We start from the raw sequence: 57,671 nt of genomic DNA, 5'->3' as shown, positions 1-57,671 counted from the left end.
TCTCATTTTTGTGTATGCGCAGGCTCCAGTGCTACTGTGCTGAGGCACTGGCAGGGATACCGTAAGATCGATCACGGCTGGAGCGTCCAGGTGTGCAAACCCGGAATAGTTGTCAATTGCTTTGAGGTGTACATTGGATAATAATGTCCTGTCCACCATGTGTTGAGTTGGTTATCATACCAATCAGAAACCGGATTTTCGCTTTGGCCGCCCGGGTAAATACCTATGCCCTGATTGCTGCCCCAGTCCATGATAAAGCGCCAGCTGGGTCCGGCTGTAGCGATTGGAGCCCCATCTGCGGCATTGACTGTACGGCTGTTGCCGCTATCAGGGCGGGGCACTGTCCCCAGGGAAAGGATGCGCGAGAGGGATGGAATGACCTGGGAATGGACCTGCCCCCACTGCCAATTGTGTATATTGTTACCAAGCGTGTCAGCCAGACCGACAACCGTTTCGCTAAAAGCCTGTCGCATCACTTCGGCTGCGACGCGCCTGGTACCATTGGGCAGGGAAAAAGCGGCATTCTGGGGATCGTGCAGCGTCCAGTTTTCCAGATCTTCTGTCAGGATCACGCTGGCAGCCGAGCCAGTAGCGGGCGTAATTGCTAACTTGTTGTCTTGCTTTTCCGGGACCTGAAAATGTTGCCACCAGGGATGAAATGTATCATAGAGATACTGTCCGCCGAAGGCTATCCAGAAGGTGGCCGCCACTGAATTCGTGCTCATATTACCGTCCCAGTCGCGCAATAGCGATATGATTTGTCGCTCTTGTAATGTGCGAGGCGGCTGGTTACTGATCGCTGTAAGCAGTTTTGGTATCATCTCCTGTGCCAGATAATCATGGGTGTCCTGCTGTAGGTGTTGCATATCGGCTATTGTCAGGTGATGGGCCTGGTTAAGCGTATGATAAATGGTGTCGGCGCGATAGCCAGGGTCGAAGAAGTCAAGTGATGTTCCAATATAGTAAGGATAATTGGGTGTCACGACCCGTTGATTGGCTGAGAAGAGCATGTGATCTGGCGGATCATAGGCCTGTGGCAGATCATCAAAAGGAATGGTTCCTATGACGTCGGCTTCACCTGTACCAGATAAAGGGAGCCAGGGTTGGCCGGATTTTACTTGAGGAAAGTATCCAGCTGAAATCATGCCAATGTTGCCGTTTTTATCGGCGTACACGAAGTTTTGTGTTGGTGCATGCCAGCTACGCAAGGCGTTTTTGAAGTCTACAAATGTGGTGGACCGGACAATGCCTAGCATGGCATCCAGGTCTGGAGATTGCAGTGCCCCGCCCACCAGACCGACATAGTCTGGCCTGCCTTCGTTATGATGGGACCATGGACCGTTGTTTCCACCGTGAAGGGGATAGGAGGGCTATTTTTTACGGGAATTGTGTAGTGGATTTGCTGCGTTGGCCTCCACATGTGGTTCCAGTAGTACTGGTGCGGATGGTCGGAGCTGGTTTTTTCCTGGTAATACAGGGTAGATTGATTCTGGGTGTTGGTAATGCTCCAACTAATGGTAGTATTGTGTCCGATCAGGATAATGGGAAGTCCCGGTACACTAACGCCAGCAAACTGATATTGAGGAGAACTGGCCTCGATCTGGTACCAGATTGAGGGTAACGTCTGGTCGAGATGGGGATCGCCAGCCATTAAGGGCTTACCGGAAGCTGTTTTTGTGCCGTCGACGACCCAGTTATTGCTATTTGACTCATGATGAATTGCCGCTGGTGGCAGTGCTTGTAGCTCCGAGAGAGCAGCAATCGTCGATTGCATGCCTGCAGAGCTAGCTGTTTGTTGCTGGATGGGTAATGGGATTGGGCTATGTTGCTGATAAGGCCCCGAATCGTAAGGATGCTGCTCATTGGCTGCTAGGATAGGAAACCATTGCATGGTGCGTTGGTAGCCCAGTGAGTGAATCAGTACATTATATTCTAACGGCCCACTGGTAAAGGTCAGGGTCTGCGTTAAGACGCGTTGAATAACCAGCGTATCCACGGGTGTCCAGGGAGCGGGTTGGTAGTTGAGCAGCTTGAATAGTAGTGGCAATGTGCCCTGCTGTTCGTTTTGTGCAATAACAGCATTTACGCCCTGGGTGTAGGCGATGATGACCTGTCTGGCCGGATCAGTGGCAGGCGTCTGTTGCCATTCTAACTGAGCCGAACGCAGCAGTCCAAGCTGCAGTTCAAATTGATCTGAAGAGAGCGCCGAGGCTCCAGTGACTTCCGATAGTAACCCTTCTCCCTGTCTACGCATAAGATCCATCTGAAAAAGACGATTCTTTGCATGTAGATAGCCAATGCTCATAAAGAGGTCATGGGTGGTTTGTGCCTGAATGTGAGCTGTTCCGTTTGACTCGTAGCGTATCTGTACCTCTTTATCCAGTCCTGCTAAAGGCAGAATTTGATTGTCTGGCAATCTGGCATCTTGTGCTGTCGTCCAAATACCAGTACCTGGATTAAATGTTGATCCTAATGGGGGGAGTGCCCCTGATCCACGAATGCTGATGAAAAGAACTCCACCCAATGCCAGAAGAGACAGGACCAGATTCAAAATTTTCTTCTGGTTATGATATATAAATTGCATGGTGAACCTCTTGCCTTCTGCTGAAGCAGAGCTGGCACATCCTAATTTTCATAATCATACCCGGGTCATATCAACGGCGACGATGCGTAACTCGCTGGTAAAGTGCTGGCCGGTTTGATCGCATAACCAGGTTTCCTCATGACGAGGTAGCATTTCACTCAAGGTGATGGTAACGTTATCCTGGCTATGTTGCTGCAAGCGGCGAATGGCTTTTGAGAAGATGTCGATAAACGTGCAGCTATCAAAATCGATATAAAAAGGCTTGGTTTCGTTGGGAAATTTGACGAAAACCCAGCGCGGTAGCTGGTGTTGTCTGGCCCAACGACGGGCAGCGAGAAAGCGTGCTTGCTCATCGTTCTCCTGTGCGAATGTCATGCCAGATAGAGGGAGACGCCATGTTTCCCGGCACACCACAATGCGATCAATTGAGACGCGTGGGGTATGCGTGGTGGGATGCAGCAGGCTAAATCCATTGATGATCAACAGGGAGAGAGCATCAGCGAAGACCTCCATAATATCGAACTGGTGTTGTCCGTCCCTGGTACGTACTACAAGCCCTTTATCAGTGTCTTCAATAACCAGCGTGCCGATCGGTAGGGTACGGCTTCCCTGGGTATCGATAGGATCATTAGAGAATACCAGGCGCCAGTCTTGTGGCGAAGAAAGGCCCGGGATGGTACGCGCGGTAAGACCTTGCCAGTGTTTGGGAATGACCGGGATGATGCGCGCGTCACGTTCGGATTCATGGCGTGCCTGTTTGAGCTCATCCAGTGCCGGGTGCTGATTGAGAAAGAGGGTACAATCAATAGTATTGCGTGCCACGTGCATCTCACCCAGGACGAATTGATAATTCCCGCGCTGAATATCCTCAACACTACGGGCAGCGATCATGATATCTGGGCTGTGGAAGCGAGCCGATTTCCAGCCAGCATGGGGAGCCTGAAATTGTTCCTGGACGGGCGCGCTTAATTCAGTACTGCTGTAGCTGACCTGGTGGACATCTGGATCGATTTTCAGGATTGATTGCCAGCGTTTGCGCAGAAGCTGCTTGAGCTCTTCCAGGGTGTTTTGTTTGCGGTCTTCAAACAAGAATTGAGAGGCACTCACCCAGAATTGATAAGCCTCCACCACTGGCGAACCTGTATTAGTGACCAGGCTGTTGTAGATCTGCTGAAAGATGAGGCGATAGCGCAAGGAGGTCTCATAGGTCAGCCAGCGGGCGCTTTTGAGCAGTAAGAGCAGACCGGGTTCCAGTTCTTTAAGAATGTCCCGACCCAGAGTTATATTGATGTCACGCTGGCAATCTTCGTAGACCAGCGTTCGTCCTGCGTATGTTTGCCCTGCCAGGCGTGTTGGCGCTTTGTCTGTCAGACGTGTAAATGTTTCATCCAGGTGAGCAAGCGCCTGATCTAATTGTGTCGCGTTGCCCGCCGCCGTAGCGATTTGCTGGCGAGCCTGTTCAAGTTCCTCTATCGCGTCCTCTAACGGTTGGCGGAGTTGTTTATCTGGGATGTGTGCGATACGCTGTTTGAGCAATTGTTCGGGATGGGTACTATTTGGAACTTCGAAGGTCCATGCTATGAAACCTTTGTTGCGCAAATACTCCAGTACGCTATATATTTCTTTTTCCGTACGAAATCGCTTGCCAGGTTGTGTAAGCAGAAATGTTGCAATCTCCTGGGCTGTGCGTACACCATCGCAGGCCAGGAGTACCAGCGCTTGAATTGGCAGGATATGGGTGGTGCGTCCATAACCCTGATAGAGCCTGGTGCCCTCTATATCCGTGGTTGCGATACGGCGTGGAATGAACCAGCGTTTCAACTCTTTATTAGATGCGAACGCTTCTGCCAGGCTATCGATACCCCAGCTTTCAAAATAGACCTGGCGCCGGGCTAACAATGCTGGACCTGCTTTGAACGCTATACTTTTGGTCGAGGGATCCATTTGCGACCATCCAACCGGGCCGAAGAAGCCGATGCTATCGTTTTTGACGCAGTATCGCTGCAGGTAGTTAGCGAGCAGCTGTTCATGTTGTCGCTGCTTGGCGTTAGGTGGACCTTTGAGCTGTTCTTTGGTGATCTGTGCAATTCCTTTTTTAACTGCATCGCGGTTTTGCCAGGTGATAGCTTCGCGCACTGCTTCTATCCCGGCTATCTCACCAATTGCCTGGTGTTCAAGGATATGGGTTGCATTGTACGTACTTTGAAATGCATCTCGCGCTTTCTTGAGTTGGTCCAGCATGGTGAGGTATTGTTCAATGATTGCTTGAGATGCGGATTGAAACCCAATGGGTCCCGGCGTCTTTCCTTTTACTAATTTCCAATACGTTCTCTGCAAGACCTGACGTTGCTCAGGTTCAACTTGAGCTTGTTCTGTATTAACGATTTCGATGGCCTGTCTGCGTAGTTGGTCGACCCGGTTTTCTACGGTTAATAATTGATCGGCACTGGCCGCGATGGCCGGTGACGTGACGCGCAGGATAAGTTCTGCGGGAAAGCCAGCGCCTCGCACGGCCGCCCATTTCCAGATCGACCATGAGGGCTGCGAAAAAGGAATCAAGAGCGGTGAGTCAGATGGAAGGCTGGCTGCTGGTGGAGTGATGGCGTCAAGACCCACCGATGTTCCCAATGTGTTACTTTGTGTGTCAAGCACAATGACCTCCTTCTTGTCTAGCGCCTGATCTGGTGTCCCACCAGCGAGTGCTTCATATCTTCTGGAGTCTCTGCGTTGTTGCTGTAATATGAGCGCCTGATTTTTCCCAAACTAGTTTTGGCGAACTCATCGACCACCTGGATATGGCTGGGCACCTTGTAGGTAGCTAATCTTTGTCTACAAAAGGCCGCAATTTCATCGGTAGTGGCGGGTTCGCGGAGCACCAGCACCGCCTGAACGTATTCGCCAGCGCTGCCCGCGTTCTGTCCAAATACAATGGCCTCGCGCACTTTAGGATGTGCTTGCAGTACACCTTCTACTTCAGTGGGATTCACCTTTTTGCCCCCGACATTGATAAAAGTGTCCTTGCGTCCCACGAGGTATAAAAAACCTTGCTCATCGACGTAGGCGATATCACCCGTGATATACCAGTTGTCCGAGAAAACATTCCAGGTTGCTTCGGGATGTTGGTAATAGCCGGAGAACATAGCTGGTGTCTGAACTAAAAGCATCCCACGGGTGTTGGCAGGTTGATCTATGCCATCTTCATCCACAATGCGAATACAATTCCCTTGCAGTGGTCGTCCCAGGGCCTGGAGTGGCCAGTTGTGCGCGCTATTCCACCTGGATGCGATAATGCCAACTTCCGTACAACCATAGACTGAGTAAATAGGTTTGCCAAAGCGAGCCTGGAACTTCTCTATCGTTTCGGTAGATAGTGCTGAGCCAGACGAAAGGCAGTAGCGCAATGTTTTCAGATCTGGCGTTTCGCGCAACGCGCAGCGTGCGACAAGGTCATAAATCATCGGGGTCGCAAACAGCAGACTGACCTGTTGTTGTGCAATCGTGTTGACGATCTGGCTGGGTACAAAGCGTTTGTTGAGGATGACGCGTGCCCCGCTCAGCAAAGCCGTGACAAATCCACCAATCATACCAAAGGAATGATAAAGCGGGATAGGTATAAATAGAGTATCCGTGGAAGTAATTTGATATGTTTGCTGATAGAGCGCTCCTCCATTTACCAGGTTGCCTTGTGAATGGAGCGCGGCCTTTGGCGCTCCAGTTGAGCCCGAGGTGAAATGATAGAGGAATGTGCTCCGGGCATCTGAAGTAGGCCCGAGTTCTTCGGTTTCAGAAAACTGTGTTTTATCATTCGCGAGTATGCTTGCGATATCAATAAACTGCCGGGATGCGGCTATCTGTTCTATGTGGTTCAAGTTATTGCGTTCTCCCATCAGAGCCACGAAGGGAATCTGTTGTTTGATGGTTTGCAACTCGCTAGGTGGAATATTCGGATCAAGTGGAATCGTGCCAATGCCTGACCAGGCCAGCGCCAGAAAGCCGATGATCGAAGCGGGCGTATTTTGGAGCAGCAAGGCCACGATGTCATGTGATGTCAGTCCGTAGCTCTGGAGGCGTTGAGCGACACGCTTCACGCGCATAGACAATTGCTCATATGTCAGGCGTTCTTCGTTTAACTCTATGGCAATGCCCTGTGGATTACGTTTCCTGGTCTGCTCCAATACTTCGCCTAGTGTTTGCATAAGGAATCTCCCTGCTTGCTATCTGCATAATGAAGGTAATTGCTCACTACTGATAGATGATGGTTTTAAGGTATAAGCACAACTTTGGTAGCTTTGCGTTGATCGAAAAGTTGATAGCCTTGAGCGGCCTCTTGTAGCGGGATGCGATGTGAGATGATGCTCACGGGATCAATCCGCCCAGTTTCTAGTAGTGGCATCAACTGGTTGCGGGTGCGAATGGGATCACCAACCACGAAGCGCAACGTGATCTCTTTCGCAAAGGCCTGGATAGAAGGAAACGGCATCGCGTGAGAGCTATGAGCTCCTACAATGGAGACTGTACCTTTTGGCCGCACTACCGCAAGCGCCGTTGTCAGGGCTTTATCGCTGCCGACGGCTTCCAATACGCTATCAGCACCACGACCCTGGGTGTATTCGCGTACTCGTTCCTCTACATGTTCATCTGGTACCACTGGTAGGGCGCCATGTTTTTCGGCCTGCGCCCGGCGTTGTGGATCAGGATCCAGCGCCAGTACGCGTCCCGCACCCATCAAATAGGCTGACATAATAGCAAAGAGTCCCACTGGACCACAGCCGATGACCGCCACTGTATCTCCGGGTGCGATATGTGCCTCCGCCGCACAGCTGAAGCCAGTTGTCAAAATATCTCCAACGAATAGAGCCTGTTCATCTTGTAATGTCGGGGGAATCGGCGAGAGCACAATATCCGCGTATGGAATGCGAACATATTCGGCTTGTCCACCGGGAACATAGGGGCCCACAACCGTCCCATAGCCAAACAGCGAGACGTTTTGACACTGGTAGTGCCAACCACGGTGACAGTACCAGCATTGGCCGCAGGCAATAACGTCAGAGGCTACAACCCGGTCACCACGCTTAAATTGGTGTACCTGGCTACCAACTTCTTCAACGATGCCGGTAAACTCATGTCCCATCACTGATTGGGGCTGGAAATTAGCAATTTCACCACGATATGGATGCAAATCAGTACCACAGATGGCGGTGCGCGTGACGCGAATAACCGCATCGGCTGGTTGGCTTCTATCTGGCAGCGGAAGATTTTCCGCTACACGGACATCATATGGTCCATGCCAAACAACTCCACGCATAGAGAACTCCTTTCTCTTGATTATTGGGATTGAACATTCCTAAAGTTGTGCTGGTAACAGACGAAGCGCTGTTTTTCCCATGATGTTGGTCCATTCTTCATCTGTTAAAGGTTGACCTTGTGGAAACAGCTCTGTGTCGTTGCGTAAACGTTCCATACGCTCTTTAAATACTCCTAACGGGCCCCATGGTTGGTCTGTGCCCCATAGAATGCGCTGTAGCACCCCGCGTTGGCGGGCTGTCTCCAGTGTTTTTGCCACCGTGTTAATTGATTGATACCAGCCAAAAATCGAAAGATCCGCATAGAGATTGGGGTGTTTGACCATTAAATCTATACATTGCGTTACCCAGGGAGTGCCCATATGGGCCATGATGAAATTGAGTCTGGGAAAGTCCTGTGCCGCTTTGGCCATGAGTGTAGGTGAAAAGTATTGTTTGGCTGCATCTTTGGCCGGTGTTGTCCCCACATGGACCAGAACGGGTATGCCAGCCTCCTGCGCGGCGCTAAATGCACCATACCAGCAAGGATCTGCCGGTGAGAGTCGCAGGTATGCCGGGGCGATTTTTAAGCCGCGCAGGTGTAATTCATGAACAAAGTAGTGAACTGTCTCAGCTGCATCGGGATGCATACCATCCACAGATCCAAAGCCGATGAAGCGGTCCGGATATCGACGACAGATCTCGGCTACGTATTCATTGGGTACTTTGGCTCCCAGTGTGCGTTGAGCATCAAAGGCGAGCAGGAAGGCTTGATCGATGTGCGCGGCATCCATTTCCGCCAACAACTGTGGAATCGAGGTCGTAATAGCCTCAGGAGGCTTGTGGATAGACGCCATCATGCCAGTGGCAAAGCTTTCAGGAAAATGTTTGAGGTATTCACCGGCATGGCAATGTGAATCAATGATCATTTCTATGTCTCCTATATAGTCATGGCTTGATGTGTAAGTGCTACATTGGTGGAAGGTGTTTGTGACCAATGGATAATGTGCACCGCCTTTGGATCAAGTGTGAACTGTGTTTGGGTTGATTTTGCTTGCGCATCAACATGGATTGTAAGTGTGACCTGGACCTGTGTAGCGGCATGATTTATGAGAAAGGCATACCGTTGTTGGTCACCTTGCAGCAGTATGAGCTCTACATCGGGATGATCAATCTGTACATCATCCCGTACACCAGCACGTTGGAGTAATTCAGCGTAAAGGGTATGCCAGGGTTGGGCTTGTAGGCGCATTGGTGTGTCCAACTGCCGTTCAAATGGGGCATTTAAATAATAGGCGCGGCCCCGGCCATAGGTCTGGCAAGTTAAGGCTGGTGTGTTATTGGGAAACGTGGCGAGGACGGTCGCGGTCGTCGCTTTAATGATTGGAATTTGCGGATAGGCTGCGTTTTTGTCTGACCAATCGAGTGTGTAGTCCTGTCCTAGCCAGTTAAAGTGAGACATATCCGACGCCTGCAGTGTAAAGTCGTGTAGCTGGATACCGAAGAGTTCTTCACCGCCAAACCCATGCAGGTAATCGCCGCACGAATAATACAATGTTCCTCCCTGTTGGACGTAAGCTGCCAGTTGCTTATGCTCTGCCAGGGTCATATGCTCGACTGATGGACAAAAAATGATGCTGTAGCGTTCAAGTGGGCCATGCACAAATTCGAATTGTGTATGTGTTCGTTTGAGCAATAAGAAACTATAAAATGCCGCACTGGCTGAGGAGGTACGTGGCTGGATATAATTGGGACCACTCTCTTCTTCTCTGTGTGGCAGATAGATGCCAACACTGGGAGCCGGGAGAGTCAGGGTTGACCACTGCGTAGTCGCCAGGCGCGCGAATTCCTCAAAAGTAGGTAACATCGGTTTGGGCGTACCATCTGTGTTAAGCAGGCCCACAAAGCGTTCATTGGGATGTTTATTAAATGGTTTATTGGTGGACAGGAAGTCCTGCCAGCACCATACAATGATCCCTCGTGCCCCATTTGCCAGGCAGCTATGGGTAGTGGCGCGCAGAAAGTGGGTGGCGACTTCGTCATCGGTCCCATAACTACCTAGTTCGTCAATCAATATTGGACCATGTTGGCGTGCCATCTGGATTAAGAAGGGGACAAATAGGGTCGCCTTGTAGCTCATTACTGATTCAATAGCAAATGGTGTCCAGAGTGGGAAACCATGGATAGCCAGCCGATCCAGGGCCTGGCTATTCTCGGGACGGAACTCATGCATGCCAAATATGCTAGATGCCTCATTTCCCTGTACGATTTGAGCGGATGGTTGGATCTGGCGAATGGCTGTGGCTAGTGTTTGCTGCCACGTTTTGACCTCATCGCGTGAGAGCTGTTGGGCGCTATGAAAGTCAACGTGAATGATTTCATCACCCAGATCGTATGCCAGAATATTGTCAGCGTCGCGTAGCGCGGACGCAATACGTTGCACGTAATCAACTTCAAATTGCACCATGGTAGGATCTGTCCAGAGGTCGCGCCCCTGCCTCCAGGGCAGATCAAAGAGCTGGCCGTTCATCCAGATGGTTAAAAGGGATGGGACGCACCATAAACCACATCTGCGTGCCATCTGCACAAATTCTTGCAGCCGCTGTATCACACGTTCATCGTAGCAACCGGCCACCGGTTCAAAATCAGCCCAGAAAAGAAAAAAGCGAACTGTATTAAAGCCTCTGCGGGCCATCTCTTGTAGATCGTGTTCAATGTCTCCGGGTATCCATTGCTGCCAGTACTGACAACCCGTTGCCGAGGGATGATAGTTGAAGCCGACACTGAAGGCTGGGGGCTGCTGGCTCCAGAAACACTCCTTTTGCATAGTGCGTCACACTTCCTGTGATTTCAAGACGCTTTACATCAAGCTGTAAAAAGCATTTGGAAACGCCGCCTGGACGCGGCTAGCTCCGCTGCCACGGGCTCAGCCATTTAACTTGAGCAGCGGCGAGCAAACGGGTGCGCCTGTCAGGCAGCTGCGCTCATACGATTGAACGGCATGCTACTCGTAGCAGCATGCTGGTCTCCCTTGTATCAGTAAAGGGTTCCGGCATGCTGCCAAAGAGATGAGTTTAGAGCTTGATACATACCGCCTTTACTTCGGTATAGGTATCAAGCGCGCTATGGGCCATCTCGCGTCCATAGCCAGACTGTTTGTATCCACCAAATGGGAGAGCCGAGTCGAAAATGGAATAGCTGTTGATCCAGACCGTACCTGCGCGGAGACGATTAGCCAGGTGATGTGCTTTGCTAATATCCTGTGTCCAGATGCCGGCGGCCAGGCCATAATGGGTATTGTTCGCGATGGGTGCGATTTCACTAGCATCCTTAAATGGTTGTGCAACTACAACCGGGCCGAATATCTCTTCTTGCACGACCTTCATATCAGCCGTCGTATCCACAAGGATTGTCGGCTCAACATAATAACCTGCACGGTTGACTCGTTGTCCGCCTGTCACAGCGCGCGCGCCCTGCTGAAAACCGGATTCGAGATAGCCGCAGACCCGGTGCAGCTGCTCATCAGAGATAAGTGGTCCCATGGTGGCTGATGGATCAATGCCAGGTCCCAGCTTGATCTCTTTAGAGATGGCGCTCACGCCTGCTATGACTTCGTCAAAGATGTCTTGTTCGATATACAGGCGTGATCCGGCGCAGCATACCTGCCCATGATTGGCGAAGATGGCATCGGCGGCTCCCCGAATCGCATCCTCAAGCCTGGCATCTTTAAAGATAATATTAGGGGATTTGCCACCCAGCTCCAGCGATATGCGTTTGATGTTGATTGCCGACGCTTTCAAAATCAGGCGACCGACTTCTGTTGAGCCGGTGAAGGATATTTTGTCGACATCCGGGTGCTCTGCGAGGGCGGCCCCTGCGGTCTCTCCATATCCAGGCACAATATTCACCACGCCAGCGGGTAATCCCGCTTCTTGCAGAATTTCACCGAAGCGCAACGCCGTCAATGGCGTCTGTTCCGCTGGCTTTAAAATAACCGTACAGCCGGCGGCCAGTGCTGGTGCGACGCGCATTGCCGCCATCATCAAGGGATAGTTCCAGGGGATAATTTGTCCTACGACTCCAACCGGTTCACGTAAGGTATAGGCGAAGTAGTGGGAGGAAGGCGCGTCCGCGGGTGAGAGTGGAATGGTTGTCCCCTCGATTTTTGTTGTCCAACCTGCCATATAGCGGAATATATCCACTGAAACGGGAATATCAATCAGGCGTACATTTGTGACCGCCTTGCCATTGTCCAGGGACTCGAGCAACGCCAGCTCTTCGGCGTGTTGCTCAATCAAGTCCGCTATTTTCCAGAGCAGGCGACCGCGTTCAGATGGTGTTAAGCGTGGCCACGCGCCATGTTCAAATGCCCGACGGGCCGCGATGGCGGCTTTCTCGATATCGGCTTTGTCTCCCTCGGAGACGGTGGTGAGGATCTGTTCGGTTGCTGGATCATAGGTTGGGAAAGTCTTTCCAGAGACGGCCTCTTCCCAGCGACCATCAATCAGTAGCTTTTTGGGGGTAGCGAGGAACGCATTCACACGTTCGGTTATTGTGATCGCTTCTGGTGTGCTGATCATATCCACTCCTTATCAGGTTATTGCATAGCACCGCGAGAATGTCTCTAATGCCGATAAACTAGCTGTGTGCATTTGCAGTGCCTGCCATACTATTGCGCAGACTTAATGGACGCATGTCAGTCCAGACTTCTTTGATGTATGCCAGGCATTCCGCCTTAGTGCCGCTTTTGCCGGCGTCTCTCCAGCCTGGTGGATTCTCTCTGGTCTCAGGCCATATAGAGAACTGCTCTTCATGATTGACTACGGCTTTATAGCGCATGGTATCTTCTGCTTCATCACTGTACATGCAATAGCTCCTTTCGATAGCTACATTTCGCTACGTACGTTTACTCGGCTCTATAGCTGCCGGCCAGAATGGTGAAATCGGTAGCGAAAGGAAATGTATCGTGAAGAGTATAAAGCGCATAGGTGGATACTGTCATCGGTAAAAGGTATAGTCGTGCATAGTAGCGTGAAACAGTGCTTAGGTAGGGATGGCCTCGAAGATCTGCTACCACCGACTGTGATTATGGTGTCGATGGTGGATAGTCAGACTGTATGCAAAGGGGGACCGGCTCATTATATTCCATTTTGATCGTACTTTCAGCCCGAAGAAGTACGTTTAGCAAAACCATACTTGTGCCCGATGACAGCTTATCGGGTCCAAACTATACTTCTTGCAGATGTGTTGTGAGCGGAACTGCGGATGTGTGCGGCAGAAATTGTTAGATGAGGTCTGGAAGAAGGAGTTATGAATAAGAGTAATTTCGTTCCACCAATCGAGCCAGCTAGCCTGGTTGAACTGTTGCGTTGGCGATCGCTCATGCACCCACAGACTGGTGGTTATACCTTTCTCACTGATGGGGGAGATGGTGAGCTTTCACTTTCCTATCGCGCGCTGGATCGGCGTGCCCGCGCCATCGCCGCGCGTTTGCAGAGCATGAACGCAGCTGGCGCACGTGTTTTGCTCCTTTTTCCTCCGGGTCTGGGTTACGTCGAAGCTTTCTTTGGTTGTCTGTATGCTGGTGCCATTGCTGTTCCAGCCTATCCACCACATCCCAGACGGCCCATGCCACGACTTCAGGCACTGGTGGCCGACTCGGAGGCGGCCTTTGTGCTGACGACTGAACAGATTTTGCAAGACATGCAGCAGCGTCTGACCCATTTACCCGATCTGGCAGCCTTGCAGTGGTTGGCAACTGATAGTATCGCGGATACGCTGGGTGGGTTCTGGCAGGATCCGCAGAGCGGCGCTGAAACACTGGCATTCCTACAATATACCTCCGGTTCGGTTGGCACCCCTAAAGGAGTGATGCTGACACACAGCAATCTGCTACATAACTGTGCCTTGATTTATCGATATTTTGAGAACTCTGCTACAAGTGTTGGTGTTTCCTGGCTCCCACCTTACCATGACATGGGCTTGATTGGAGGTATTTTGCAACCACTCTATGGTGGTTTTCCTGTTACATTAATGTCGCCAGCCTATTTTTTACAACAGCCTCTGCGCTGGTTAAAAGCCATTTCGAGCCAGCACGCTACCATCAGTGGTGGTCCTAATTTCGCCTATGACCTCTGTGCGCGCACAGTTACGGCTGAGCAAAAGGCTGAGCTGGATTTGAGTCACTGGGAAGTGGCTTTTAACGGTGCCGAACCGGTGCGTGTGGAGTCTATGGAGCGTTTTGCCGCTGCTTTTGCGGATTGTGGATTCCGCCGCGAAGCCTTTTTCCCCTGTTATGGACTGGCGGAGGCGACCCTCCTGGTCTCAGGGAGCAATAAAGACACTGTTCCCATCACCCAATCTTTTTATAGCAAGGCCCTCGAAAAGAATCAAGCGATCGCTGGTGTGGCTGGTGATGCCGAGACGCGCATCCTGGTTGGCTATCAAAAAGATTTATTTCCTCAACGTGTATTGATTGTTCATCCCCACTTAAAGAGTGCCAGCCGGGTGAAGTTGGTGAGGTGTGGGTAGCAGGACCAAGTGTCTCGCAAGGCTATTGGAATCGCCCCGCGGAAACGGCTCATACATTTCAAGCCCGACTGGCTGGTGCGATAGAAGGAGCATACTTACGCACCGGCGATTTAGGATTCGTCCATGATGGAGCTTTATTTGTAACCGGTCGCTTGAAGGATACCATTATTATTCGCGGTCATAATCATTATCCACAAGATATTGAATTGACTGCTGAACAGGCACACTTCGCCCTGCGAGCAGGTTGTGGAGCGGCCTTTTCCGTTGATGTCGATGGCAGTGAGCGCCTGGTGCTTGTATACGAGATTGAGCGCCAGCATCGTAATATCACCACTGAAGAGATCGCTACTGCGGTACGCCAGGCTGTGGCTGAACAGCATGCAATACAGGTTCACGCGATATCGTTGGTACGACCAGGCGCCATCCCCAAAACATCCAGTGGCAAGATACAGCGCCAGGCCTGCAAGGCTCAATTCTTAGTGGACTCATTGCCTTTGATGGGGAAGAGTACCTTCGGCAGCGATGAGGTCGAAACGCGGATCGCGCACATAGAGCGTGGCGAGCTTCTCTCTCTGGCTCCTGGCGATCGTCTCGTGCGCCTGCAGGCATATCTGCGCGCCCTGACTGCATCGGTACTGCAGATCAGTGAGACGCGGATTGATCTTCAGCAGCCCCTGAGCTCTTTAGGACTGGATTCATTGATGACTCTGGAATTGAAGCGTCTGCTAGAGGAGCACCTATCTCTGCAGATTCCAGTGAGCGATTTCTTTCAAAATGAGAGTATTGAGCAACTCAGTCACCAGCTTGTATTGTTGCTCGAAGCACCTGAGCCAGTGGCTCCTCTGGTAGATGACGAGCAGATAGCGGGAGATGAGACACCATTCAAACTTACTCCCGGGCAGGAGGCGCTGTGGTTTTTACATCAACTGCAGCCCGGGGGGAGTAGTTCCTATCACATTTCTCATGCAGCTACCCTGCGCGGTGCCCTGGATCTGGCGGCCCTGCGGCGTGCTTTTCAGGTTCTGGTTGAGCGTCATCCCGCCTTGCGTACCACGTTGTTCTCCCGCGATGGGGTTGGCTTCCAGATTGTGCATCAGCAAGGAGAACCAGGCTGGCAGCTTGAAGATGGATCTGGCTGGGATGTTGAGCGCTTAAATGACTGGCTGGAACATTGCGCTCAATGTCCATTTGATCTGGAGCGTGGTCCATTGTTGCGCGTTTATGTGTGCAAGCGTTCCGCGCGAGAGCATATATTGCTGCTGGTTATCCACCATATCATTGCAGATCTCTGGTCGCTAACCATCTTCATGCGCGAGCTAAGCCTGTTATATGCTCTGGCAAAGAAGGATATTTCTCTGGCACCTTCTGTATTGCCTCTGCCACGCTGGCACTATCGTGATTATGCACGTTGGCAATCTGCTATGCTAGCTAGTGAGCAAGGAGAGAGCCTGTGGCACTTTTGGCGACAAAAATTGGAGGGTGAGCTATCGGTCCTGGATCTTCCACTTGATCACGTGCGTCCCGCTGTGCAGACATATCGAGGAGCGACATACTTTTTTACCCTGGATGCACGATTAAGCTGGCGTTTGAATGCCCTGGCAAAGGCACGTGGCGTGACCATGTACACACTGTTGTTATCTGCTTTTCAGGTGCTTTTGCATCGCTATACAGGGCAACACGACATTCTGGTGGGTTCTCCTACGGCTGGCCGGGGAGGACGCGCGGAGTTGGAAGATATCATTGGCTACTTTGTGCAGCCAATCGTACAAAGAGCCCTTATTGATGGGCATGAAGCCTTTGGTTCTTTTCTGCAGCGCAATCGCCAGCAAGTTTTGGAGTCTCTGGCTCGCCAGGATTATCCTTTCCCCTGGCTGGTTGATCGGCTGGCTCCTCAGCGCGATCCCGGCCACTCACCCATCTTTCAGGCGATGTTTGCTTTTCAGCAGACACACCAATTGAAGGAGCTCTCCTCATTTGTCCTGGGTGAGTCAAGCGCCCATCTAGATCTGGACGGGGTGGATGCGAGCCCCTTGCCTCTTCGGCAGCGGCATGCAAAGTTTGATCTGACGCTTGAAATGGTTGAGAGCGAGCACACATTACCCGGGTGTTTCGAATATAACCGTGATTTGTTTGAAGAGGCTACGATTGAGCGATTAGCGCAGGGCTGGCAACGTCTATTGGCCGTTATTGCGGCTGTGCCTGATTGTGTCATCAGTGAGCTTCCCGTGATGAGTACAGCGGCAGAAGCGATGTTGAAGGAGGTACAGGCCGGCGTCATCCAGCCCATCGAGCAAGCACAGTGCTTGCATCAACTTTTTGAACAGCAGGTTGAGTATACGCCGGATGCTCCGGCCGCGTGTGATGATCATGATACATTGACCTATCGCCAACTGAACGAGCAGGCAAATGAATTGGCTGTGCGCTTGCAAAGCATGGGAGTCGGACCTGAAACGCTGGTAGGCATCTGCTTACAGCGTACTCCACGCTTACTCGTCACGCTACTGGCGGTTTTAAAGGCCGGGGGGCCTATGTTCCGCTTGATCCTACATATCCACGTGAGCGCCTGGAGCTCATTCTTGATTGTGCTCGGGTGTCAATACTATTAACGCAGCAGCAATTCCTCCCTCTGTTTTCAGCGACGACCGCTCGCTGTATAGTAATTGACGAGGAGGTAGTATCTGATTCAAAGGTGAAGCTTCCTCGCTCTAATCGCGTGCAGGCGCACAATCTCGCCTATGTTATCTATACCTCAGGCTCAACGGGGCAACCGAAAGGTGTGGCCATCACCCATCACAGCGTGGTTACCTTACTGGCCTGGGCGCGGAAAGTTTACGCACGACATGATGTGACAGCGGTACTGGCCTCTACATCCATCTGTTTTGACTTATCTGTTTACGAGCTATTTTTTCCATTGACCTGGGGTGGAAAAGTGGTGCTGGTTGAGAATGCATTGCGTTTGCTTAGCGAGCCGCAACCTGCTGGTCTTACCTTGATTAACACGGTGCCATCGGCACTGGCTGAGCTGTTGCGTCGTGACTGTATTCCCGATACAGTGCGCGTGATTAATGTGGCCGGTGAGGTTCTGCCGCGTGAGCTAGTAGAGCAAGCCTATCAACAAAGCCAGATCACACGACTTTTCAACTTGTATGGACCGTCTGAAGACACAACCTATTCGACCTATGCGCTGATTGGTGCTGCATCCGTAGAGGCTCCTTCGATTGGTCGTCCTATTGCCAATACCCAGGCCTATATTCTGGATGAGTATCTAAATCCCGCCCCTTATGGAGCACGCGGAGAGATTTATCTGGGAGGAGATGGGTTGGCCCGTGGCTATCTCCATCGAGCCGACTTAACCGCTGAGCATTTTATTCCGGATCATTTGAGTCAGCGTATGGGGGCGAGATTATATAAGACTGGCGATATCGCTCGCTACAGGGCTAATGGAGAGATCGAATTTCTTGGGCGCAGCGATAGCCAGATCAAGCTGCATGGATATCGTATTGAAACTGGTGAAATCGCTACTACCCTCACGATGCATCCGTTGGTGAGCAAAGCCGTGGTGCTGGTTAATGAAGAACGCAGCGGTGAGAAACGACTGATCGCCTATCTCGAATCTGGGAACGCTTTGACGGCTGATGAATTACGCCGCTTTGTTGGTGAGCGCCTGCCAGCTTACATGGTGCCGGCTGCATTTGTGGTTCTGCTGGCGTTTCCACTTTCTCCTAATGGCAAAATTGATCGTAGTGCTCTGCCCAGGCCAGAGTTTGGCGCTCCAGTAGCTGATGTGATCGCTCCGCGTAGCGCAACAGAAACCGCCCTGGCGCGTATCTGGTCGGAGGTACTAGGTATTGAGCAACAGCACATTGGAGTGCAGCAGGATTTCTTTACGCTGGGTGGACACTCATTGCTGGCGGTGCAGGTGCAGGCGCGCATTCAGCATGTGTTGCAGTGTACCGTTACCCTGCAGATGCTGTTCGAGCTGCCAACTATTGCCCGGCTGGCCAGTTGGATTGATCAGACCGAGCAGCCACTCATAAGCCCGTTTCCTGAGCTACGACCGAGATCTGCAACCTCCAGGCAGCCCTTGCCACTTTCCTTTTCACAGCAGCGCCTCTGGCTACTGGATCAGTTACAACCCGGAAATACGGCCTACAATATGCCAGGTATAGTGCGCCTTGCTGGTAATTTGAAACGCACCGCCCTGGAGCAGAGCATAAACGCGGTGCTTGCGCGCCATGAAAGTTTACGTACCACCTTCAAAGTGGTTGATGGGTTACCTGTGCAGGTTATTCTGTCGCAGTTGGCAATAACGATCCCTGTCAGAGATCTCCGCCAGTATTCAATGCAGCAGAGGGAAGAGCTGGTGCGGCAACATGCGTACGAAGCGGCACATTATGTTTTTGACCTGGCGCATGGTCCATTGATCTACGCTGAAATGCTCCAGCTGCAGGATGAGGAACATATTTTGCTGCTGACCATGCATCATAGTATCGCCGATGGTTGGTCGCTAAGCATTCTGGTAAAAGAGGTTTCCACCTACTATAGTGCTTACGTTGAAGGTAAATCAGCGGTCCTACCAGATCTTCGCGTGCAATATGCGGATTATGCCATCTGGCAAAGATCCTGGTTGCAAGGGGAAGCCCTGGAGCAACAGCGAACCTACTGGAAGCAGCAATTAGGCGGTCAACTGTCCCGATTAGAACTGCCCCAGGATGGGCAGCATGAAGACGCGCAGAATTTTCAAGGTGGTCTGCAGGCATTGCAGTTGACTGGCGAGCTTACGGAAGCACTCAAGCGACTGAGCCAGCATGAGGGCGCGACGTTGTATATGACTATGCTGGCAGCCTTCCAATTGCTGTTATATCGTCTCACGGATCAGACAGATATTATTGTGGGTTCTCCGGTTTCAGGAAGAAATGTTCCCGAACTTGAAGCACTGATCGGCTGCTTTGTGAACACGCTGGTATTGAGGACAGATCTATCTGGCAATCCAGATTTTTATCAACTCCTCCAACGTGTGCGCCGGATCGTCCTGGAAGCTCAGGATCACCAGGATCTTCCCTTTGAGAAAATATTGGAAGACTTGCAGCCAGGACGCTACCTGGGCCACAGTCCTTTGTTTGATGTGATGTTAAATTTCAATAACACTCCCACCGTTGCCTTGAAGCTGGCCGATCTGGATCTGCAGCTATTGAATGTGCTGGAGCCTGAATCTAAATTTGCACTCACCCTTTATGTTGAGGAAAGGGCTGCCGGGTTATACCTGCAACTTGTCTATCAGCGTAACCTGTTCTCAGATGCGCGCATCATGAGCATGCTTGATCAATTTCAGCAGATATTGTTGCAGCTTGTCAGAACTCCTGATCGCTGCATTGATGAATATTCATTGTTGACACCAGCGGCACAGAATATTCTTCCTGATCCAGCCTGTGTCCTGAATGATGAGCACTACAGATTAGTGCCGCAACTGTTCGAGCAGCAGGTTACTAATCATCCAGATCAGCCCGCCCTTAACTGGAATGGCCGGGAATGTAGCTATCGCCAATTATGGCAGAGTGCCAATAGCGTTGGGAATGCCTTATTAGGGCAGGGTCTAAAACGCGGCGAGGTCGTTGCGATCGCTGGTCACATCAGTCCGGGTGTGATCGCCAGCATATTGGGTGTCTTGCAGTGTGGTGGTGTTTTACTTTTGATTGATCCCCATGTGCCTGAACAACGGCAACATCGTCTGTATGAGGAGGCGCGCGTCAGCTATCGGATTGTCGTTGCCGAATCAGCCAAAGGCGTTTTGCCAGGAGAGTCGCTGCCGACTTTGTGCGTTGCACCTGCTGATGGGCTGCCAATGCATGTCGCGGCAATGAAGACTCCGCTCCTGGTTGATCAGCCTGCCCCTGATGAGGCTGCCTATATCTTTTTTACTTCGGGCACAACAGGTATTCCCAAGGGGATTTTAGGGACTCACAAAGGGCTGGCTCATTTCCTGACGTGGCAGCGCGAAACGTTTTCAATCGATCAAAAAGATCGCGCAGCACAACTGACCCGGCTCTCATTTGATGTGGTTTTGCGCGATATTCTGACGCCCCTGGTGAGCGGGGCTACCCTCTGTATTCCTGAAGAGAACGATATTTTGCAGCCTGAAAAGATCATATCCTGGCTCAATCGTGAGCGAATTACGCTCTTGCATACCGTTCCAACGCTGGCTCAGACCTGGTTGAACGCACTGCCGCAGGCTACTCCCCTATCCTATCTGCGCCTGGCCTTTATTGCCGGGGAGCCGTTGAAGGGAACACTGATTCGGCGCTGGCGTCAGACCTTCGGGGACGCCGGCCAACTCATCAATCTGTATGGGCCTACTGAAACCACATTGGCGAAGTGTTATTATCCTGTACCGGCGATGGTCAGACCTGGCGTGCAGCCTGTAGGTCAGGCTTTACCAGCCACGCAGGCAATTGTACTGCGTGCCCGAGATCAGCGTTGTGGTGTCGGTGAAGCGGGTGAGATTGTAATAAGAACCCCCTACCGCACGTTGGGATATATCAATGCTGCATCTGCAGGGTCCGAGCGTTTCCGCCCCAATCCGTTCCGCCAGGATGAGCAGGATCTGCTCTACTATACGGGAGATCGCGGGCGCTATCTCCCAGATGGCACGCTGGAGATTCTGGGGCGCATCGATGACCAGGTTAAGATGCGGGGTATTCGTATTGAACTATCTGAAATCGAAAGTATCCTGCTGGAGCATCCAGCGGTGCATGGGGCAGTTGTAGCGCAGGCTGAGGATGCCGAAAGCGGCGAAAAACAATTGCTGGCTTATGTGATGCTTGATGAGAAACAGGGACTTTCTATAGCTGGCTTGCGCTCCTTCGCCAGGGAACGCTTACCAGCGTATATGGTACCCGCAGCCTTTATGGTATTGCACACATTTCCCGTTACCACTAACGGCAAGATTGATCGGCGTCATTTACCTCCCTTTACAGCCTCAAACGTACAGGATGAGGTTGAAGAGATTGTTGCACCACGCACCGCGACAGAGCAGGATGTGGCATCCATCTGGTCAGAGATTTTGCGCACAGAGCAGATTGGGGTGACTCAGAACTTTTTTGACCTGGGAGGACATTCGCTACTGGCTGCTCAGGTTATCTCACGAGTTGGCACCGCCTTTGGCGTAGAGTTGCGTTTGCAGGATTTATTCTTGCAGCCAACCATCGAGGGTATGGCCAGGCACCTGGAAGAGGCGCTCGTCATGAATGCTGCGGACGAAGATCTGGACGCGCTGCTGGCTCTCTTAGAGCAGGAGGATGAACAGGTTGGCTCGCTGGTAAGTGAAAGCGCCCCTTCTGCATAAAAAGGGTTTCTATTCATAGTAAAGATCGACAGAGCTACATATGAAAGGCGTTTGGGCTCTCATCATAAAGAACGGCTGTCCGGTAGTACATATATGATGCTTGATGTGAACACAACTGGATCGAAGTTGAGGGCTGCATTTATTAAGAAAGAGTTTGAACTATGACAGTAGATAGACGCGAAAAAATCAAAAATCTTTCACCTGAAAAGCATGCACAACTGCTTGAGTTGTTGCGTGAGAAGGGGGCACATACTCGAACAGAAAGCATTCCACTGCTCTCTCGCGATGAGGTTTTGCCTCTGTCATTTGCCCAGGAGCGCATGTGGTTTTTAGATCAAATGGAACCCGGGAATGCTTTCTACAATATTTCCATCGCCATACGTTTGCGTGGTGCGCTGCAACCTGATGTATTAGAGCGTTGTTTTAATACAATCATTGAGCGGCATGAGAGTTTACGTACTACTTTTGCGCGCGAAAACGGCCAGGTCAAACAGGTCATCACCCCACAGTTGGTTGTTTCCATTCCGGTACAAGACGTAAGTGGTGAGCCTGCCGATAGGCGTGAGGACCTGGTTCAACAGCAGGCTAGGCGCCTTGCTCAGCATTCCTTCGATCTTGTCTATGGTCCGCTGGTGCAGGCGCAGTTCTTTCGTTTACAGCCGGATGAGCATGTGCTGGTGCTGATTTTACATCATAGTATCGCGGATGGTTGGTCAATGGGCGTCCTGGTCCAGGAGTTATCCGAGCTCTACGATGCGACCATACAGGGCAAGCCAGTCCACCTTCCAGCTTTGCCCCTGCAATATGCCGATTATGCCGCCTGGCAGCGTGAGCGTTTGCAAGAAAAGAAATTAGAGCGGCATCTCGCGTATTGGAAAGAGCAGTTGGAGTCAGCGCCCGCGCTGCTCGAACTCCCTACCGATCACCCGCGCCCACCCGTTCAGAGCTACCGTGGCGCTAAAGAAGCTGTAGCGTTATCGCTGGCACTCAGCCAGGCCATTAAGCGTATTGGTCAGCAAATGGGGATGACTCCCTACATGGTTTTGCTCGCAGGCTGGGCAACTTTGCTGGGACGTTTAAGCAACCAGGATGATCTGGTGATTGGTTCGCCGATCGCTGGACGCCAGCGTAAAGAACTTGAAGGATTGATCGGCTTCTTTATTAATACGCTGCCTTTGAGGATTGACCTTTCCGGATACCCGACTTTCAGACAGGTGCTGGAGCGTATACGCACCATGACACTGGCCGCTTACGAGCATCAGGAATTACCCTTTGACAAAATTGTGGAGGAACTGGCTCCCCAACGTGATCTCAGCCACCAACCACTGTTGAATATTGTCTTCATCCTGCAGAATATGCCTGTTACGATCTCAACCTCTGTCGGTTTGAGCATTGAGCCTGTTACCATTGATAACAATACGGCAAAATATGATGTATTGTTATCAATGAGCGAAACCTCCCAGGGACAATTTACCGGGTTCTTAGAATACTGTAGCGATTTATTTGAGCAGAAAACGGTGCAACGCTGGCTCCAGCAATGGCAGAATCTGTTAGCAGCACTGTTGCATGATATTGATCAGCCAATTGCTGCAGCACCACTCGTAAGTGAACAGGAACAATGGCTGTTGCAGCAGCGCAGTGTCACCCATCCAGAGGCGCTGCCAGCAGAATTGCGGTACCTGCTATCACAGCATGATCCATCCGAGCGCATAATCTACCAGGTATTAGATGATCAAGGTCATCTGTGCCCTCCTGGAGTGATCGGTGAGCTCCATCTCGTTAAACCAGAAGCATTATCAACGGGAGAACTGGTTCGCTATCGCGTTGATGCTACGCTGGAATATGTGTGTCATCGTAATGAGCTGGTCGCCAAAGATAGCTTTCGGCTTAATTTGCATGAGATAGAAACACAGCTAGTAGCTTTGCCGGAAGTGCGCGATAGCGCGATAGCGCTTATTCAAGATCCCGAAGCCAACTCACGCTCTCTATTGGTGGCCTATCTGGTACGGCAAGGCAGTGTAGAGCGTACGCAAGAGCAGTTGCGTACGCTCCTTAAAAAGCGGCTCCCAGGTTATAAAATACCCAGACATTTTATCTGGATCGAAGCTATTCCCCGCAGTGGCGATGGTAAAATTGAGCGCACAGCTTTACCCGATCCAACTCTGATATTTAATACTGGCCCGGCTACAATCGATGGTCCGCGTACCCCATTGGAAGAGACGTTAGTACGCATCTGGCAAGAGGTGTTGCAGGTTGAGCAGGTAGGCATCCATGACAACTTCTTCGAGCTGGGAGGGCACTCGCTGCTGGCGACGCAGGTGGTGGCCCGGCTGGGTGAGGCATTGGGGGAACAGGGAGGGTCGATCAGCGCGGAACTGGAAGGGGTACTGATCAGCGCTCTGTTTGAAGAGCCCACCATTGCAGCCCTGGCGGGCAGTATCGAAGAGAATGGGCAGCAGGACGTCGGGGAACAGGTCCCGGAGCTCCAGGCGGTGGACCATCAACAGGATCTCCCGCTCTCTTTTACGCAAGAACGAGTCTGGTTCCTCCATCAATTGGAGTCTAACAGTGCTTCATATAACATTTCAGCCGCGGTTCGATTGTTAGGTCCACTGCAGGTGCCCGCCCTGGAACAGAGCTTGAACGCCCTGATAGAGCGACATGAGAGTTTACGTACTACGTTTATCAGTCGCGATGGTCAGCCCAGGCAATGTATTGCTCCGTATCTAAAGTTATCCTTGCCCCTGTTGGACCTGAGCCAGGAAGACAAGAATCAGCGCGAACAGCTGGCGCGCCAATGGGCGTTAGCCGATGCACAGAAACCCTTTGATCTGCAACATGGTCCGCTGCTACGCAGACAATTAATCCGCTTAAATACTGATGAGCATGTGCTGGTCCTGACGATCCATCACATCGTTTCGGATGGCTGGTCGATGAGTGTGATGATGCGCGAGCTCTCCATACTTTATGCTGGCTATGCGCAGGGCGAGCCAGTGGAGCTGCCGGCGTTGCCGATCCAATATGCCGATTACGCGGTCTGGCAGCGCGCGTGGCTGCAGGGTGCGCTGCTTGAGCAGCAGATTGAGTACTGGCAAAGTATGTTGGTGGGAACGCCAGAGTTGTTGGAGTTGCCCACGGATCGGCCACGACCGCCGGTGCAAAGCCATCGTGGGGCCAAAGCGCCAGTACGACTCTCCCCGCAGCTCAGCCAGGCGATCAAGCGGGTGAGCCAGCAGCAAGGGGTTACCCCGTACATGGTCCTGCTGGCCAGCTGGTCGATCCTGCTGGGTCGGCTGAGTGGGCAGCAAGATCTGGTGATTGGCTCGCCGATCGCGGGTCGCAAGCGGGTCGAGCTGGAGGGGCTGATCGGCTTCTTCGTCAACACCCTGGCCCTGCGCATCGATCTCTCGGGGGAGCCCAGCTTCCGGCAGGTGCTCGAACGGCTGCGCGAGGTGGCCCTGGGAGCCTACGCCCACCAGGAACTGCCCTTTGAGAAACTGGTGGAAGAGCTGGCACCTGGTCGCGATTTGAGCTACCAACCCCTCTTCCAGACCATGTTCATTCTGCAGAACACGCCGCGCGCGCTGACCACCTTCTCGGATCTGCGCATGCAGCCGCTGGAGGTGGACAACCAGACCGCCAAGTTTGATCTGACCCTGGAGCTCTATGACCTGGAGCACACCTTTGAGGGCTCGCTGGAATACATGAGCGACCTGTTCGCTCCCGCCACCATCCAGCGCTGGCTGGCGCAGTGGCAGTGTCTGCTCACCGCCGCGCTGCAGGCGCCCGAGCATCCGATCGCCACCTTACCCCTGGAACCGGAGGCGCAGCTACGACAGCGCTGGGCCGACTGGAACGCCTGTGCCCATCCCCTGCCCGAGGCGCAGGACCTGGTGGCGCTGTTCAGGGCCCAGGTGCGTCAGCGGCCCGAGGGGGTGGCCCTGCTGAGCGAGGGCGCCACGCTGACATACCGCCAGCTCAACGCGCAGGCCAATCAGCTGGCGCACCGCTTGCTGGCGGCGGGACTGGAGCTGGAAGGGCGGGTCGGGGTGTATCTGCCGCGCACGCCGCAGCTGGTGGTGGCGCTCCTGGCCATTCTGAAAGCCGGGGGAGCCTACGTACCACTGGACCCGGGGCTGCCTGAGGAGCGTGTGCGCTGGATGGTGCGTGACGCGCAGGTGCAGTACGTGCTCAGCAGTAGCGCGCTGTGCCCCCAGCCGCTGGAGCCCACGGTCCCCTGGTGGTGGCTCGACCGCCTCGCGGAGGAGGAACTGCCGGAGCTCGATCCCGCACGTGCGATCGAGCCCCAGCAGCTGGCGTACCTGCTCTATACCTCTGGATCGACCGGGGAGCCCAAGGGGGTGATGGGCACCCATCAGGGGATCATCAATCGGCTGGCGTGGGCCTGGCGCGCCTATCCCTTCGCCGCCGGAGAGGTCTGCTGCCAGAAGACCTCGCTGAGCTTTGTGGATGCGGTGGCCGAGCTGTTCACGCCGCTGCTGGCAGGAGTGCCGACGGTGCTGGCGACCCAGCAGCACTGTCAGGACGCCGCCGAACTGTTGCGGCTGCTGGCACAGCACCGGGTGAGCCGGCTGGTGCTGGTGCCCAGTCTGCTGCGCACCCTGCTGGCCCTGGAGCCGAAGCTGGGGGAGCGGCTGCCGGCCCTGCGACTGTGGATGTGCAGCGGAGAAGCCCTGCCAGCCGAGCTGTGCGAGCGTTTCCAGGCGGAGTTGCCGGATCGCGTGTTGCTCAACATCTATGGCTCCTCGGAGGTGGCGGCCGACGCGACGGCCTGGCCGGTGCAGGCGGGTGAGTATGCTCCCGCGATCGGACGTCCGCTGGATCGTGTGCGGGTCTACGTGCTTGATCCAGCGGGTCAGCCGGTGCCGGTAGGGGTGAGCGGAGAGATCTATGTAGGGGGACCGGGCCTGGCGCGTGGCTATGCTGGGCAGGCGGGGCAGACGGCGGAGCGCTTTGTGCCCGATGAGATCAGCGGACAGGAGGGAGCACGGCTGTATCGCACAGGGGACCTGGGGCGCTATCGTGCCGATGGCGTGTTGGAGTACGTGGGGCGGGTAGACCAGCAGATCAAGCTGCGCGGGATCCGTATCGAGGTAGCAGAGATCGAGCGGTGGATGCAGCAGGCGCCGGGGGTGCAGCGGGCGGTCGTGGTCGTGCTGGAGCAGGCTTCGGGCGAGGCCTGGCTGGTGGGTTGTGTGCAGGCGCGGACAGGGCAGGACGTGGATGTGGAGCAGGTGCGTCACACGCTCAAGCAGCGGGTGCCGGGGTACATGGTGCCGCAGCGGTATGTGAAGGTGGAGCAGATCCCGCTGACGAGCAGTGGGAAGGTGGATCGGCAGCGGTTGCGGAGGCAAGTGGAGCAGGAGCAGGGAGCGCAGGAGCAGGAGCGCTATAGAGAGCCGGAGACGCCGGTAGAGCAGGAGGTGGCCAGGATCTGGGAAGAGGTGCTACGGACGCAGCGAGTGGGTCGCTACGACAATTTCTTTGAGCGCGGGGGACACTCCTTGCTGGCAACGCAGGTAGCGGCGCGCATCCGCGATCGCTTCCAGGTCGCCTTGCCGCTGCAGCGCCTCTTTGAAGTCTCAACCTTGTATGACCTGGCTTCCGTGATAGTGCAGGAACAAATAAGTCAGATTGATAGCGATACGCTCTCGCAGATGTTTTCGGAGGTCACTCAGATGTCCCTGAAGATTTGCAAGCATTGCTCAATGAAGAAGATCAATTGATGAGAGGATAAGTTCCAATGCAGAATGTGGACAAGAAACTTGAAGATTTATCGCCAGAACAATTGAAACTCTTCTTGTTGAAATTGCAGCGATTACAGCAGAAGAAAGAACAGAGTGCAACTATACAGGCGCGCTCTCATATAGTTGAAGAACTGCCATTGTCATTCACGCAAGAACGTCTCTGGTTCTTAGATCAGCTGGAAACGGGGCATGCTTTTTATAATATCGCGCTGGCAGTCCGACTGCTGGGACCACTAAATGTGGGTCTGCTGGAGCAGAGTCTTAATACTGTGGTTGCGCGGCATGAAAGCTTACGCACGATATTTGTCAGTAAAGACCGACGCAGCCAGCAAATAGTACTTCCGGAGTTGCGAATTACATTGCCCATTCAGGATTTGCGCCAGCAACCAGAAAGGGAGCGCGAGGAGAGCGCCAGGAGACAGGCATTAGAGCTGGTACGACAGCCTTTCAACCTTGCTCAAGCTCCTTTACTGCGAGGACACCTTTATCGTTTGCAAGATCAGGAATATGTACTTGTTTTTAGCATACATCACATTATCTCAGATGGCTGGTCGATGGGTATCCTCGTGCAGGAGCTAGCAACTCTCTATACTGCCTATGTGGATGGTTACTCGTCGCCACTCTCACCTTTGCCGGTGCAGTATGCAGATTATGCACTCTGGCAACGCGAGCGACTCCAGGGCGAGGTGTTGGAAGGGCACCTCGCATACTGGCGGCAGCAATTGGAGCATGCCCCCGTGCTACTACCTCTGCCGACTGATCGGCCACGACCACCGGTGCAAAGCCATCGCGGTGCCAAAGCATTTATTCATCTATCTCAACATGCAAGTGATATGGTTCGGCGTGTGTGCCAGCGAGAAAGTGTCACCCCTTATATGTTTTTACTGGCCAGCTGGGCCGTCTTGTTGGGACGTTTGAGTGGGCAGGAGGATATCGTCGTCGGTTCTCCCATCGCGGGTCGACAGCATAAAGAGCTGGAAGGGCTGATCGGTTTCTTCGTCAACACCCTGGCCCTGCGCATCGATCTTTCCGGTCAACCAACGTTTAAGCAACTACTGGAAAAAGTGCGTGAGGTAACCTTGAAAGCGTATGAGCATCAGGAGTTGCCCTTTGAAAAACTGGTGGAGGAGCTAGCTCCCCAGCGTGATTTGAGCTATCAGTCGCTCTTCCAAACCATGTTTATTTTGCAAAACACGCCCAAGGCCAAACTTAGCTCCGACGCTCTGACGCTGGAGTCTATCAATATTGATAACCAGACCGCCAAATACGACATTGAGCTTTCCCTCAGTGAGATTGGGGGATGTTTTGATGGTTATCTGGAGTATAGTACAGACCTTTTCAATGCCGAAAGCATTCAACGCTTTTTGAGCTACTGGCAACATATCCTCGAAGAAGTATTACATGATATCAATCGTCCTGTGGCTACGCTTAAGCTGATGGACGATAGTGACGTGTACAAGCTGTATGATGTATGTAATTCAGTAATTGAGGCATTGCCAATTGAAATCCAGCGTGCCTGCATGAAGTTTTTGCCAGATGCACAAACACGGACAGTTGTGTCTCGTGTACTCGATAGATATGGCAATCTGGCTCCCGTTGGAATTACCGGGCAACTCATGATTGCCGACGTATCGACCTGCGTTCAATCACTGGATACGCATTTTATACCAACAGGACTACTGGCATTATGGAGAGCTGATGGAACGCTGGAATACAAAGGGCAATCCGATGAACTGATCACCATGAATGGTTTCCGGATCAACCTGCACGAAATAGCCAGCATCATCACTAACCTGTCAGCGATCAAGGCATGTGTGGTTACTTATAGTCCAATTGCTGCTGACTCAACTTTGCTTGCCTATCTTGTGCCTCAAGAGCCTGACCAGTTCCAATTGGAACACCTGCGCACCACATTGAAAGAATACCTGCCCTCTTATCAATTGCCCAGGCATTTTATCGTCCTAGAAGATCTACCTTATCGCCAGGACGGCAGTGTGGACCGTATGGCATTGCCAGAACCTGAGAGTATGCTACAACAGGATAACCTGATAGTTGATAATGAGCCGTGTACCCCATTGGAAGAGACGTTAGTACGCATCTGGCAAGAGGTGTTGCAGGTTGAACAGGTGGGCATCCATGACAACTTCTTCGAGCTGGGAGGGCACTCGCTGCTGGCGACGCAGGTGGTGGCCCGGCTGGGTGAGGCGTTGGGGGAACAGGGTGGGTCGATCAGCGCGGAACTGGAAGGGGTACTGATCAGTGCCCTGTTTGAAGAGCCCACCATTGCGGCCCTGGCGGCCAGCATTGAGCAGAACGGGCAGCAGGACGTCGGGGAACAGGTCCCGGAGCTCCAGGTGGTGGACCACCAGGGAGATCTTCCGCTCTCCTTCACCCAGGAGCGCATGTGGTTCCTGGATCAACTGGAGCCCAACAGCGCCTTCTACAACATCTCCGCTGGCGTGCGGTTGCTGGGTCCGCTGCAGGTGCCCGCCCTGCAACAGAGCCTGAACGCGCTGGTGGCGCGGCATGAGAGCCTGCGCACCATTTTTGTGCAGCGGGAGGGGCAACCGTGGCAGCAGATCATGGAGCCCTTGCCGCTGACGTTGTCGATGTTGGATGTCAGCCAGGAGGAGGAAGGGCAGCGAGAAGAGCGAGCGCGCCAGCGCGTACTGGCCGAGGCGATGCAGCCGTTTGATCTGGCGCGTGGGCCGCTGATGCGCGCGTACCTGATCCGGATGAAGCCGCAAGAGCATGTGCTGGTCCTGACGATGCACCACATCGTCTCGGATGGCTGGTCGATGGGGGTACTGGTGCGCGAGCTCTCGACGTTCTACGCCGGTTATGCCCAGGGGAAGCCGGTGGAGCTGCCGGCGTTGCCGATCCAGTATGCCGATTACGCGGTCTGGCAGCGCGCGTGGCTGCAGGGCATGGTGCTTGAGCAGCAGATTGAGTACTGGCGAGAGCGGTTGCGCGGTGCTCCAGCATTGTTGGAACTGCCCACGGATCGGCCACGACCGCCGGTGCAAAGCCATCGTGGGGCCAAAGCGCCAGTACGACTCTCCCCGCAGCTCAGCCAGGCGATCAAGCGGGTGAGCCAGCAGCAAGGGGTCACCCCGTACATGGTCCTGCTGGCCAGCTGGTCGATCCTGCTGGGTCGGCTGAGTGGGCAGCAAGATCTGGTGATTGGCTCGCCGATCGCGGGTCGCAAGCGGGTCGAGCTGGAGGGGCTGATCGGCTTCTTCGTCAACACCCTGGCCCTGCGCATCAATTGCACGGGATTACAAACCTTCCGTGAAGTGCTTAAAATGGTTAGTGACGTAACCTTGGGGGCTTACACGCACCAGGAGCTTCCTTTTGAGAAGGTTGTCGAGGAGCTGGCTCCTCAACGTGATCTTAGCCATCATCAAATCTTTCAAGTGATGTTTATCCTGCAGAATACACCGTCTTCCGGCACCTTGCCTTTTTCCGATTTGACGATGCAGCCACTTGATATCGATAATCAGACTGCCAAGTACGATTTAGAACTGGCGTTAGCAGAGGTAAATGAGCGATTCGAAGGCTATTTAGAGTATAGTAGCGATCTTTTTGAGGAGGCAACTATTCAAAGATGGCTTGTGTTGTGGGAGTGGCTGATAGAGAATCTGGTTCATGACATAGATCAGCCTCTCTCATTGCTCAAACTGCTTGATGAATTTCACGAGAACGAGTTACTCCAAACCAGTTATGTCAATCGTTCAACCTGGCCAATCGATTTGCGGTATCTGTTGAACGATTGGGATCAAGGTGCCGACGACGTAATAGATATACTTCCATATCGGGTCGTAGATGGTTACGGCCATACCTGCCCACCAGGTGTGGTAGGCGCACTTCATCTCACAGAACAACCTACCCGGGAGTACGTGCGCTATCATCAGGATGGTTCATTTGAATACGTGGGTCATCAAGACGATCTGGTCACTGTCTCGGGCTTCTTGATAAATCTTCATGAGATTGAAGCTATACTCAAGCAGCAAGTAGCGATTGCATCGTGCGCGGTTTGTGCATGCAGAGAGCCAGAGTCAGAAAAGATTTGCCTGGTGGCTTATATTGAGCGGCGAGAATATACTGTTTTTACCCAGGAGCAATTGCGTGCAACGCTGAAGAAGTGCTTGCCGGGTTATAAAATACCTACATATTTTGTCTGGATTGAGGCATTGCCGCTGAACGAGAGAGGCAAAATCGATCGCGCTTTGTTGCCGGATTTCACTATGCTGGAACAAATTTCAATCATTACCACCAGTGAGCCGCGTACCCCATTGGAAGAGACGTTAGTACGCATCTGGCAAGAGGTGTTGCAGGTTGAACAGGTGGGCATCCATGACAACTTCTTCGAGCTGGGAGGGCACTCGCTGCTGGCGACGCAGGTGGTGGCCCGGCTGGGTGAGGCGTTGGGGGAACAGGGTGGGTCGATCAGCGCGGAACTGGAAGGGGTGCTGATCAGTGCCCTGTTTGAAGAGCCCACCATTGCGGCCCTGGCGGCCAGCATTGAGCAGAACGGGCAGCAAGATGCCGAGGATCAGGGTCCGGAACTCCAGGTGGTGGACCACCAGGGAGATCTTCCGCTCTCCTTCACCCAGGAGCGCATGTGGTTCCTGGATCAACTGGAGCCCAACAGCGCCTTCTACAACATCTCCGCTGGTGTGCGGTTGCTGGGTCCGCTGCAGGTGCCCGCCCTGCAACAGAGCCTGAACGCGCTGGTGGCGCGGCATGAGAGCCTGCGCACCATTTTTGTGCAGCGGGAGGGGCAACCGTGGCAGCAGATCATGGAGCACTTGCCGCTGACGTTGTCGATGTTGGATGTCAGCCAGGAGGAGGAAGGGCAGCGAGAAGAGCGAGCGCGCCAGCGCGTACTGGCCGAGGCGATGCAGCCGTTTGATCTGGCGCGTGGGCCGCTGATGCGCGCGTACCTGATCCGGATGAAGCCGCAAGAGCATGTGCTGGTTCTGACGATGCACCACATCGTCTCGGATGGCTGGTCGATGGGGGTACTGGTGCGCGAGCTCTCGACGTTCTACGCCGGTTATGCCCAGGGAAGCCGGTGGAGCTGCCGGCGTTGCGATCCATATGCCGATTACGCGGTCTGCAGCCGTGGAGCGCCGGCGTTGCGATGTATGCCGCGGCTGGCAGCGCGGGGGGGGTGGTGCTTGAGCAGCAGATTGAGTACTGGCGAGAGCGGTTGCGCGGTGCTCCAGCATTGTTGGAACTGCCCACGGATCGGCCACGACCGCCGGTGCAAAGCCATCGTGGGGCCAAAGCGCCAGTACGACTCTCCCCGCAGCTCAGCCAGGCGATCAAGCGGGTGAGCCAGCAGCAAGGGGTCACCCGTACATGGTCCTGCTGGCCAGCTGGTCGATCCTGCTGGGTCGGCTGAGTGGGCAGCAAGATCTGGTGATTGGCTCGCCGATCGCGGGTCGCAAGCGGGTCGAGCTGGAGGGGCTGATCGGCTTCTTCGTCAACACCCTGGCCCTGCGCATCGATCTCTCGGGGGAGCCCTGTTTCCGGCAGGTGCTCGAACGGCTGCGCGAGGTGGCCCTGGGAGCCTACGCCCACCAGGAACTGCCCTTTGAGAAGCTGGTGGAAGAGTTGGCGCCTGGCCGCGATTTGAGCTACCAACCCCTCTTCCAGACCATGTTCATTCTGCAGAACACGCCGCGCGCGCTGACCACCTTCTCGGATCTGCGCATGCAGCCGCTGGAGGTGGACAACCAGACCGCCAAGTTTGATCTGACCCTGGAGCTCTATGACCTGGAGCACACCTTTGAGGGCTCGCTGGAATACATGAGCGACCTGTTCGCTCCCGCCACCATCCAGCGCTGGCTGGCGCAGTGGCAGTGTCTGCTCACCGCCGCGCTGCAGGCGCCTGAGCACCCGATCGCCAGCTTACCCCTGGAACCGGAGGCGCAGCTACGACAGCGCTGGGCCGACTGGAACGCCTGTGCCCATCCTCTGCCCGAGGCGCAGGACCTGGTGGCGCTGTTCACGGCCCAGGTGCGTCAGCGGCCCGAGGGGGTGGCCCTGCTGAGCGAGGGCGCCACGCTGACATACCGCCAGCTCAACGCGCAGGCCAATCAGCTGGCGCACCGCTTGCTGGCGGCGGGACTGGAGCTGGAAGGGCGGGTCGGGGTGTATCTGCCGCGCACGCCGCAGCTGGTGGTGGCGCTCCTGGCCATTCTGAAAGCCGGGGGAGCCTACGTACCACTGGACCCGGGGCTGCCTGAGGAGCGTGTGCGCTGGATGGTGCGTGACGCGCAGGTGCAGTACGTGCTCAGCAGTAGCGCGCTGTGTTCCCAGCCGCTGGAGCCCACGGTCCCCTGGTGGTGGCTCGACCGCCTCGCGGAGGAGGAACTGCCGGAGCTCGATCCCGCACGTGCGATCGAGCCCCAGCAGCTGGCGTACCTGCTCTATACCTCTGGATCGACCGGGGAGCCCAAGGGGGTGATGGGTACCCATCAGGGGATCATCAATCGGCTGGCGTGGGCCTGGCGCGCCTATCCCTTCGCCGCCGGAGAGGTCTGCTGTCAGAAGACCTCGCTGAGCTTTGTGGATGCGGTGGCCGAGCTGTTCACGCCGCTGCTGGCAGGAGTGCCGACGGTGCTGGCGACCCAGCAGCACTGTCAGGACGCCGCCGAACTGTTGCGGCTGCTGGCACAGCACCGGGTGAGCCGGCTGGTGCTGGTGCCCAGTCTGCTGCGCACCTTGCTGGCCCTGGAGCCGAAGCTGGGGGAGCGGCTGCCGGCCCTGCGACTGTGGATGTGCAGCGGAGAAGCCCTGCCGGCCGAGCTGTGCGAGCGTTTCCAGGCGGAGTTGCCGGATCGCGTGTTGCTCAATATCTATGGTTCCTCGGAGGTGGCGGCCGACGCGACGGCCTGGCCGGTGCAGGCGGGTGAGCATGCTCCCGCGATCGGACGTCCGCTGGATCGTGTACGGGTCTACGTGCTTGATCCAGCGGGTCAGCCGGTGCCGGTAGGGGTGAGCGGAGAGATCTATGTAGGGGGACCGGGCCTGGCGCGTGGCTATGCTGGGCAGGCGGGGCAGACGGCGGAGCGCTTTGTGCCCGATGGGATCAGCGGACAGGAGGGAGCACGGCTGTATCGCACAGGGGACCTGGGGCGCTATCGTGCCGATGGCGTGTTGGAGTACGTGGGGCGGGTAGACCAGCAGATCAAGCTGCGCGGGATCCGTATCGAGGTAGCAGAGATCGAGCGGTGGATGCAGCAGGCGCCGGGGGTGCAGCGGGCGGTCGTGGTCGTGCTGGAGCAGGCTTCGGGCGAGGCCTGGCTGGTGGGCTGTGTGCAGGCGCGGACAGGGCAGGACGTGGATGTGGAGCAGGTGCGTCACACGCTCAAGCAGCGGGTGCCGGGGTACATGGTGCCGCAGCGGTATGTGAAGGTGGAGCAGATCCCGCTGACGAGCAGTGGGAAGGTGGATCGGCAGCGGTTGCGGAGGCAAGTGGAGCAGGAGCAGGGAGCGCAGGAGCAGGAGCGCTATAGAGAACCGGAGACGCCGGTAGAGCAGGAGGTGGCCAGGATCTGGGAAGAGGTGCTACAGACGCAGCGAGTGGGTCGCTACGACAATTTCTTTGAGCGCGGGGGACACTCCTTGCTGGCAACGCAGGTAGCGGCGCGCATCCGCGATCGCTTCCAGGTCGCCTTGCCGCTGCAGCGCCTCTTTGAAGCTCCAATTTTACAAAATCTGGCAGCGACTATTCAATTAGAGCAAGAACGGCATAATACTGACACGCATGCTCAAAGCGTAATACCACATGCAGATCGCGATTTGCCGCTACCTCTCTCCCTATCTCAAGAGCGCATGTGGTTCCTGGATCAATTGGAGCCTGGCAACCTTTCCTACAATATATCCAGTGCATTTCTCCTTCAGGGTTTATTGCGGGTCGACATCCTCCAACAGAGCTTGAATGCTTTGCTGGAGAGGCATGAAAGCCTGCGCACAACTTTTGTCAGCATTGATGGTAAGCCACAACAAAAGATCTTAGAGCACCTGGTTATAACATTATCTGTAGTGGATATCAGCCATGAAACGGCCGCACAGCGCGAGATTACCATCAAGCAACAGGTACGGCAGGTTTTTGATCTGGCCAGCGGACCGTTGTTGAGGGCCCAACTCTACCGTATTGGTGAGCAGGAACATGTGTTAGTTTTGACCATTCATCATATTATTGCGGATGGCTGGTCGATGCAAATTTTGATGCGCGAACTGGCTGTTTTGTATCGTGCTGGTCAGCAGCAAACCACTCCTTTACCTCCATTAGCTATTCAATATGCCGATTATGCAAGCTGGCAGCGACACCATTTCCTGGACGAACAACTGGTGGCAGAGCAGCTTACCTATTGGCACAGCATGCTGGATAATGCTCCTGCGTTGCTTGAGTTGCCAACTGATCACCCTCGCCCGTTGGTCCAAAGTTATCGGGGAGCCAAAGAGACCATTCAAATACCGTTAGAGCTGAATCGGGCTATCAAGCAACTGGGTTTGGAACAGAACGCCACTCCTTATATGGTATTGCTGGCGGCCTGGTCAATATTGTTGGGACGCTTAAGTGGTCAGCAGGAATTGGTAGTAGGGTCACCAATCGCTAATCGGCAGCACAAAGATCTAGAAGCTATCATTGGCCTCTTTATCAACACACTGGCTTTGCGGATTGATCTATCTGGTATGCCTTCTTTCGCTGAGCTGGTTGAACGTGTGCGCCGCGTAGCCCTTGGTGCCTATGAGCACCAGGAGTTTCCCTTTGAAAAGTTAGTGGAAGAGCTAGCTCCTGAGCGTAACTTGAATATCCCGCCGATCTTCCAGACCATGTTTATTCTACAGAGCATGCCTGTGTCATCGATTTCTCTGCCGGATCTCAATCTTCAGCCTCTCATGGTTGACGGTGGCTTCACCCAATATGATCTTGTACTGGACCTGGTAGATAGCGAGCAAGGTTTCATCGGTTCTGTAGATTATAACGCTGATCTGTTTGAACCAGAAACGATTCAGCGTTGGATCAAACAATTTCTGCAGCTACTGACCGACGTCCTGAATGCTCCGACGCGAGCACTGATGTCAATGCCCCTGCTAGATCTAGACGAATTGTCACAATCGGTTTATACATGGAACGCCACAGCATTACCAGCTTTTGCATGGCGGCATATTGTGGAACTGATTGAATCCCGTGTTGCAGTGATGGCTGATAGGACAGCCATTGTCGCGGGCCCTGAACAACTTAGCTATCAAGAACTGAATAGGCGTGCAAATCGCCTGGCGCGTGTATTGCGGCGGAAAGGTCTTGCCAGTGAGATGCGCGTGGGTATCTGCCTTACACGTTCATGTGATCTGATTGTCGCTATACTGGCAGTATTAAAGGCTGGCGGCGCTTATGTGCCATTGGACCCTGCATTGCCAGCGGAGCGCCTGGCATTTATGCTGACCAACGCGCACGCTGATTTATTGCTTACGCATAGTACTTACGCCCCTTTGTTTTCCAGTGCTACTGTACCGTTTTTTTACCTGGATCAAGCAGAGGCAATGCTTGAACAGGAAGCAGTTGGTAACCTCTCCGTGAATATTCATCCAGCGCAGGCTGCCTATGTACTGTATACATCTGGTTCAACGGGACAACCCAAAGGCGTCGTCGTTGAGCAGCGTAATCTGCTGAATGCGTATTATGCCTGGGAGTCAGCTTATAAGTTGAATGCCTCTCATATGAATCACCTACAGATGGCCAATGTTAGCTTTGATGTTTTTTCTGGAGATCTGGTTCGAGCGCTCGGATCGGGAGGTACCCTGGTACTTTGTCCACGCGAACTGCTGTTAGAACCAGAGCAGCTTTATGCGCACATGGGTGAGCAGCAAATTCATTGCGCTGAGTTTGTGCCAGCCGTGATGCGTGGATTACTTGATTATCTGGAACGTACAGCCCAACACCTTTCAAGCATGCGCCTGCTCGTGGTTGGCTCTGAAGGTTGGTCCATGCAGGAATATAGCCGCTTGCAAGAGGTTTGTGGACAGCAGACACGAATTATCAATTCTTATGGAGTTAGTGAAGCGACGATCGATAGCACCTACTTTGAGTGTTCTCACCCTCACGCACTGAATATACCGGCCGTACCAATTGGACATCCAATGGGCAACATGTGTGTCTATTTGCTCGACCAATATGGTCAACCCGTACCAATTGGAGCGACTGGAGAAATGTATATCGGGGGTCTGGGAGTCTCACGAGGCTACAATGGTCAGCCAGATTTGACGGCAGCGCGTTTTATACCTGATGCCTGGAGCGGTCGGTCCGGAGCACGTTTATATCGTACTGGCGACCTGGCCCGTTATCGTGAGGATGGCACCCTGGAGTTTATTGGCAGGGGGATTACCAGGTAAAGGTACGAGGCTACCGTATCGAGTTGTCTGAGATAGAGGCAGTTTTGAGCCAGCTCGCAGGAGTACAGCAGGCTGTCGTTACTTTGCAGCAACGACAGCAGAATGACCAGCAGTTGGTGGCCTATATTGTCTTGCAGTCCGAACATAGTCTGACCAGTGAGCAGATACGCCTGGCTCTGAAAGAGCAGTTACCTGCTTATATGCTTCCCAATCGGATTGTCCAACTGGACGCGTTGCCATTAACGCCCAGTGGCAAAATTGATCGTCGAGCTCTACCCGAACCTGGTCTGCTGCCGCAGAAGAGTACTACAGACCCGGCTGAGGAGCAGCCGCGTAACGAGCTGGAAGCGACCCTGCTTACCATCTGGCAACAGGTATTGGGAACCAGGCAGATAGGTATCCACGACAACTTTTTTGAGTTAGGAGGCCATTCCCTGCTGGCACCGCAGGTGATGCTGAAGTTGCGCACAATCCTGCAACGGCCCCTGGCGCTGCGTATACTGTTTGAAGCGCCAACCATTGCGCAACTGGCGCAGGCGATCGCAAATGACCAGCAGCAGGTCTCAGGCCTACCCGCGAGCGAGCAGCAAACCACCTTGTGGAATGAAGTATTCCTCGACGAGTCCATCTCTCCTGAGTATCCAGTGCAGTTGCCGACAGCTGAACCTCAGTCAATTTTGCTGACAGGAGCTAATGGCTTTGTGGGCATTTATCTCTTGCGAGAATTATTACGGCAGACCAGCGCAACCATCTACTGTCTGATACGCGCCTCTTCACAGGATGCGGGGCGTCAGAAATTACAGCAGGCAATCGATACGTATCAATTACAAGATTGCTATCTGGACAAGCGTGTGGTGATAGTAACCGGCGATTTAGCCCAACCTCTACTGGGCCTTGCGCAGGTGCAGTTTAAAGAACTATCCATGCACATCGATACCATCTATCATTGTGGCGCCTGGGTTAATTTCACATACCCTTATCACATGTTACGGGCTACGAATGTTGGGGGAACACAGGAAATTCTACGCTTTGCCTGTTTGTCACGGCTCAAACGGGTGCACTTTATCTCAACCCTGGGTGTTTTATCCTCGCCCGCATATTCATTTACCCAAAGAATACGCGAAGACGATCCATTGCAACATTGCGAGGGCCTATCGAATGGATATGCTGAGAGCAAGTGGGTAGCGGAACAGATCATCCGTCTGGCTCAAGGTCGTGGCATACCCGTAAGTGTCTATCGCGCTGGCTTGATCAGTGGGGATAGTCAAGCAGGATTGAATGCCACTTCCCAGCTTATCTGGGCTTTTATCAAAGGGTGCATTCAACTAGGTTATGCGCCAGAGCTGCCTGCCCGCATCAATCTAGCTCCGATCGATTATGTCAGTGCGGCTATTGTTGCACTGGCCCGGCAGCAACAGGATGCGGGTAGCGCTTTCCATATGCAGAATCCCCATACTTTTAGCTGGAAATCTTTGTTAAAGTGGCTACGAACCGCTGGCTATGAGCTCAAGAGCATTCCATATGAGCAATGGCGATCTTTAGTGCTTGAGCAGATGGAGCGGCGGACCGATCAGGCTCTTAACCCATTCTTGCCTCTATTCACGAAGAAGCTTTCGCCCAGGCAAGCAGCGAGCTTGATTGGAGAGAGATCCTTTGATTTTAGCCGAACCAGTGCCGGTTTACGCCATAGCCCTATCATCTGTCCCCCGATCGACGAGAAGGTGATGAATGTGTATATAAAGGCCTTCAGGGACAGCGGTTTCTTACCTGAGCCAGTAGTTCTGCCCCAGGCTGATCGTATACACACTTCTAACCATTTACAGCGTATCTGGCAGGCATTAGGCAAGAGGTCTGGACGCTAAATAGACATTTATTGCAGATTGCATGCTGAGAAGAAAGAGGAACATATCAATGGAACTGGGCGAATTTACGGTTGTTGGTGCGTACAGCTACAATCAAGCATCACCACTACAGTGGATCGTGTCGCATCTTAGGCGCTACAAAATCTACATCATAAGCTTTGTAATTGGCACGATCATGTACAACGTGTTAACATCTGCCATTTCACTGGTGGTAGGGAATGCCTTTAATCAGATTGTATCAGTGCAGCAGAGGTTAGCAGCATTGCTAACCTCTACCCTGGTGATCCTGGGTATTGTCCTTGCTCGTGGTTTGATTGGCCTCCTGGCGACCTTCACTATCGAGTTGCTGGCTGAATACTTTGAGCGTGATGCCCGCGATGAGCTCTATCGAGGATTATTAAATAAAAGCCAGTCCTTTCACAATCGCCAGCGGATTGGTGACATCATGGCCCTGGCGACCAATGATATCCGACAGCTCAATCTCATGATCAACCCTGGCGTCGATCTCATCTTTGATGCCCTGGCCAACCTGATTATCCCGCTGATCTTCATCGGCATTATTCGTCTCGATCTTTTGCTGGTACCGTTACTTTTTGTGATCGTGTTCGTGTTATCTCTTCTGGATTTCTCAAGGAGGATTGGACCTGTTTACATGCAACTGCGCAAACAATTTGGGCAGATGAATGCGATCCTGACGGAGACCATCAACGGCATTGAGATCGTCCAAGCAGCGGCGCAAGAAGGACAAGAATTTGACAAATTCGAGCAGCAAGCGCAGCACTATCGTGCCCTATTCATTCGTAATGGAAAGATTCAGGGATTATATCTGCCGCCGTTATTGCTCTCGTTGGCGGTAGTCGGTTCTTTTATACACGGTGTATGGTTGTACGTCCACGGAGGCATCTCTCTAGGGGGCTAATCGCCTTCCTGAGCCTGGTGCTCTTATTGCGATATACCACGTCGGTCTCACTTCCTTCTTTTGCACAGCTGTCATTGGGGCTGGCCAGTGCGGCCCGGCTCCTAAAGATCCTTAACGAAGACACAGAGATTGACGAGATGACCCATGGATACGCTGCTCCAGTGCGGGGTGAGATTATATTTGATCATGTCAGCTTTGGGTATGGTAAGGAAAACATATTAAAAGATGTCTCGTTTCGGGCCGAGCCTGGCCAGACAATCGCGATCGTCGGACAAACTGGAGAAGGAAAGACCACTTTAACCAAACTTGTGAATCGCACCTATGATGTCAGCGCGGGCCAGATCCTGATCGATGGAGTGGATGTACGCTCCTGGAACCTCTCAATGCTGCGTAAGCAGATTGCCACTATCGAGCAGGATGTATTTCTCTTCTCCAGGTCAATTGCTCAAAATATCACCTTCGGCCTGGAACTCCGGGTCAGCTCTGAGCAAGTGGAGAGTGTTGCTCGGGATGCCCAGGCACACGAATTCATCCAGGCCTTCCACGAGGGCTATCAAACAATATTGGGGGAGCGTGGAGTGACTCTCTCTGGCGGTCAGCGTCAACGCTTAGCTATTGCTCGGGCTCTGCTGATCGATCCACGTATTCTTATCCTGGATGATGCTACCAGCGCGGTAGATAGCGAGACAGAGAGCGCTATTCAGAGAGCTATCAGTCGTATTCAGCAAGGACGTACTACCTTATTGATCACCAATCGGCTGGCACAGATCCAGCGTGCCGACAAAGTACTGCTGTTACAACACGGCCAGTTGATTGATCAAGGCTCTCACCGGGAACTCTTACAGCGCTGTCCATTATACCAACGTATATTTGCCCACTACCTTGAAGACGAGCCCGCAGCGTTAGCGCCAGCAGCGCACCTATCATAAACAGGGCGCCTTCCTACGGTACGAAAGAGAGGAAATTTCATGGGATTTATTATGGATGGCCTGGAAGCGGAGGCCTATGATCGGAAATACACTGCACGTTCGTTAATTGCGCGCATCGCACGATATTTTCGTTCCAGCCTGCTATTGATGCTAGCAATATGTGGATTGTTGGTTATTGGTGCTGGCATGGATGCTGCCCTTCCCTTTCTGATCGCGCGCGGCCTTGATGTCAGGTCCAGTGCAACCGAGTGGGACGTAATCATGCTGGTAGGAGGAACCATACTGGCGACAGGATGCATTTCCTGGTTGTGTATGTTCGTACGACAATGGTTTACGGCGCGCGTGATCGGGGATATTGTCTTAAAGGTCCGCCTGGACGTGTTTCAAGCGATCTTAAAACACGATCTGTCATTTTTTACTGACCACGCCTCCGGCCGTATCGTGAGCCGTGTCACGTCAGATACAGAGGATTTCTCAACGGTTGTCACATTAACCATCAATTTGATCAGCCAGCTCCTTTTTATCTTGATCCTTGCTGCGATTCTGATGGTCATCAACGTGCATCTGGCCCTTATTGTACTGGCGATGGTGCCGCTGATTATCCTGATCGCGCTCAGTTTTCGGCGTGCCGCGCGGAACACTTCTCAGCGTATGCAGCGGATGCAGGCGCGACTCAACGCGAATATACAGGAATCAATTAGCGGTATCGCGATTGCGAAGAACTTCCGCCAGGAGCAAGCCATCTATGCTGAATTTCAGCCCATCAACGCGCAAGCTTTTCGTGTCGGTATCCAGCAAGGTCTTCTATTCAGCTGCATCTTTCCCTTATTGTTGACGGTCGCCGGCATTGGGATGGCTGTGCTGGTCTATGTTGGCGGCCAGGATGTATTCGCTCGTGCCCTCACTATTGGTAGCTGGCTCCTGTTTGTACAAAGCGTCAATCTTTTCTGGATGCCTCTTACCAGCGTAGCTTCATTCTGGAGCCAATTTCAACAGGGACTGGCTGCAAGTGAGCGCGTTTTTGGCTTGATCGATGCTGAGTCGAATCTGAAACAGAGCGGTTGCGCGTCCAGTGATGGACTACGCGGTGCTATTGATTTTAAGGATGTAACATTCGGTTATAGCGATCAAAAGGAGGTGCTCTCACACTTTTCCACCACCATCCGAGCCGGCGAAACTGTAGCGCTCGTAGGCCATACCGGTGCAGGCAAGTCTACATTATGTAAGTTGATCGCGCGCTTCTACGATTTTCAAGCGGGCCAACTGCAGATCGACGGACAGGATATCCGCTCATTTAATCTACAGCAGTATCGCAGCCAGCTTGGAATTGTGCCTCAGGTGCCATTCTTATTTACTGGCAGCATTGCTGATAATATCCGCTATATCAGGCCGAGTGCAAGTGATGACCAGGTAGCGGTGGCGGCCAGTCAAATTGGGCAGGGAACCTGGTTAGAGGCGCTACCCGATGGATTGAATACTCTGGTTGAAGAGGGAGGAAAAAACCTGTCTTTGGGTCAACGGCAACTGGTTGCTTTGAGCCGGGTACTGCTACAGAATCCAACCATCATTCTTTTAGATGAAGCAACCGCAAGTGTTGATCCATTAACTGAAGCGCAGATTCAAGAGGGATTGGATCTCATCCTGGCTGATCGTACCGCGATCATCATTGCCCACCGACTTTCAACTATTCGACATGCAGATCGTATTCTTGTTCTTTCTCACGGTCAGATCGTACAGGAAGGTACCCATAAAGATCTACTGCAGAGTGAGGGCTATTATCAAGACATTTATCAACGCTACTTCCGGCATCAATCTCCCAGCTATGAGCCAGAAAAGAATCTGGTTGTCAGGTTATAAACCAGCTTATTGTTCATACAAATATGCCTGAAACGTTTAACAGGTCGTCTGAAGCAGTACTTATGAAAGGGAACATGCGATGGAACGCACAGTAGTACAGGGTAGAAATGACCAGCACGAAATCTGCGTTGTTGGCCTGGGGTTTGTTGGACTGACGCTAGCCGCGACTTTTGCTGACGCAGGCGTGCGTGTGCTTGGATACGAGCAGAACCGCAATGCCTGTCAATTACTCAATCAGGGGCAGGTCCACTTTTACGAAAAAGGATTGCCAGAGATTCTCAATCAACGTTTAAACAATGGTTTGACAATTACTGATGAACTACCGGATACACTGCCTGCCGTAGTGATTATCTGTGTTGGTACACCTATCGACGAGCGCACAGAAAAACCCGATTTGCGCCAGCTGGAGAGTGCGGTCAATGCTATTGCCACACGTATCACCGCAGAGACGCTGGTAGTTGTAAGAAGCACGCTGGCCGTCGGAACGAGCCGCAATCTGATTTTGCCCAGATTACGTGAACGGATCGCCGAGCCATTGCTTGCTTTCTGTCCTGAACGTACCATCCAGGGTAAAGCATTGGAGGAACTGCGTACCTTGCCCCAGGTTATCAGTGGTGTAAACGAAGCATCTGTGGCTCGGGCCCGGCAATTGTTTGATAAAATCGTGCGCCAGACTCTGACTGTAACTTCGCTAGAAACAGCCGAAATGATCAAACTCATCTGTAACTGCCATACAGACCTGATTTATGGCTTCGGTAATCAGGTTGCTTTAATGGCGAATGCCCTCGGGGTGGACGCACAGGAGGTGATTACAACCGCCAACTTGAATTATCCACGCCCAGATCTTTCTAAGCCTGGCTTTGTCGGTGGAAGCTGCCTGTCGAAAGATCCATATCTGCTGATCTATTCTACACAGCAACACAACTATACCCACCGATGGTAGCAGCAGCGCGTAAATTAAATGAACAGGTGCCAGGGCAGATGGGTCAGCAGGTGCTGGCAGCGCTACGAGAACGCGGTAAAGATCCCTCGACCGCTAAAATATTCATCTCAGGGTTTGCCTATAAAGGCCATCCGAGACCAGTGATATGCGTGGTTCCCCGGTTACCGCGATTTTAGAGCTGTTAGCAGATTACCTTCAGAATGTTGTAGGACATGACTACATTGTGTCGTCCGAACAGATTTCCGCTCTGGGAGTCAAGCCAGTCAGTCTGGAAGAGGGTTTCCAGGACGCCGATGTGGTATTCATTCTCAATGATCATCGCAACTATCGCTCTGCAAATATCGAAGCCCTTGTGGCACGCATGCAGTCACCTGCGATTCTTTTCGATGCCTGGGGCATGTTCGCTGGAAAATTAAATAATTGTCAAGATGAAGTGAAGTATATGAGGTTATCATGGACGAACGCGTACTAATCACAGGTGGGGCCGGCTTTATCGGTTTACAGTTAGCGAAAGCGTTAGTAGCACAGGGCGCGCAGGTAACGCTGGTGGATAACTTTTCGCGTGGTCGCAACGACCAGGATCTGCAGGAAATTCTGCATAAGGTCACGCTAGTTGAATTGGATCTGACACAGCCCATTCCCGAGAACGCTTTGCGCAATGACTATACCCATATCTATCATATGGCAGCAGTGGTAGGAGTACATGTCAGTAACCAGAGGCCTGAATTTGTCTTGCGCACGAATGTTCTGGCCACCATAAACGTCCTGGATTGGTGCAGCCGTCGAAATCCGGTACCGCTCTGCTTTGCCTCTACCAGTGAAGTCTATGCTGGTAGTGTGCAATTGGGATTGGCCCTTTGCCAACTCCCGAGAGCGTTCCACTGGCCATCACCGATACTGGTCTTCCACGCTACTCGTATCTATCCAGCAAGATCGTGGGGGAGCAACTCTGTCTGAGTTATGGGAAGGCGCATGACTTTCCCGTACGCATTGTGCGCTATCATAATGTCTATGGGCCGCGCATGGGCTATGATCACGTGATCCCCCAGTTTATCCAGCGTGTTCTCGAGGGTCATGATCCTTTCTCAATCTATGGTGCCTACCAGACACGGGCTTTTTGCTATGTCGATGACGCGGTTAACGCCACTATCCAGGTCATGCGTGTATCGACAATGGAGTCGGTGACTGTGAACATTGGAAATGATCAGGAAGAGCTACAAATCATCGACCTGGCCCATAAGCTTTTTCGGGTAGCAGGCGTTTCACCCGAACTGGCGATTTATGCACCTCCTCCTGGTTCACCTGAGCGTAGGTGTCCTGACATTTCTCAACTGCAAAAATTAACCTCGTATCAAGCGCAGGTTTCACTTGAGCAAGGATTACAGCGTACTTATGCATGGTATCGCAATGCGTGGGAGCGACAGGTGCAGCAGGAGCGCGAGGAGGCCAGGGTATAGATATGCGTATTGTGTACCTGCATCGTGGCTATTTCCCAATTTTAGCTGGCGCTGAAATAATGACATACCGTGTGGCCGGTGAAATGCAACAACGTGGGCATCAGGTCTGCGTCGTCTGCAGAAGTTGGGGAGATGGCATTGAGTACAGAGAAATTGAAGGAATACAGGTAATTGGTCTGCCAGTTGTGGAATGTGCCTCTACTGAGGCACATTTACCCTGGCAGCCCGATATCGTCCATGTTGTCGATGCTGTCTGGCCCGAGTACCTCCAACTGGCCTATGACCTGGCTCATGCATTAGATGTGCCCCTGGCTGTCACTCCGGCCTCCACTATTAGCACCTGGCAAGATGTCGCTGTCACGCTGGAAATATGTCGTCAGGCAGATGTCGTCTATGTTCTCACCGAGAGTGAGCGCAAGCTCTTCGAATCTTATGGCATCTCATCTGAACGCATGGTGATTATTGGTCAAGGTCCCGCACTCAATGGCAAGCCCGATGCCCATACTTTTCGCCAGCAATATAACATTGCCGGACCACTGGTGCTTTTCCTGGGGAGAAAGGTCGCCTTCAAAGGTTATCGTCAACTCCTGGATGCGATGAAGTTTGTCTGGCAAAATCTGGCCGATACGCATTTTGTGTTTATTGGCCCGCATGTTGATCCGGATTGTCAGGAACTGTTTCATATGTATGCTGACCCAAGAATGATCGAGATCAGCGCGATAGATGAAGCCCAAAAATATAGCGCACTGGAGGCGAGCGACATACTCTGCCTTCCTACAACGGCCGATGTTTTTCCGCTCGTATTTGTTGAAGCCTGGTTTTGTTCCCGACCGATCATCACCTCACCTTTTGCCGGGGTAGAGGAGATCATTCAACATAGGCGGGATGGACTCATTGTTGAGCCAGATCCACCCGTGCTGGCCAGGGCCATTGTCTTCCTACTGCAGCATCCTGAATTGCGGATGGCAATGGGGAAATCTGGCTGGTTGCGGGTGCAGAACGAATTTAACTGGCGACGTGTTACGGATCATGTTGAACAAGGTTATAACGAAGTACTGGTCTCGCCTTTTGCCTGATTGGCCGCGAGCAGAAGAACATGTACCACTTCTGAGATTGTCACAAACGGTAGTGTTAAGCATATTGGTTTCATCAAGATAAAGAAAGGAAGACCTGTTCATGAGAGCAATTTTATTAGCCGGGGGTAAGGGGATGCGTTTGCAGCCGTACACAAAAGTATTCCCGAAATCATTAATTCCGCTGGATGATTTGCCCATTTTGCAAATTATCTTACAGCAGTTGCGTGATGCTGGTTTTACTTCCTGTGTGTTGGCCGTGTCGCATAAAGCCAATCAGATTGAGCGCTACTTTGGCGATGGGAGCTGGTTAGGCATCGAGATTGAGTATTCTTATTCTTCCATACCCCTGGGGACCGCTGGTCCATTGCGGATGATCGATGTATCTGATGAGCCTTGCCTGGTGATGAACTCAGATGTACTGACCTCGCTTGATTTTGCCGATGTCTATGCCAGCCATCTCGATAGCGGAGCCATGGCCTCCGTGGTGCTCTGCCCTCATGAAGTATCTATTGGCCTGGGGTTGGTAGAAATTAATGAAAAAGATGATAGCGTCACTGGTTATACAGAGAAGCCCACATTTAGCTATCTGGTGAGCAGCGGCATTTATGTATTGAATCCTGGCGTGATTGACTATATTCCCCAGGGTGAGTTTATTGGAATGCCGACGCTTTTCCAGCGCTTATTGGCTGATAATAAGCATATTCATAGTTATCAGTTCCATGGAGAATGGTTTGACATCGGCACCATTGAACAGTATATGAAAGCTGAAGAGGCTTTCCAGCGCTATCGAGATCATTTCTTGCGCAGTGAATATGCGCAGCAGAGCGAATTAGACAGGGCCAGCAAAAAGATGTCGCCACTGGCGAACCTGGTTTCAGCCAATTTTTAATAATCATGTCATGTCCAGGGTGGAGCGCAGTGATACTGCAAGAATATCTACATAGTAGAATGCAGCTCTCGCCTGAAAAGTAAGGAGAAACGAATATGCAGTGGCAGGTAATGCTATTCGATACAACCGTTGGAGAAGCTGAAATAGAGGCTGTGGCGAAGGTGCTCGCATCGCGTTGGCTTTCAATGGGCTCTATCACAGCCGCTTTTGAACAGGAATTTGCGCAGAGTTTGAATGTACCAGAGGCGGTGGCCGTAAGTAGTGGGACAGCTGCATTACATGTAGCTGTCCTGGCCCTGGGCCTGGGCCCGGGCGATGAGGTGATCATTCCTTCGCTCAGCTTTGTAGCCTCAGCCGCAGTCGTGACTATGAGTGGAGCGCAACCGATTTTTGCGGATATTAAAGGCCCTGAAGATCTGACAATGGATCCTGAAGATCTCGAGATGCGTATTACCAGTCGCACCAAAGCTATCGTTGTTATGCACTATGGCGGGTATGCCTGTGATATGAAATCAATTCTGGCGTTGGCCCATAAATATAATTTGATTGTTATTGAGGACGCTGCTCATGCTCCACTGGTGAGGACTGACGCGGGCAACTGGGCACCCTGGGGGATATTGGTTGTTTCAGCTTCTTTGCTACCAAAAACATGACCACCGGTGAAGGGGGGATGGTTGTTGCCGTGACAAGGAGTTGTTAACACGTGTACGCTCTCTGAGATCTCATTGTATGACTACCAGTTCCTGGGATAAACAGAATGGGCGCGTTTCCAGTTATGACGTACAAGGTTTGGGACTGAATTATCGCATTACCGACATCGGTTCTACAATGGGCAGGTTACAACTCCAACGGTTAGCGCAAGACCGGCAACGCAGGCGCCAGATTGTACAGCTTTATGCATCCTTGCTGCAAAATATAGAGCATATTGAATTGCCCTTCTTACATAGATTGGATGATAGTGCCTATCACCTGGTACCGATCTTGCTGCCAACGACTACTCTGCGAGATGAATTACAGGTTGCCTTAAAGCAAGATGGCATTCAAAGTAGTGTACACTATCCGCCAACTCATCTCTTTTCTTTTTATCGAGAACGTTTCGGTACATGTAGCTTGCCCATAACAGAAGATGTAGCTAGTCGAGAGCTCTCATTGCCCATTCATCCCAACCTGACAGATGAGCAGATAAGACTGGTTGTCGCCTCTATTCGTACGTTTATGAGCAGTCAAACAGCATATGCGTTTTAGATAGCGTAGGGAGTAACTTTGATGCACTACCAACATATGTGAACGATGTTCGTGTAGGATGGATAAGTCGGATCTCTATTGTGTGAATGAATCAAAGAAGATAAGAAAGCCAGAACGACCTTTCTGGTTTGGGAATGTGTAGGAGATAATTGTATGCGTTACGGACTCTATATCCCGAATTTTGGTGCGCAGACCTCTGCCCGTTCGCTAGCAACGCTGGCTCAGGAAGCTGAAGAATCCGGATGGGATGGCATTTTTCTATGGGACCATATTCTTTATAAGACCCCTCAATCGCCTCCCATGGTCGATCCCTGGGTTGCATTGACCGCTATGGCTATGGTGACCAAACGTATTCGCCTGGGGACGACTGTGACACCCTTGCCACGCCGCAGGCCCTGGAAGCTCGCGCGTGAAACGGTGACGCTTGATCATCTATCAGAAGGACGTCTGACATTAGGTGTGGGGTTGGGTCACCCCGGCAGCACAGAATTTGCCCAGTTTGGGGAGCCTGAGGAAGATAGTATCCGGGCCGCCAAATTGGATGAAGGATTAGATGTGCTAACGGGTCTGTGGAGTGGCAAGCCCTTTTCATACAAGGGAGAGCACTATCAACTACAACGCACAACCTTTTTGCCCTCTACCTTACAGTCACCGCGCATACCAGTATGGGTTGCCGGATTTTGGCCGCGTGTTAAACCTTTTCGTCGCGCGGCCAGGTGGGATGGAGTTGTGCCTTTGAAAAGTGGAGGCCCACTTACGCCCGAAGATATCCTGGATATTCGTACAACAATTCAATCACATGGACAGACCTCTGAATCATTCGACATCGTCAAAATTCATTCAACGGGCCTCAAAGATCGCAAACGTACTGCGAAAAGCGCCGAAGCCTTTGCCGCCTCAGGCGTTACCTGGTGGCTTGAAAGCTTATTTGGGCCACGCGACTCCTTTGAAGATATGCGCGATCACATCCGCCAGGGGCCGCCACAGCGCTAAGCCTAGCGATGTCCCGGTTGGCCTGAGGAATGGTTGATATATTTTGCGCATAGAGAAAAATGCTTGCGTACCACTTTTATGGTGGCGCGGGCATTTCTCTATGCGCAAACGACTACGGCGTGTTACCAGCGAAGAAGCCAGGAAAGTGGTTTCGCCGCCCAGCGTTTTTTCTTCTCTCTCTTCATCTTGCTCCTTCCCGTTCTTTTTAGTTGGCGCCCCATGATGTTGCGCTCTCTGGCGCGTCGTTTTCTGTTCTGTTCATGGCATGCAGCACTGCGGACAGGCGCTTGTGGGTTTCCAGGGTTTGAGGGTGATCTGGACCATATACCTGTTCACGGATGGCCAGTGCCCGTTGGTAGAGGGCGGCTGCTTTTTGATTGTCGCCCTCTACCTCGTAGAAACGGGCGAATGCGTGTGCCGTATTGGCAAGATCCGGGTGGTACGCGGTCAATGCCTGTTCCTCGATGGCCAGAGCTCGCGTAAATGCCGCCTCGGCCTGGTCGCTTTTCCCTTGCTCATGGAAGAGTGTACCCAGATTTCTCAGGCTTTCGGCCACTAACGGGTGGTGCGGCGCTAACTGCTGCTCACAGATCGCGAGCGCCCGCTGAAGGCATGGTTCGGCCTGTTCGTATTTCTTCTGTTGGAGATAAAGCTCTCCCAGATTGAGGAGGCTGATAGCTGTCGCCGGGTGTTCGGGTCCCAATTGTTGCTCGCGGATGGCAAGGGTTCGTTGGTAGAGCGGCTCGGCCTGCTCATACCTTTCCTGGTAGAAATAGAGCACACCCAGATTGCTCAAACAATCAGCCAGATGCGTATGGTATGGTTCCAACTGTTGCTCATAAATGGCAAGAGTTTGTTGGAAAAGGGGCTCGGCCTGCTCATACTTCCTCTGTTGTAAATACAACCCTGCCAGATTATTCAACATCCTCGCCGTCCCTACATGCTGTGGGCCCAGATGTTGTTCGCGAATGGCGAGCGCCCGTTGGAAAAGGGGTTCGGCCTGCTCGTACTTCCCTGTTCCGCGTAGAGCGTGGCAAAATCGCTCAGGATGCCTCCTGTTTCAGAGTGTTGTAGCCCCAGGTGGTGTTCGCGAATGGCGAGCGCCCGTTGGAAAAGAGGTTCGGCCTGCTCATACTTTCCTTGACGCCGGTAGAGCAGGCCGAGATGGTGCAAGACGGTTGCTGTTTCAAGATGGTGCGATCCGGGATGGTGTTCACGAATGGCGAGTGCCTGCTGGTAGAGCGATTCGGCGAGCGCATACGAAGCATGTTCATAGAGGTAGACCCCTGCCCGCTCAAGCACATCCGCAGCTTCCGGAAAAACCAATCCATACTTCTGAATTAGCGGCTCACAGGCTTGCACCTGCTCAAGATAGCGAAGGCAGCGTGGCCAGGAGGCATCTTCTTTCGGATTGCGAGGGAACGCCGTATTGACCGCACGGACCATCCGCTCCGCCCACTGATGTTGTTCCTCGACCTCCATCCGATCCAGCTGCACCGCCTGCACGAGACGGTGCAGACTCAGCAGGTGATCTTCCGTCAACCGTTTCACCAGCGAAAACGCGAGGAGATCCTCAATCATGAGATTAAAGGCAAGAAGGTCAGCTGCCGCCGCTTGCAGCAGTGGCGGCCAATACGGGGCGCCGTCCTTGAGGAGATCTTCCGGGATGTGATCGGGCGCCAGGAATGCACACAGCCGCAAGAGTTCGGCGGCGGCGGGATTGGCGTGTTCGATGGTCTGAAACGAGAGCGACCAGGTCGTCGCCACCGAATCGGGGTACCCGGTGGCTTGCATTCCACGACGAGCAAGCAGCCTCTGGCGATACTTCTGATAGAGACCAAGGTAGTCGCCAAAGCTGCATTTGGTTTCCTCGATAAACGCGCCCGCCTGGTCCAGCGCCAGCGGAAACCCATCGAGGGCGATCACCACATTGGTGGCTTCATTGATCTCTTCGTCGGTGGCACGCAGCCGCTGCGCGCGGTGCAGCAGAAAGCGCGTCCCCTCTATCAAGCCCATTGTGTCCACTTCGAGCGGCACAGCAAACGAACCGACGGCATTTGCGCGGGTGGTGAGGAGCACGCTCCCGTATCCCTGTTGGGGGAGATAGGGCTGGATCAGGGATAGGTTATCTGCGTTATCAAAGACCAGCAACCAGCGCGCTTGGCAGTCCTCCAGCCAGCGTTTGATCGCGACAGCGAGTTTGCGTTGATTGGTCTCCTCTTGCGCGGGAAAGGCTGGGAGCAGTCGCGCCAGTCCTGCGAAACCAGTCATCATGGCCTCTTCGCTCGCCGCGTTGATCCAGAGGATATGGGAGTAGCGATTTTGTTCGCGAGCGCGGTAGGTATATTCCACCGCGATCTGGGTTTTCCCGATGCCACCGAGGCCCTTAATGGCCTGTGGCTGGGTCAAGGCGACCTGACGCATCACACCGCCTGTCCTTTCTGCTAAAAGGCGTTGATCCAACTGGTCCAGGAGATCCTCGCGCCCGGTAAAATGCGGATTGCGTGGATAGGGCACGTGCCATATTGTGGGAGCCTCGGCGGGTGACGCATGCGCCTGGTCTATGTCTGATGCGTCTTGCTCATCTGGCGGTGGCGACGTGGTGTCCACGGTGATCAATCCTAATTCCTCGGCGCTTTTGCCGAAGAGGGCACACAGTTTGACGCGAAAATATGCGCTCGGCTGCTGGCTTCCCCGCTCCCATCGTTTCACGGTGCCAACCGTGGTTCCCAATGCCTCAGCGAGATCTTGTTGGCGCCAGTTGTTACGAACCCGTTCCTGCCGTATCCGATTCGCAGGATACACAGAAGGAGATACGTCCATGTCTCTACTCCCAGATTTATCGAATGATTTCGAAGTAAAACCGACTTTTCATCATTATACAACAGAAAAGATACGAATCGCCCTACCTGATACGTAGACGCTACCTGGCCGACCCCAAACGACCTCCCACACGAGGAGGGAATCCGGATAGTATTGAAGCATGGAGAAGGGGTGCAAAAAAAAACGCACTTATGAATACTGGTTAGGATGTAAGGAGATACTTATTGCATGAAAAGATATGGCCGCCAGTTTGTGTTGACTGCTTTCTTCTCGTTTTTCAGCACATGTATCGCATGTTCTCTGTTTATTGGCACGGCTCACGCTGCTCCTGTGGATCTCATCCATTCTACGCTCCTAGAGAAAACAGGCGCGAATTGGTCGGGGTATATTGCCCAGCAACGCGCGTTTACGGAGGTCGAAGGCACCTGGACGGTGCCTTGTCTTGATGTCTCTAAGCAAAAGCCTATGGTCCTCTTTTCAAGCTGGATTGGATTGGGTGGTGTGAAGACAGGCGATGCAACAAGTGCCGGGAATCTGCTGCAGACCGGCGTTGGGCTTGGGCTGATGGACAATATCACCTCTGGTATGAACGCGTTCCAGATCCAGATCCTACTCAGAATCACTCGATTGCGCAGTCGCAATCTATTGTGTGTGGTTCGCAGATCTTTGCCAAGGTCTGGCTTGATTCGGCGCAAGGGTGGTGTACCTCGGTACAGGCCCAATCCTCTTACCGGGCAGATATTACAGGGACACGCAAAAAGGATCCTACCGTCTACCGGGATGATAAGTGCTGGGGGAGCAGTGATTCCTGGAAGCCCGATCAACGATATGCAGAATGGATCGATGAGCGTCCAACGTGTGGAGACAAGTTGACGAATCTGGCGAACTTTGACCAGGTCGATTGGAGCGGTGTCTATGCCGAATCCGCCGATACCGGTCGCCACACACTGCTTGGTTTCAATTATACGAAGGCGATTATGGTTGGGCAGTATATTACCGTCATTCCATGGTACTATGCCCCAATGGGCTCGACGACTTACCAGATCACCGACGGGGCGATTGCAGCTCCCGACGATCCGTCTTCGGCAACCACCTTTACTGATCGCTTCCTCCACCCGGATGTTGATGGCAATGCCACCTGGTGTGGATTTTGGTTCTGAGCCTACAGATGCGAGCAGGACAACCTCTGCTTGCATCTGTATCCATCTCTGATTTGTCTTCCTTGATCGGTTTATTCTCTGCTCAGCAGCGAGGGAGTATGCGATGCTGGACTTCCGCCGCCTCAGTGAGCAGCTCCTCGGGAATGTGATCGGGTGAAAGATACGCGCATAGCCGCAAGAGCTCAGCTGCCGCTGGATGGGCTTGTTCAACCTTCTCGAAGGAGAGATCCCAGGTGGTGGCCACCGAGTCGGGATAGTGCGTTGCCTGCCTGCCTCGGCGTGCCAGCAGCCTGGCACGATGCAGCTCATAGAGTTGGAGGTACTCCCCAAAGCTGCATCCGGTTTCTTCGATATAGGCTCCCATTTTCAAAGGATAGGCATCGGGCTTTCAACAGGCAATAACCAGTCAGAGTCTATGCCTGGCAAAGTTCAAAAGCTCGTGAATATGTGCCTGGTTGTAATTTCGCAGGCACATATTCACGATCGTTCGCCAGACCGCGCTGGATGAGGTGGTATGCTTGTCCATCATCTTCCCCGTACGTCTGGTTGTCGTGAGGAGTGGCCCTGAGCCTCACATCAGTTGTTGAAATAGTGCTCTTCGATGTCCGGGAGAAGTCGCGGATGCACAGGCCGCCATCCCAGGAGTTCCTGGGTCCGTGCAGAAGACCTCGGTCTGTCGGCCGCCGCCACGGTGCCGAGAAAAGAGCCGAAGTGAGCGTTTGCCTCTTCGCGGGAAATGCTGACCACCGGCAGATTCAGGTGGCGACCGATAACGCCGGCGATATCGCGGAATGGCACACTCTCATCGCCGACTCCGTCAAGCCGTGACCCCGCCGGGGCGCTTTCCAGTGCCAGGCGGTACAGGCGCGCCGCATCGAGGCGATGGACGGCCACCCAGCGGTTGGACCCGTCGCCGATATAGGCAGAGACGCCCTTCGCGCGAGCGATGGTGATCAGTCTCGGTATGAAGCCGTGCTTGTCGCCCTCGTCGTGCACAGACAGAGAGAGAGAGACGACCGATGATCGCACTCCCGCTAGTGCGAGCACCGCGTTATCCGATGCCTCCCCGTTGAGGTGAGCGGTGGTCACGAACGGCTTGTCTGTGCCTTCGAGCGCCGCTCCCATCGTCTCGACGGCGCGCAGATCGGTGGTGAGCGCGGCGGCGAAGTCCGAGGAGCCGTGCTGAAACGCCAGGTGAATGACGCCATCCACTGCCGCCGCAGCGGCGCGAAGGTTGTCGAGGTCGTCAAGGGTACCGCGATGCACCTCGGCCCCAACTTCCTTCAGTGCCTCGGCACCCTTGTCTGAGCGGGTAAGGCCGACAACCGTATGACCGGCACCGATGAGTTCGCGGACGACGGCGGAACCGATGAAGCCTGTTGCTCCTGTGACAAAAACACGCATAAGAAAATTCTCCTTCTTCTGGTACGATGAAGTGTGAATGTGATAAAATGAGGTTACCTCCGCCTATTAAACGGAGGGACCCTCATGTTTACCCTCTTATATTAACGGAGGGACCCTCACTTTGTCAAGGACTAATCTCCAAAGGCAGAAAGGAGCAGCATAAAATGAACAAATCAACACCAGCTAACCGCCCAATGCGAGCTGATGCCCAACGCAACTACGCCAGCCTGCTGAAAACGGCGCGGGCCGCAGTCTCGGAGCGCGGCGCTGACATCGTCCTCGAGGACATTGCCAAATCGGCTGGGGTCGCAATCGGAACGCTGTATCGTCACTTCCCCACGCGTCAGGATCTCCTGGAAGCCGTGTTCCTGGATGAGACCAATGAATTGAGGGCGCGCGCTGAAGAACTCGCAAGCGCTCCGGTTCCTTTCGACGCCTTGAAGAGCTGGCTTTGTCTCCAGATGGACTTCGCGGCTCGAGGGCGGAGCATGGGAGCAGCCATCATGGCTGCCAAGCATGTTGCGGGAACGAGAATCTACGATGCGAACAAAGCTATGCACGAGGCGGGAGAAGTCCTCTTGCGCCGCGCCCAGGCCGCAGAACAAATCCGAACGGATGTCCATATTCGCGACGTGATACGACTCGTCTACGGAATCGCCCTGGTGAATGAACATGCGTCTGATCCTGATGGGGCCAACCGCATGCTCGATCTCGTCATCGCCGGAATCAGAACAAAGCCGAGCCGGGACTGAAAAATGGGGTGTCATCTCTCGGCTCTCAGCGATCCTGCTTTCCGACGGCGTGCGCCAGTTGAGCATGCGCACCAGTTTCGCTGGAAACTCGAAAGGAAATTTTGGGGGAGGGCCAACCCTGGAACGTTCTCTCAACGGGCCTGGTCCCGTACCAGCGAAGCTGATACAGACCGCAAAGATGGTGGTAATGGGTGGTAAACGTCCAGCACATGTTGTAACCACAAGGTGTCCCCTGCACTGCCTTCATCCATTTTCCAAAATGGTGCGAAACTAATCGACTTGAGGCTACTTCTCTAGATTCTCCAGAGTCAATTCCATGTTTCGCGCTGATGCGTGTCAGTGATGTGTTTTGATGGTCTCATCTTCTCGCGAGGTGTCCTCTAGTGGAGCGTACATCCTGAAAAACATCGGGTTATCAGTGGCTGAGTGGTGTGAGCTGTATCTGTTTTGCAAGCCCATAGGCGGTTGGGAGATCACTGTCACTCTCGACAAAGACACGACCGATAACGAGCACCGACTTGTTCGGCGAAGCAATCTGTTTCATTCCTTGCGGCACGGTTCCTTTCCAGCCCGGCCCGCTCATGAGGTAATCGCCAGCCTCGGTGCCCGTAGTGCGTTTGCCGACGTAGGCAAAATTCGTGCCGTCCGACGGATCAGTGAACTGCACGCTGTAGTAACGGCCCGCCATGTCTGGCACGTGCAAAACTTGCGGCCCTTTGGAGAGGTCGAGACAGCCACCGACGTAGAGCACGTCGTTGGTCCCTGTTGCTAATAAGCTGGCGTTTGGCGCCGCGGGTGAAGAGAGCGTGGGCACCGCGTACAGCGTATTAATGGGAATTCGGTCTCCACCGAGCCCATGCTGAATTACCGCTCTTTTATAGGCACTATACGTAATAAGCGGCCAAAAATAAAGGAAAATGCACGTGCCGAATCCCCATACGAGTACTGCCACGACGATGAATATAATGAGCCGGCTCCCCCCATCGAGAAATATCTGTAGACGACCCAGGCGAGGACGGCCAGGATGGCGAACGTAATGGGATATTTGTATTTTAGAATCAACCTGTTCATCTCATTGCACTTTCATGACTGGCGGCACGTGGTACTCGCCGTCCAGGATCGCATGGCCGGGCAGATACGCGCGGAGCATCAGCTTGAAGTAGCCTGCCGGTGCCGGCAGCCAGTTGGACTCGTGCCCAGCGGGAGCCGTGCGCTGCAGATAAATGTCGATGGAGCCATCGGCGTTCGGCACGAGGCCGGAGCGAGATCCGACGCTGGAGCGATTGATGGGGTTGCTCACCATGTACCCGACCACATCGGTCATGGTCAGCGACCAGAAGGCATCGTTGGGTGGGAGTTGTCCTTCAGGAAAATGCAGGATGTACGCGCGTTGGCCGGAGAGCCGCTGCCCTGCGCTGTCGACAATCGTCGTCCAGTACGCA

Annotated in this window: 33 protein-coding genes and 4 pseudogenes (1 of these 37 only partly in view); 22 read left to right on the top strand and 15 right to left on the bottom strand. The window is 53.2% G+C overall.

Annotated elements, in window-relative coordinates; genetic code table 11:
- Positions 1-71 precede the first annotated feature (71 nt).
- From EL645_RS27595 to EL645_RS27555, 9 genes are all read right to left on the bottom strand, one after another.
- A complete protein-coding gene (locus tag EL645_RS27595) occupies positions 72-1,292 on the bottom strand; it encodes a penicillin acylase family protein (RefSeq protein ID WP_126554630.1) in 1,221 nt (406 codons plus the stop codon).
- Positions 1,250-2,584, bottom strand: a complete 1,335-nt coding sequence (locus EL645_RS27590) for a penicillin acylase family protein (protein WP_126554628.1) — start codon at positions 2,582-2,584, stop codon at positions 1,250-1,252. Before EL645_RS27590 ends, EL645_RS27595 begins: the two co-directional genes overlap by 43 nt.
- Before the next feature lie 54 nt (positions 2,585-2,638).
- Positions 2,639-5,236 carry a lantibiotic dehydratase gene (locus EL645_RS27585; RefSeq protein WP_126554626.1) on the bottom strand — a complete coding sequence of 866 codons (2,598 nt, stop codon included), beginning with the start codon at positions 5,234-5,236 and terminating at the stop codon, positions 2,639-2,641.
- Between the two features lie 17 nt (positions 5,237-5,253).
- Positions 5,254-6,780 carry a class I adenylate-forming enzyme family protein gene (locus EL645_RS27580; protein ID WP_126554624.1) on the bottom strand — a complete coding sequence of 509 codons (1,527 nt, stop codon included), beginning with the start codon at positions 6,778-6,780 and terminating at the stop codon, positions 5,254-5,256.
- 65 nt (positions 6,781-6,845) lie between these two features.
- Positions 6,846-7,889 carry an alcohol dehydrogenase family protein gene (locus EL645_RS27575; protein WP_126554622.1) on the bottom strand — a complete coding sequence of 348 codons (1,044 nt, stop codon included), beginning with the start codon at positions 7,887-7,889 and terminating at the stop codon, positions 6,846-6,848.
- A gap of 39 nt (positions 7,890-7,928) precedes the next feature.
- On the bottom strand, positions 7,929-8,795 hold the full coding sequence (locus tag EL645_RS27570) for an amidohydrolase family protein (RefSeq protein ID WP_126554620.1): 867 nt from the start codon (positions 8,793-8,795) through the stop codon (positions 7,929-7,931).
- 11 nt (positions 8,796-8,806) lie between these two features.
- Positions 8,807-10,693, bottom strand: a complete 1,887-nt coding sequence (locus tag EL645_RS27565) for a beta-galactosidase trimerization domain-containing protein (protein WP_126554618.1) — start codon at positions 10,691-10,693, stop codon at positions 8,807-8,809.
- A 247-nt stretch (positions 10,694-10,940) separates the two neighbouring features.
- Positions 10,941-12,446, bottom strand: a complete 1,506-nt coding sequence (locus EL645_RS27560; protein WP_126554616.1) for an aldehyde dehydrogenase family protein — start codon at positions 12,444-12,446, stop codon at positions 10,941-10,943.
- Positions 12,447-12,504: 58 nt separating this feature from the next.
- The gene (locus tag EL645_RS27555) at positions 12,505-12,732 is read right to left on the bottom strand and encodes an MbtH family protein (RefSeq protein WP_126554614.1); all 228 of its coding nucleotides are present in this window, start codon (positions 12,730-12,732) and stop codon (positions 12,505-12,507) included.
- 444 nt (positions 12,733-13,176) lie between these two features.
- On the opposite strand from EL645_RS27555, the gene EL645_RS27550 reads away from it, so the two are divergent.
- From EL645_RS27550 to EL645_RS27460, 19 genes and pseudogenes are all read left to right on the top strand, one after another.
- Positions 13,177-14,397: an AMP-binding protein gene (locus EL645_RS27550; RefSeq protein WP_218032096.1), complete on the top strand. Its 1,221-nt coding sequence runs from the start codon at positions 13,177-13,179 to the stop codon at positions 14,395-14,397.
- Positions 14,388-18,173, top strand: a pseudogene (locus tag EL645_RS45850) (amino acid adenylation domain-containing protein); the annotation flags it as partial. The gene EL645_RS27550 and the pseudogene EL645_RS45850, both read left to right, overlap by 10 nt.
- 8 nt (positions 18,174-18,181) lie before the next feature.
- Positions 18,182-21,739, top strand: a complete 3,558-nt coding sequence (locus tag EL645_RS27540; RefSeq protein ID WP_371865826.1) for a non-ribosomal peptide synthetase — start codon at positions 18,182-18,184, stop codon at positions 21,737-21,739.
- 161 nt (positions 21,740-21,900) lie between these two features.
- A complete protein-coding gene (locus tag EL645_RS27535; RefSeq protein ID WP_126554610.1) occupies positions 21,901-27,486 on the top strand; it encodes a non-ribosomal peptide synthetase in 5,586 nt (1,861 codons plus the stop codon).
- Between the two features lie 17 nt (positions 27,487-27,503).
- Complete coding sequence (locus EL645_RS27530; RefSeq protein ID WP_126554608.1) at positions 27,504-32,849, top strand: condensation domain-containing protein; 5,346 nt, start codon at positions 27,504-27,506, stop codon at positions 32,847-32,849.
- 25 nt (positions 32,850-32,874) lie between these two features.
- Positions 32,875-37,920 carry a non-ribosomal peptide synthetase gene (locus EL645_RS27520; protein WP_126554604.1) on the top strand — a complete coding sequence of 1,682 codons (5,046 nt, stop codon included), beginning with the start codon at positions 32,875-32,877 and terminating at the stop codon, positions 37,918-37,920.
- A 44-nt stretch (positions 37,921-37,964) separates the two neighbouring features.
- A complete protein-coding gene (locus EL645_RS27515) occupies positions 37,965-39,782 on the top strand; it encodes a thioester reductase domain-containing protein (RefSeq protein WP_136625305.1) in 1,818 nt (605 codons plus the stop codon).
- 49 nt (positions 39,783-39,831) lie between these two features.
- Positions 39,832-40,701, top strand: a complete 870-nt coding sequence (locus EL645_RS41485) for an ABC transporter transmembrane domain-containing protein (RefSeq protein ID WP_218032094.1) — start codon at positions 39,832-39,834, stop codon at positions 40,699-40,701.
- A 26-nt stretch (positions 40,702-40,727) separates the two neighbouring features.
- Positions 40,728-41,630, top strand: coding sequence for an ABC transporter ATP-binding protein (locus tag EL645_RS41480; protein WP_218032093.1), 903 nt, complete (start codon positions 40,728-40,730; stop codon positions 41,628-41,630).
- Between the two features lie 39 nt (positions 41,631-41,669).
- Positions 41,670-43,487 (top strand): ABC transporter ATP-binding protein, encoded by a 1,818-nt coding sequence (locus EL645_RS27505; protein WP_126554600.1) that lies wholly within the window; start codon positions 41,670-41,672, stop codon positions 43,485-43,487.
- Between the two features lie 79 nt (positions 43,488-43,566).
- Positions 43,567-44,430, top strand: coding sequence for a nucleotide sugar dehydrogenase (locus EL645_RS41475; protein WP_218032092.1), 864 nt, complete (start codon positions 43,567-43,569; stop codon positions 44,428-44,430).
- Positions 44,431-44,575: 145 nt separating this feature from the next.
- Positions 44,576-44,902: a UDP binding domain-containing protein gene (locus EL645_RS41470; protein WP_218032091.1), complete on the top strand. Its 327-nt coding sequence runs from the start codon at positions 44,576-44,578 to the stop codon at positions 44,900-44,902.
- Positions 44,884-45,387, top strand: coding sequence for an NAD-dependent epimerase/dehydratase family protein (locus EL645_RS44605; RefSeq protein WP_126554598.1), 504 nt, complete (start codon positions 44,884-44,886; stop codon positions 45,385-45,387). Before EL645_RS41470 ends, EL645_RS44605 begins: the two co-directional genes overlap by 19 nt.
- Entirely contained in the window at positions 45,288-45,887 is a 600-nt protein-coding gene (locus EL645_RS44600; RefSeq protein WP_161977750.1) for an NAD-dependent epimerase/dehydratase family protein, read from the top strand. Before EL645_RS44605 ends, EL645_RS44600 begins: the two co-directional genes overlap by 100 nt.
- 2 nt (positions 45,888-45,889) lie before the next feature.
- A complete protein-coding gene (locus tag EL645_RS27485) occupies positions 45,890-46,963 on the top strand; it encodes a glycosyltransferase family 4 protein (RefSeq protein ID WP_161977749.1) in 1,074 nt (357 codons plus the stop codon).
- A gap of 100 nt (positions 46,964-47,063) precedes the next feature.
- The gene (locus EL645_RS27480; protein ID WP_126554592.1) at positions 47,064-47,852 is read left to right on the top strand and encodes a nucleotidyltransferase family protein; all 789 of its coding nucleotides are present in this window, start codon (positions 47,064-47,066) and stop codon (positions 47,850-47,852) included.
- Positions 47,853-47,947: 95 nt separating this feature from the next.
- A complete protein-coding gene (locus tag EL645_RS44595; RefSeq protein ID WP_126554590.1) occupies positions 47,948-48,505 on the top strand; it encodes a DegT/DnrJ/EryC1/StrS family aminotransferase in 558 nt (185 codons plus the stop codon).
- Positions 48,502-49,097, top strand: a pseudogene (locus tag EL645_RS44590) (DegT/DnrJ/EryC1/StrS family aminotransferase). Before EL645_RS44595 ends, EL645_RS44590 begins: the two are co-directional and overlap by 4 nt.
- Positions 49,098-49,250: 153 nt before the next feature.
- A complete protein-coding gene (locus EL645_RS27460; protein ID WP_126554587.1) occupies positions 49,251-50,090 on the top strand; it encodes an LLM class flavin-dependent oxidoreductase in 840 nt (279 codons plus the stop codon).
- A 205-nt stretch (positions 50,091-50,295) separates the two neighbouring features.
- Here the strand turns inward: EL645_RS27460 and EL645_RS27455 are convergent.
- A pseudogene (locus EL645_RS27455) lies at positions 50,296-51,087 on the bottom strand (tetratricopeptide repeat protein); the annotation flags it as partial.
- On the bottom strand, positions 51,027-52,913 hold the full coding sequence (locus tag EL645_RS27450; protein WP_126554583.1) for a DUF7779 domain-containing protein: 1,887 nt from the start codon (positions 52,911-52,913) through the stop codon (positions 51,027-51,029). The pseudogene EL645_RS27455 and the gene EL645_RS27450, both read right to left, overlap by 61 nt.
- A 228-nt stretch (positions 52,914-53,141) precedes the next feature.
- Here EL645_RS27450 and EL645_RS45845 point away from each other — a divergent pair.
- Positions 53,142-53,462: pseudogene (locus EL645_RS45845) on the top strand (G1 family glutamic endopeptidase); the annotation flags it as partial.
- On the top strand, positions 53,396-54,073 hold the full coding sequence (locus EL645_RS27445) for a G1 family glutamic endopeptidase (RefSeq protein WP_126554579.1): 678 nt from the start codon (positions 53,396-53,398) through the stop codon (positions 54,071-54,073). The pseudogene EL645_RS45845 and the gene EL645_RS27445, both read left to right, overlap by 67 nt.
- An 82-nt stretch (positions 54,074-54,155) precedes the next feature.
- On the opposite strand, the gene EL645_RS27435 is transcribed toward EL645_RS27445, so the two are convergent.
- Positions 54,156-54,437 (bottom strand): DUF7779 domain-containing protein, encoded by a 282-nt coding sequence (locus EL645_RS27435; protein ID WP_126554577.1) that lies wholly within the window; start codon positions 54,435-54,437, stop codon positions 54,156-54,158.
- Between the two features lie 212 nt (positions 54,438-54,649).
- Positions 54,650-55,477 carry an SDR family oxidoreductase gene (locus EL645_RS27430; protein WP_126554576.1) on the bottom strand — a complete coding sequence of 276 codons (828 nt, stop codon included), beginning with the start codon at positions 55,475-55,477 and terminating at the stop codon, positions 54,650-54,652.
- A gap of 164 nt (positions 55,478-55,641) precedes the next feature.
- Between EL645_RS27430 and EL645_RS27425 the strand changes: the two genes are divergently transcribed.
- Positions 55,642-56,229: a TetR/AcrR family transcriptional regulator gene (locus EL645_RS27425; RefSeq protein WP_126554574.1), complete on the top strand. Its 588-nt coding sequence runs from the start codon at positions 55,642-55,644 to the stop codon at positions 56,227-56,229.
- 415 nt (positions 56,230-56,644) lie between these two features.
- Here EL645_RS27425 and EL645_RS27415 read toward each other — a convergent pair whose 3' ends face one another.
- Positions 56,645-57,181 (bottom strand): DUF1254 domain-containing protein, encoded by a 537-nt coding sequence (locus EL645_RS27415; protein ID WP_281276424.1) that lies wholly within the window; start codon positions 57,179-57,181, stop codon positions 56,645-56,647.
- Positions 57,182-57,301: 120 nt separating this feature from the next.
- Positions 57,302-57,671, bottom strand: partial view of a DUF1214 domain-containing protein gene (locus tag EL645_RS27410; protein ID WP_126554569.1) — the 3' portion only. 233 nt of this gene lie beyond the right edge of the window; only the last 370 of its 603 coding nucleotides appear in the window; its start codon lies beyond the right edge, outside the window; the stop codon is at positions 57,302-57,304.

Origin of the sequence: Dictyobacter kobayashii, assembly GCF_003967555.1 — a bacterium.
Lineage (GTDB): Bacteria > Chloroflexota > Ktedonobacteria > Ktedonobacterales > Ktedonobacteraceae > Dictyobacter > Dictyobacter kobayashii.
This window is presented reverse-complemented; position numbering and strand designations above follow the sequence as displayed.

Bases quoted from the DNA above. Each gene is read 5' to 3' on its own strand.
- EL645_RS27590 (WP_126554628.1), bottom strand. From the start codon at position 2,584: ATGCAATTTATATATCATAACCAGAAGAAAATTTTGAATCTGGTCCTG.
- EL645_RS27580 (WP_126554624.1), bottom strand. From the start codon at position 6,780: ATGCAAACACTAGGCGAAGTATTGGAGCAGACCAGGAAACGTAATCCA.
- EL645_RS27575 (WP_126554622.1), bottom strand. From the start codon at position 7,889: ATGCGTGGAGTTGTTTGGCATGGACCATATGATGTCCGTGTAGCGGAA.
- EL645_RS27570 (WP_126554620.1), bottom strand. From the start codon at position 8,795: ATGATCATTGATTCACATTGCCATGCCGGTGAATACCTCAAACATTTT.
- EL645_RS27565 (WP_126554618.1), bottom strand. From the start codon at position 10,693: ATGCAAAAGGAGTGTTTCTGGAGCCAGCAGCCCCCAGCCTTCAGTGTC.
- EL645_RS27560 (WP_126554616.1), bottom strand. From the start codon at position 12,446: ATGATCAGCACACCAGAAGCGATCACAATAACCGAACGTGTGAATGCG.
- EL645_RS27555 (WP_126554614.1), bottom strand. From the start codon at position 12,732: ATGTACAGTGATGAAGCAGAAGATACCATGCGCTATAAAGCCGTAGTC.
- EL645_RS27550 (WP_218032096.1), top strand. From the start codon at position 13,177: ATGAATAAGAGTAATTTCGTTCCACCAATCGAGCCAGCTAGCCTGGTT.
- EL645_RS27535 (WP_126554610.1), top strand. From the start codon at position 21,901: ATGACAGTAGATAGACGCGAAAAAATCAAAAATCTTTCACCTGAAAAG.
- EL645_RS27530 (WP_126554608.1), top strand. From the start codon at position 27,504: ATGCAGAATGTGGACAAGAAACTTGAAGATTTATCGCCAGAACAATTG.
- EL645_RS27520 (WP_126554604.1), top strand. From the start codon at position 32,875: ATGGTCCTGCTGGCCAGCTGGTCGATCCTGCTGGGTCGGCTGAGTGGG.
- EL645_RS41485 (WP_218032094.1), top strand. From the start codon at position 39,832: ATGGAACTGGGCGAATTTACGGTTGTTGGTGCGTACAGCTACAATCAA.
- EL645_RS27505 (WP_126554600.1), top strand. From the start codon at position 41,670: ATGGGATTTATTATGGATGGCCTGGAAGCGGAGGCCTATGATCGGAAA.
- EL645_RS41475 (WP_218032092.1), top strand. From the start codon at position 43,567: ATGGAACGCACAGTAGTACAGGGTAGAAATGACCAGCACGAAATCTGC.
- EL645_RS41470 (WP_218032091.1), top strand. From the start codon at position 44,576: ATGCGTGGTTCCCCGGTTACCGCGATTTTAGAGCTGTTAGCAGATTAC.
- EL645_RS44605 (WP_126554598.1), top strand. From the start codon at position 44,884: ATGGACGAACGCGTACTAATCACAGGTGGGGCCGGCTTTATCGGTTTA.
- EL645_RS27485 (WP_161977749.1), top strand. From the start codon at position 45,890: ATGCGTATTGTGTACCTGCATCGTGGCTATTTCCCAATTTTAGCTGGC.
- EL645_RS27480 (WP_126554592.1), top strand. From the start codon at position 47,064: ATGAGAGCAATTTTATTAGCCGGGGGTAAGGGGATGCGTTTGCAGCCG.
- EL645_RS44595 (WP_126554590.1), top strand. From the start codon at position 47,948: ATGCAGTGGCAGGTAATGCTATTCGATACAACCGTTGGAGAAGCTGAA.
- EL645_RS27460 (WP_126554587.1), top strand. From the start codon at position 49,251: ATGCGTTACGGACTCTATATCCCGAATTTTGGTGCGCAGACCTCTGCC.
- EL645_RS27450 (WP_126554583.1), bottom strand. From the start codon at position 52,913: ATGGACGTATCTCCTTCTGTGTATCCTGCGAATCGGATACGGCAGGAA.
- EL645_RS27435 (WP_126554577.1), bottom strand. From the start codon at position 54,437: ATGGGAGCCTATATCGAAGAAACCGGATGCAGCTTTGGGGAGTACCTC.
- EL645_RS27430 (WP_126554576.1), bottom strand. From the start codon at position 55,477: ATGCGTGTTTTTGTCACAGGAGCAACAGGCTTCATCGGTTCCGCCGTC.
- EL645_RS27425 (WP_126554574.1), top strand. From the start codon at position 55,642: ATGAACAAATCAACACCAGCTAACCGCCCAATGCGAGCTGATGCCCAA.